At 49.7% G+C, this 57,671-nt stretch carries 49 protein-coding genes (1 of these 49 running past the window's edge); 32 read left to right on the top strand and 17 right to left on the bottom strand.

Translation table 11 applies throughout. The features are described 5' to 3' along the window. Nucleotides 1–508 carry the 3' portion of a cysteine synthase A gene (gene cysK, locus BBG47_RS09805; protein WP_021261186.1) on the top strand. Its footprint begins 425 nt before the window's first position, so only the last 508 of its 933 coding nucleotides appear in the window; the start codon falls outside the window, past its left edge; its stop codon occupies nt 506–508. 315 nt (nt 509–823) lie between these two features. On the opposite strand, the gene BBG47_RS09800 is transcribed toward cysK, so the two are convergent. Continuing rightward, nucleotides 824–1,441, bottom strand: coding sequence for a superoxide dismutase (locus tag BBG47_RS09800; RefSeq protein WP_021256139.1), 618 nt, complete (start codon nt 1,439–1,441; stop codon nt 824–826). Nucleotides 1,442–1,956: 515 nt separating this feature from the next. On the opposite strand from BBG47_RS09800, the gene BBG47_RS09795 reads away from it, so the two are divergent. The 10 genes from BBG47_RS09795 to BBG47_RS29875 all read left to right on the top strand — a co-directional run bounded on the left by BBG47_RS09795 (nt 1,957) and on the right by BBG47_RS29875 (nt 11,718). After that, on the top strand, nt 1,957–2,394 hold the full coding sequence (locus tag BBG47_RS09795) for a GNAT family N-acetyltransferase (RefSeq protein WP_021256138.1): 438 nt from the start codon (nt 1,957–1,959) through the stop codon (nt 2,392–2,394). 189 nt (nt 2,395–2,583) lie between these two features. Then, complete coding sequence (locus tag BBG47_RS09790; protein WP_065291592.1) at nt 2,584–3,144, top strand: DUF402 domain-containing protein; 561 nt, start codon at nt 2,584–2,586, stop codon at nt 3,142–3,144. A 234-nt stretch (nt 3,145–3,378) separates the two neighbouring features. Beyond that, on the top strand, nt 3,379–5,082 hold the full coding sequence (queG, locus tag BBG47_RS31065; protein WP_065291611.1) for a tRNA epoxyqueuosine(34) reductase QueG: 1,704 nt from the start codon (nt 3,379–3,381) through the stop codon (nt 5,080–5,082). 198 nt (nt 5,083–5,280) lie between these two features. Continuing rightward, nucleotides 5,281–5,499 (top strand): YneF family protein, encoded by a 219-nt coding sequence (locus BBG47_RS09780; protein ID WP_021256135.1) that lies wholly within the window; start codon nt 5,281–5,283, stop codon nt 5,497–5,499. A 45-nt stretch (nt 5,500–5,544) separates the two neighbouring features. Further along, nucleotides 5,545–6,135, top strand: coding sequence for a GTP cyclohydrolase I FolE (gene folE, locus BBG47_RS09775; protein ID WP_065291591.1), 591 nt, complete (start codon nt 5,545–5,547; stop codon nt 6,133–6,135). 110 nt (nt 6,136–6,245) lie between these two features. After that, nucleotides 6,246–7,310: a DUF7309 domain-containing protein gene (locus BBG47_RS09770; protein ID WP_065291590.1), complete on the top strand. Its 1,065-nt coding sequence runs from the start codon at nt 6,246–6,248 to the stop codon at nt 7,308–7,310. Nucleotides 7,311–7,513: 203 nt separating this feature from the next. Then, nucleotides 7,514–8,029 carry a YcxB family protein gene (locus BBG47_RS09765; protein ID WP_065291589.1) on the top strand — a complete coding sequence of 172 codons (516 nt, stop codon included), beginning with the start codon at nt 7,514–7,516 and terminating at the stop codon, nt 8,027–8,029. Between the two features lie 222 nt (nt 8,030–8,251). Continuing rightward, complete coding sequence (gene helD / locus BBG47_RS09760) at nt 8,252–10,630, top strand: RNA polymerase recycling motor HelD (RefSeq protein WP_065291588.1); 2,379 nt, start codon at nt 8,252–8,254, stop codon at nt 10,628–10,630. Nucleotides 10,631–10,701: 71 nt separating this feature from the next. Beyond that, nucleotides 10,702–11,544 carry a PhzF family phenazine biosynthesis protein gene (locus tag BBG47_RS09755; RefSeq protein WP_083189201.1) on the top strand — a complete coding sequence of 281 codons (843 nt, stop codon included), beginning with the start codon at nt 10,702–10,704 and terminating at the stop codon, nt 11,542–11,544. Between the two features lie 30 nt (nt 11,545–11,574). Beyond that, nucleotides 11,575–11,718, top strand: coding sequence for a hypothetical protein (locus tag BBG47_RS29875; RefSeq protein ID WP_174807698.1), 144 nt, complete (start codon nt 11,575–11,577; stop codon nt 11,716–11,718). Nucleotides 11,719–11,780: 62 nt separating this feature from the next. On the opposite strand, the gene BBG47_RS09750 is transcribed toward BBG47_RS29875, so the two are convergent. From BBG47_RS09750 to BBG47_RS09740, 3 genes are all read right to left on the bottom strand, one after another. Beyond that, the gene (locus tag BBG47_RS09750) at nt 11,781–12,608 is read right to left on the bottom strand and encodes a DNA adenine methylase (protein ID WP_065291586.1); all 828 of its coding nucleotides are present in this window, start codon (nt 12,606–12,608) and stop codon (nt 11,781–11,783) included. A gap of 186 nt (nt 12,609–12,794) precedes the next feature. Continuing rightward, complete coding sequence (locus BBG47_RS09745; RefSeq protein ID WP_094183150.1) at nt 12,795–14,075, bottom strand: Fe-Mn family superoxide dismutase; 1,281 nt, start codon at nt 14,073–14,075, stop codon at nt 12,795–12,797. A gap of 187 nt (nt 14,076–14,262) precedes the next feature. Further along, nucleotides 14,263–15,285 carry an alpha/beta hydrolase gene (locus BBG47_RS09740; protein ID WP_065291585.1) on the bottom strand — a complete coding sequence of 341 codons (1,023 nt, stop codon included), beginning with the start codon at nt 15,283–15,285 and terminating at the stop codon, nt 14,263–14,265. Between the two features lie 333 nt (nt 15,286–15,618). Between BBG47_RS09740 and BBG47_RS09735 the strand changes: the two genes are divergently transcribed. Continuing rightward, on the top strand, nt 15,619–16,368 hold the full coding sequence (locus BBG47_RS09735; protein ID WP_028533615.1) for an IclR family transcriptional regulator: 750 nt from the start codon (nt 15,619–15,621) through the stop codon (nt 16,366–16,368). Between the two features lie 233 nt (nt 16,369–16,601). Here the strand turns inward: BBG47_RS09735 and BBG47_RS09730 are convergent, their stop codons facing one another. Beyond that, complete coding sequence (locus BBG47_RS09730) at nt 16,602–18,932, bottom strand: helix-turn-helix domain-containing protein (protein ID WP_065291584.1); 2,331 nt, start codon at nt 18,930–18,932, stop codon at nt 16,602–16,604. A gap of 442 nt (nt 18,933–19,374) precedes the next feature. Here BBG47_RS09730 and BBG47_RS09725 point away from each other — a divergent pair, with 442 nt between their 5' ends. The 4 genes from BBG47_RS09725 to BBG47_RS09710 all read left to right on the top strand — a co-directional run bounded on the left by BBG47_RS09725 (nt 19,375) and on the right by BBG47_RS09710 (nt 24,201). Continuing rightward, nucleotides 19,375–20,346: an ABC transporter permease gene (locus BBG47_RS09725; RefSeq protein ID WP_065291609.1), complete on the top strand. Its 972-nt coding sequence runs from the start codon at nt 19,375–19,377 to the stop codon at nt 20,344–20,346. A gap of 21 nt (nt 20,347–20,367) precedes the next feature. Beyond that, on the top strand, nt 20,368–21,255 hold the full coding sequence (locus tag BBG47_RS09720) for a carbohydrate ABC transporter permease (protein ID WP_065291583.1): 888 nt from the start codon (nt 20,368–20,370) through the stop codon (nt 21,253–21,255). Between the two features lie 61 nt (nt 21,256–21,316). Beyond that, nucleotides 21,317–22,831: an extracellular solute-binding protein gene (locus BBG47_RS09715; protein WP_065291582.1), complete on the top strand. Its 1,515-nt coding sequence runs from the start codon at nt 21,317–21,319 to the stop codon at nt 22,829–22,831. A gap of 65 nt (nt 22,832–22,896) precedes the next feature. After that, entirely contained in the window at nt 22,897–24,201 is a 1,305-nt protein-coding gene (locus tag BBG47_RS09710; protein ID WP_065291581.1) for a Gfo/Idh/MocA family protein, read from the top strand. A 197-nt stretch (nt 24,202–24,398) separates the two neighbouring features. On the opposite strand, the gene BBG47_RS09705 is transcribed toward BBG47_RS09710, so the two are convergent. From BBG47_RS09705 to BBG47_RS09675, 7 genes are all read right to left on the bottom strand, one after another. Continuing rightward, on the bottom strand, nt 24,399–25,136 hold the full coding sequence (locus tag BBG47_RS09705; RefSeq protein ID WP_094183149.1) for an ABC transporter ATP-binding protein: 738 nt from the start codon (nt 25,134–25,136) through the stop codon (nt 24,399–24,401). After that, nucleotides 25,133–25,972 (bottom strand): ABC transporter permease, encoded by an 840-nt coding sequence (locus BBG47_RS09700; protein ID WP_083189200.1) that lies wholly within the window; start codon nt 25,970–25,972, stop codon nt 25,133–25,135. Before BBG47_RS09700 ends, BBG47_RS09705 begins: the two co-directional genes overlap by 4 nt. Beyond that, on the bottom strand, nt 25,969–26,427 hold the full coding sequence (locus BBG47_RS09695) for a nitrous oxide reductase accessory protein NosL (RefSeq protein ID WP_065291580.1): 459 nt from the start codon (nt 26,425–26,427) through the stop codon (nt 25,969–25,971). The genes BBG47_RS09700 and BBG47_RS09695 overlap by 4 nt, the downstream gene beginning before the upstream one ends. Then, the gene (locus BBG47_RS09690; RefSeq protein WP_083189199.1) at nt 26,424–27,875 is read right to left on the bottom strand and encodes a right-handed parallel beta-helix repeat-containing protein; all 1,452 of its coding nucleotides are present in this window, start codon (nt 27,873–27,875) and stop codon (nt 26,424–26,426) included. The genes BBG47_RS09695 and BBG47_RS09690 overlap by 4 nt, the downstream gene beginning before the upstream one ends. 81 nt (nt 27,876–27,956) lie before the next feature. Continuing rightward, on the bottom strand, nt 27,957–29,360 hold the full coding sequence (locus tag BBG47_RS09685) for a sensor histidine kinase (RefSeq protein WP_065291579.1): 1,404 nt from the start codon (nt 29,358–29,360) through the stop codon (nt 27,957–27,959). 5 nt (nt 29,361–29,365) lie between these two features. After that, nucleotides 29,366–30,043 (bottom strand): response regulator transcription factor, encoded by a 678-nt coding sequence (locus BBG47_RS09680; protein ID WP_065291578.1) that lies wholly within the window; start codon nt 30,041–30,043, stop codon nt 29,366–29,368. 18 nt (nt 30,044–30,061) lie between these two features. Then, complete coding sequence (locus BBG47_RS09675) at nt 30,062–31,048, bottom strand: YncE family protein (RefSeq protein ID WP_065291577.1); 987 nt, start codon at nt 31,046–31,048, stop codon at nt 30,062–30,064. 211 nt (nt 31,049–31,259) lie between these two features. Here BBG47_RS09675 and BBG47_RS09670 point away from each other — a divergent pair, with 211 nt between their 5' ends. Beyond that, nucleotides 31,260–31,985 carry a nitrous oxide reductase accessory protein NosL gene (locus BBG47_RS09670; protein ID WP_065291576.1) on the top strand — a complete coding sequence of 242 codons (726 nt, stop codon included), beginning with the start codon at nt 31,260–31,262 and terminating at the stop codon, nt 31,983–31,985. Nucleotides 31,986–32,168: 183 nt separating this feature from the next. On the opposite strand, the gene BBG47_RS09665 is transcribed toward BBG47_RS09670, so the two are convergent. The 3 genes from BBG47_RS09665 to BBG47_RS09655 all read right to left on the bottom strand — a co-directional run bounded on the left by BBG47_RS09665 (nt 32,169) and on the right by BBG47_RS09655 (nt 35,712). Next, nucleotides 32,169–33,575 (bottom strand): hypothetical protein, encoded by a 1,407-nt coding sequence (locus BBG47_RS09665; RefSeq protein ID WP_065291575.1) that lies wholly within the window; start codon nt 33,573–33,575, stop codon nt 32,169–32,171. 223 nt (nt 33,576–33,798) lie between these two features. Further along, entirely contained in the window at nt 33,799–34,884 is a 1,086-nt protein-coding gene (locus tag BBG47_RS09660) for a glycosyltransferase family 61 protein (protein WP_065291574.1), read from the bottom strand. Nucleotides 34,885–35,091: 207 nt separating this feature from the next. Continuing rightward, on the bottom strand, nt 35,092–35,712 hold the full coding sequence (locus BBG47_RS09655) for a flavin reductase family protein (RefSeq protein WP_065291573.1): 621 nt from the start codon (nt 35,710–35,712) through the stop codon (nt 35,092–35,094). A gap of 130 nt (nt 35,713–35,842) precedes the next feature. Here BBG47_RS09655 and BBG47_RS09650 point away from each other — a divergent pair, with 130 nt between their 5' ends. After that, nucleotides 35,843–36,541, top strand: a complete 699-nt coding sequence (locus BBG47_RS09650) for an ArsR/SmtB family transcription factor (RefSeq protein WP_065291572.1) — start codon at nt 35,843–35,845, stop codon at nt 36,539–36,541. An 88-nt stretch (nt 36,542–36,629) separates the two neighbouring features. Here the strand turns inward: BBG47_RS09650 and BBG47_RS09645 are convergent, their stop codons facing one another. Beyond that, nucleotides 36,630–37,358 (bottom strand): SDR family oxidoreductase, encoded by a 729-nt coding sequence (locus BBG47_RS09645; protein ID WP_065291571.1) that lies wholly within the window; start codon nt 37,356–37,358, stop codon nt 36,630–36,632. A 184-nt stretch (nt 37,359–37,542) separates the two neighbouring features. Here BBG47_RS09645 and BBG47_RS09640 point away from each other — a divergent pair, with 184 nt between their 5' ends. Continuing rightward, nucleotides 37,543–37,908, top strand: a complete 366-nt coding sequence (locus BBG47_RS09640) for a winged helix-turn-helix transcriptional regulator (RefSeq protein WP_065291570.1) — start codon at nt 37,543–37,545, stop codon at nt 37,906–37,908. 248 nt (nt 37,909–38,156) lie between these two features. On the opposite strand, the gene acnA is transcribed toward BBG47_RS09640, so the two are convergent. Then, complete coding sequence (acnA, locus tag BBG47_RS09635; RefSeq protein ID WP_065291569.1) at nt 38,157–40,880, bottom strand: aconitate hydratase AcnA; 2,724 nt, start codon at nt 40,878–40,880, stop codon at nt 38,157–38,159. A gap of 414 nt (nt 40,881–41,294) precedes the next feature. Between acnA and BBG47_RS09630 the strand changes: the two genes are divergently transcribed. The 13 genes from BBG47_RS09630 to BBG47_RS09570 all read left to right on the top strand — a co-directional run bounded on the left by BBG47_RS09630 (nt 41,295) and on the right by BBG47_RS09570 (nt 57,516). Continuing rightward, entirely contained in the window at nt 41,295–42,302 is a 1,008-nt protein-coding gene (locus tag BBG47_RS09630) for an amidase domain-containing protein (RefSeq protein ID WP_065291568.1), read from the top strand. Between the two features lie 61 nt (nt 42,303–42,363). Then, nucleotides 42,364–43,467, top strand: coding sequence for a D-alanine--D-alanine ligase (locus BBG47_RS09625; RefSeq protein WP_021256106.1), 1,104 nt, complete (start codon nt 42,364–42,366; stop codon nt 43,465–43,467). A gap of 242 nt (nt 43,468–43,709) precedes the next feature. Then, nucleotides 43,710–44,417, top strand: coding sequence for a response regulator transcription factor (locus BBG47_RS09620; RefSeq protein WP_065291567.1), 708 nt, complete (start codon nt 43,710–43,712; stop codon nt 44,415–44,417). Continuing rightward, nucleotides 44,414–45,910 (top strand): sensor histidine kinase, encoded by a 1,497-nt coding sequence (locus tag BBG47_RS09615; protein ID WP_065291566.1) that lies wholly within the window; start codon nt 44,414–44,416, stop codon nt 45,908–45,910. The genes BBG47_RS09620 and BBG47_RS09615 overlap by 4 nt, the downstream gene beginning before the upstream one ends. Before the next feature lie 2 nt (nt 45,911–45,912). Next, complete coding sequence (locus tag BBG47_RS09610; RefSeq protein WP_065291565.1) at nt 45,913–46,962, top strand: LolA family protein; 1,050 nt, start codon at nt 45,913–45,915, stop codon at nt 46,960–46,962. Between the two features lie 26 nt (nt 46,963–46,988). Continuing rightward, a complete protein-coding gene (locus BBG47_RS09605; RefSeq protein WP_065291564.1) occupies nt 46,989–47,468 on the top strand; it encodes a PH domain-containing protein in 480 nt (159 codons plus the stop codon). Beyond that, nucleotides 47,458–48,987 (top strand): PH domain-containing protein, encoded by a 1,530-nt coding sequence (locus BBG47_RS09600; protein ID WP_065291563.1) that lies wholly within the window; start codon nt 47,458–47,460, stop codon nt 48,985–48,987. The genes BBG47_RS09605 and BBG47_RS09600 overlap by 11 nt, the downstream gene beginning before the upstream one ends. A 399-nt stretch (nt 48,988–49,386) precedes the next feature. After that, nucleotides 49,387–51,606 carry a hypothetical protein gene (locus BBG47_RS09595; protein ID WP_065291562.1) on the top strand — a complete coding sequence of 740 codons (2,220 nt, stop codon included), beginning with the start codon at nt 49,387–49,389 and terminating at the stop codon, nt 51,604–51,606. 127 nt (nt 51,607–51,733) lie between these two features. Next, the gene (locus BBG47_RS09590) at nt 51,734–52,927 is read left to right on the top strand and encodes a HEAT repeat domain-containing protein (RefSeq protein WP_065291561.1); all 1,194 of its coding nucleotides are present in this window, start codon (nt 51,734–51,736) and stop codon (nt 52,925–52,927) included. Between the two features lie 31 nt (nt 52,928–52,958). After that, nucleotides 52,959–54,347 carry a glycosyltransferase family 2 protein gene (locus tag BBG47_RS09585; RefSeq protein ID WP_065291605.1) on the top strand — a complete coding sequence of 463 codons (1,389 nt, stop codon included), beginning with the start codon at nt 52,959–52,961 and terminating at the stop codon, nt 54,345–54,347. Nucleotides 54,348–54,374: 27 nt separating this feature from the next. Continuing rightward, the gene (locus BBG47_RS09580; RefSeq protein WP_083189195.1) at nt 54,375–55,181 is read left to right on the top strand and encodes a response regulator; all 807 of its coding nucleotides are present in this window, start codon (nt 54,375–54,377) and stop codon (nt 55,179–55,181) included. A 45-nt stretch (nt 55,182–55,226) separates the two neighbouring features. Further along, on the top strand, nt 55,227–56,588 hold the full coding sequence (locus tag BBG47_RS09575) for a nucleotide sugar dehydrogenase (RefSeq protein ID WP_065291603.1): 1,362 nt from the start codon (nt 55,227–55,229) through the stop codon (nt 56,586–56,588). A gap of 76 nt (nt 56,589–56,664) precedes the next feature. Next, nucleotides 56,665–57,516 (top strand): SGNH/GDSL hydrolase family protein, encoded by an 852-nt coding sequence (locus BBG47_RS09570; RefSeq protein WP_175400509.1) that lies wholly within the window; start codon nt 56,665–56,667, stop codon nt 57,514–57,516. The last annotated feature ends 155 nt before the right edge of the window (nt 57,517–57,671 follow it).

The following is a 57,671-nucleotide window of genomic DNA, read 5'->3' as shown; positions in this document are numbered from 1 at the left end:
GTTCATCCCACAGCAGTTCCATAATAAGGCGAACCCAGAAATGCACCGGAATTCGACAGCACAGGAAATATGGCGCGATACGGACGGAGAAGTGGATATCTTCGTGGCAGGGGTCGGCACTGGTGGGACAATTAGCGGTGTAGGCGGCGTATTGAAGGAGAATAAGCCATCGGTACGAATTACAGCAGTTGAACCTGCTGATTCTCCTGTTCTGTCAGGAGGCAATCGCGGTCCGCACATGATTCAAGGTATCGGCGCTGGCTTCGTGCCGAGCACATTCGATCGCAGCATCGTTGATGAGATCATCCGGGTTACGAACGAAGAAGCATTCACTGCAGCGCGCGAGCTTGCGAAGCAGGAGGGCTTCCTAGTTGGTATTTCCTCCGGTGCAGCCTTGGCAGCTGCAACACAGCTGGCGAAGCGCCCTTCGAATGCAGGGAAGATGATTGTTGTGCTGCTGCCGGATACAGGCGAGCGCTATCTGTCGACGCCGTTGTTCGAAGGCTAAGCGGCAGGCGCTGGAATACTTATTATATACGTGTCATGGTCAGTAGCAGTGTGACGAGGTAACTGCAGCGTACAGCGAAACAAGGTATGAACGTAACATGGTACAAGAAAACAACGTAAAACAACGTACAACGAAATAAGCATCAGTTGCAGGGAAGCACATGAATCTCTGTAAATAAGAAGCCCTGATCCTGTGCAAAGCAGGTCGGGGCTTTTTGCATATGAATAATGTGTTAACATCATAAGCGCTGCTAACAAAAACAGCCGTCCTCCGAGCAGAAAGCCTGCAAGGGGACGGCTGTTGCCAATGCATGAATTACTTGTTCAATGCATCTTCGTAGCGTTTTTCAACTGCTGACCAGTTCACAACGTTCCAGAACGCGGAAACATAGTCAGGGCGTTTGTTTTGATATTTCAAGTAGTATGCATGCTCCCATACATCCAAGCCGAGGATAGGCGTCTTGCCTTCCATAATCGGGCTGTCTTGGTTAGGCAGGCTGTATACGGACAATTTGCCGTTAGCATCTACTGCAAGCCATGCCCAGCCGCTGCCGAAGCGTGTAGCTGCAGCTTTAGCGAAGTCTTCTTTGAACTTGTCGAAGCCGCCAAGCTCATTGTTGATTGCATCAGCCAATTTGCCGGAAGGCTGGCCGCCGCCGTTTGGTCCGATGATTTCCCAGAACAGGGAGTGGTTCGCATGGCCGCCGCCGTTGTTGCGTACAGCTGTGCGGATGCTCTCAGGAACAGCATCCAAGTTAGCGATAAGTTCATCCAGGGATTTATCTTGCAATTCTGGAGCAGATTCCAAAGCTGCATTCAAGTTCGTTACGTATGTGTTGTGGTGACGATCGTGGTGAATCATCATTGTTGTTTCATCGAAATGTGGTTCCAAAGCGTTGTTGGCATAAGGAAGAGCTGGTAATTGATGTGCCATTGTGTCATACCTCCTAATAATTATGTAGCATCTTATATACTTCTAACCTAATTAAACATGAAGCGAACGAATAAATCAACATAAATGTTGCGAAAGTCTGCATTGAAAATAAAGCCTTCGCAATTCTTCACAAATAGATGAATAACAACCTGTCATTCAACGCTATCATATTACCCGAAAATGGTTCTTTTCAAACGAATGCTCCATTGGAGAACGATGGATCAGGGCTAGCAATGAATACGAATTCTTTACAATTTCTATAACCTTTTCTTGTATTGGGTAATGTAAACGCTTTAAATAAAGCGTTTACAAGAGAAAACGAGAGATTTTCCGATCTTTTTTATGGAAGTTGAAAGATAAAGAAGGATTTTCGCGATTTTTGTCGTATTTGTAAAGGTATTGCACAATCTATGTAGATAACCACAAGATACAGATTTAATGTAAAGGCGTAGAAAGGTGTTAGACAGAGAGACAACCGATCACGAAACCAAGCTCAGGATGAGGGAGAGTAAGTCATGAATGTTCGTTCCTTTCGTTTGTCGGATTATCTTCCGGCAACCCAGTTGTTGAAGGAATCACTGTCAGATGAATGTTGTGAGAAGACGCTGGAAGCATTCGCGCGTCAGTTATCGTTGGACGGAGAGCTGGTGCTCATCGCAGAACATGAGGCATCTAGTGGGGAGCAGGCTATTGTCGGACTTGTCATCGGAACCGTTGATCGTAACAACGGCTACTATTACCGCCTTGCCGTACACCCAGATTATCGCAATCAAGGAGTAGGCAAAGCACTGGTAGCGGGATTGGAACAGAAATTCCAACAACGCCGCGTCAAAAACATTATGATTGCTGTGGACGAGCATACAGAAGTCGTATTGCCATGGTTTGAGGCATTGGGGTACGGAGCGAAGGATATGCTGCGCTCCCTGTCGCAGCTGCGCATCGTTGCAGGGTAACGGCGCGCAATCCTGTATTGCAGATGTATTGCAAGGTCGCAATCGGCCTCACTCGGTAAGAGTGGCGATACACGATTTACTATAGCCAAACATTGTACAAGGAAGCATATCTTCTCAACCGTTGCATTCGGGGAAAAGATATGCTTTTCTATTAGTAAAGCGAATTGAACGCAAAGCCGAGGAATTAGCATGAATCGTTATGAGGAAGCTCTTGTGAAAAGTTTCAAGCACGATGGTCACCTGCATCGGGTATGGCTCGAGAACTGGCTTGTGCCCTCCACGATGCGGCATCCTGATCATGTGAAGGAAGACATGTACGTCCTTATCAATAGTCAGACGCCGATTCGGGAGTCGGATGGGAAGCAGTGGGTCAGCAAGATTCCTGCTGTAACCTTCTTCATCCCGAAGCAGTGGTTCAACGTTGTTGCTCTTATCGAGGAATGCGGTGTTCGGTATTATTGTAATATAGCATCGCCTCCGTATCGGTGCGGCAATATTTTCACTTATATTGACTATGATTTGGATGTCATTCGCATGGCGGACGGGCAAGTTCAAGTAGTGGATCAAGATGAGTATGAGCACAATCGCTTAACCTATCATTATCCGGAGCTTGTTGAGCAGAAGGTGAAGCTAGGCCTGGATCAGGTGTTGGAGTACATTGAGCAGGGTCGTACTCCATTCCATGATGGAACGGTACGTTGGTATTACGAAGAATGGAAGCGGTTGTTAGACGAATCTCGTGAACAGTAAGCGAGTAGACACGAAATCGGTGAACGGCGCCTGTTCCAGAACTTAGTTCCTGGGATGCATGGTGCCGTTTCCGATGTTGGCGGATTGTGGACAGGCTTTTTTTATTGAGTATTGGCGCATAGCGCATTAGCGGAATGAATGGAATATGAAAATACATCATGAGACGACAAGGAGGTGAATGGGATGCTTGATTCGAAGAAGCCGCATGGACAACAAAATCATGAAGAGCGGGTGATGCCTGATCAGGGTGCTTCCAAGGAACGGTGGCGCAAGTTGAAGCAGGATATTATTGAGGCCGCCCCGGCACTCGGAATTGATCAGGTTGGCTTTACGACGGCAGACCCATTCATTGAATTGAAGGCGAGGCTGCAGCATTCCATTGATCAAGGCTATGCCTCGGGATTCGAAGAGCCTGACTTGGACAAGCGTACTCGCCCCGAATTGTTGCTGGAGGATGCGCGCTCAATCATAGCCATTGCTGTGGCCTATCCTTCCAAGCTGGAGGAGTCGCCGAAGTCGAAGGCTGGCTCCTATCGGGGAATGTTCGCTCGGACAGCATGGGGACTTGATTACCATCATGTTCTGCGTGATCGTCTCGCGAAGCTGGAGGCTTTCTTGCGTGAGCGAGTGCCTGAACAGGAACTGCGGGTACGAAGTATGGTGGACACAGGGGAATTAAGTGATAGGGCCGTAGCAGAGCGTGCAGGTATTGGGTTCAGCGGCAAGAACTGCTCGATTATTTCGCCGCAGTGGGGATCGTGGATTTACTTGGGCGAAATGATTACGAATATTCCGTTCCCGTCTGACGAGCCTGTTACAGAAGACTGCGGCGAGTGCACGCGCTGTCTTGATGCTTGTCCGACAAGTGCCCTTGTCGGCCCTGGACAGTTGAATGCGAACCTGTGTATCTCCTTCCAGACGCAGTCGAAGGACATCTTGAGCCATGAGATGATGACCAAGATGGGGAATCGGCTGTATGGCTGCGATACATGCCAGATCGTTTGTCCCAAAAATAAAGGAATGAATTGGACGCACCAACCCGAAATGCAGCCTGATCCCGAGAAGGCGAAGCCTCTTCTCGTTCCAATGCTGCAATTATCGAATCGTGAATTTAAGGAGCAGTTCGGCTCATTGTCGGCTGCATGGCGCGGCAAGAAGCCGATCCAGCGCAATGCGATTGTGGCTCTTGGGAACTTCCGTGATCGAAGCGCGGTTGGGGAGTTGCGTGCCTTGCTGCGAGAAGATACGCGTTATGATATTCGTGCGACAGCCGCTTGGGCGCTTGGTCAGATTGGCGGTACTGATGCGAAGCAGGCGCTGCTGTCAGCCTTGAATCGTGAGAAGGAGGATGCCGTTGTGCAAGCGATAGATGATGCCCTGCAGCAGTTCGACAATCATGTGGAACCTATTTATGTGCAGGAGATGGAGTCGCCGATAGGGATGCTGACCGTTGCCTCATCGGCGACAGGACTGTGTTCTATTGAATTCGGCAGTGTGTTGGATACCTCTGCGCGTCTGAACGCTTGGGCGCAGCGCACATATGGTCGGGCTGCCCTCCAGCGTCATCCGGAACGGCTGCAGGAGGCAATTCGTCAATTGGAGGAATATTTCAGAGGGGAGCGGCAATCGTTCGATTTGACGCTTGATTTCCAAGGAACGCCATTCCAACGTGAGGTGTGGCGCGCTCTAATGGATATTCCGTACGGGGAGACAAGATCCTATAAGCAGATCGCAGAGGCAATTGGACGTCCGCAGGCAGTACGAGCAGTCGGTGGGGCGAACAATCGCAATCCGATTCCGGTTATTGCGCCATGCCATCGTGTCATTGGAGCAGATGGCAGACTGGTCGGGTACGGCGGGGGGATGGACAAGAAAGTTACTCTCCTCAAGCTGGAAGGCATGCAGGCGAATGAAGAGCGGATGCTGACTGCTCCTTAATGGAACAGGGGATATTTGTCACGATTGATGGTACGTGCTATCATAGTGGCGGTACGGTATATTCGAAATCGAACGGCACATCGATCGCTTTTCGTTTTCTATGTGAAGTTTTCGGTGGATCATTCTCGGAATCTGTACCCTACTTGAAATATAGAAGCAATGAGCTAAACTTGACGATGTTGGGGTGACCATGGGAAGATGTGGACAGTAATTACGGCAATCGTAACACTAATTGTAGGCATTATCATCGGCTTCGCTGGCGGCGTGTACTACTTGCGTAACCAAATGACGAAAATGCAATCTGACCCTCAAATGCTGCAGAAGATGGCGAAGCAAATGGGCTACAATCTGAACTCGAAGCAGATGCAACAAGCACAGCAAATGATGAAGAACAAGAATTTCAAGAAAAACCGCTAAGTTAACGAGATCATGCTCACAAGCGCGGCGGAAGGAGGAACGTTCGTGGCTGGTTTGAAGGATTATGTGAATACACAGGTTGGTACGAATCGCGAGAAGATTGAGCATCATATTAAGGAAATCTTGAAGCTCGTCGGAGAAGATGTTGAGCGCGAAGGATTGCTGGATACGCCAGCACGCGTGACTCGCATGTATGAGGAAATCTTCGCCGGTTATGAGGTAGATCCTCGTGATGCGCTCGGGGTAGCATTTGATGAAAATCACGAAGAGCTTGTCATTGTGAAGGATATTACGTATTATAGCCAATGTGAGCATCATATGGAGCCCTTCTTCGGGAAGGTGCATATCGGATATATTCCAAGCGGCAAGATAGCAGGACTTAGCAAGTTCGCCCGCTTGGTGGAAGCAATCTCCCGCCGCTTGCAGGTGCAAGAGCGGATCACTACCGAGATTGCCGACATTATGGATGAGGTACTCATGCCACACGGCGTGATGGTCGTTGTGGAAGGCGAGCACTTGTGCATGTGCGCCCGTGGTGTGAAGAAGCCGGGAAGCAAGACGGTAACGATGGCAACACGCGGCAGCTTCCGGACGGATGCGGCGCAGCGCGCGGAATTTTTGTCACTGATTAAGTAGTAATGTGATGTATGTGGGTGAACTATGAACTGATGAACCCCGTTCCGGGCATGGGACGGGGTTTTTTTCGGACAGAGCAGGGAATTTGAATAGGAGGAGTTACAAGTCACATGACAGAAGCAAAGAAGAAGTCGGAACAGAAAAGTCCGGAACAAGAAGTAGAATTGACAGCGGAACAGAAGCTGTGGGCGAGATTGTATGAAGCAGCTTCTGCGTTCAAGAAGCAGGCGAGCTGGGAGTGGATGCCGGAGAACGTGATCTTTGGCGTGAGCAATCCCGAAGACGGAGAAGTGGGCTATTGCACGATTATGAATGGAACAGACTACTTGTTCGGTCTGGCGTTATTCCGCGGCGGTGAAGGATTAGAGAGCCTGAACAGCATGATGCTGGACAATCATGAGCAGAATGCATGGCTGCACCGCCAAAAATGCATCATGGTAACGTTCGAAGACCGTACGGATCTGGAAAAGCACGATTTGGCGCAGATCAAGGAGCTCGGGTTCCGGTTCCGCGGCCGTAATGCATGGCCAATGTTCCGCGCATACGACCCGGGGTTTGTTCCATGGACGCTTGACGAGAAGCAGGTCAGTTTCTTGGCGATCGCCTTAGAACAAGCGATAGATCTGGCAGCGCGCGTGAAGAAGGACAATGAGGTAATGACAGCACCGCAATCCGGTCAAGTGTTGGTTCGTACTCCGGACAACAAGAAGTGGGTAGATCGCTGGATGGATCCTGACTTCGTATTGGAGCGTCCTGTGAAGGTTGAAATCGAAGATCGGGATCGTCTGAATGATGTTATGAATCGTTTCCCGAATAAGAAGGGCCAATGGGAGACAGAATTTTTCTATGCGCCTGTTGCTGTGAAGGGTGAAGGCGAGCGTCCGTACTATCCGCGTCTTTGCTTGTGGGTAGACCGTACGACACGTGCAGCTGTAGGTTTCCATGTCGCGTATGATGACAACTTTGAGCAGGAATTCCTGAATCACTTCTTGCAGCTTATTGAAGAGCAGGGGGTACGCCCACAGAAGCTCATCATTCGCACGAATGAATGCGTGGATCTGTTCGAGAAGACAGCACAGCGTCTGAAAATTCGCATTGAGCGCGAGTCGCACCTGGCGTACTTGGAGGAAGCACGTGGAGACTTGTTCGATTATTTCTCCAAGCAAGAAGGGTAGAAGGAATCTATTTACGTTATAAATGATATATGTCCTTAATAAATAGGGAATGAGGAGAAGGCATGGCTTCGCTGAAAGGCGGGTCGTGTCTTCTTTTTTCTTATACTGCTCACCCGGGAAAGGAGGGTGTCTTAATGAAATCGCTGCATGTATAATGGGAATAAAGATGTTTATGCTATCTATGGAAATAAAGGAGTGCTGCTATGAAGATTTCAATGCATATTACAAAGGAAGACTATTGGAAATTTAATAAATTCGTGATATACAGCATGCCGAAATACCGTAAAGTCATGCTGGCGAACATCATCGGCCTGCCCTTGTTTTTAAGCATCATTCTTAAAGTTATCGGAAAACCATGGGTGTACTCGATTGTCGTTGGGGTAGCGCTGGGGGTGCTTTTGAACGTATTTATGTATTTTTCGATTAAGAGAAAGGTTATGCGTTGGTCTGCTTCCACAGAAAATGCAGCCTGGCTTGGCGATCATACGATGGAAATCGCTGAGCATGGAATTGATGAGACGACGCCGGTCGGCAGCGCTCATTACAACTGGGATGCGATACCGGAAATCAGAATGACCAAGGACTATATCTATATCTTCATCAGCTCGATGCAGGCACATATTATCCCACTTGCTTGCTTGTCTAACCCGTCCGAGCAGACACAGCTTATTCAGCTTCTTGAGGAGCATCATAAGAAAAAGATTATCGTACATTCCTAACTGGTGATCACATAATTACATTCAAGCAAAAAGTCCTCTGTATACAAAAGTTGACAAGGAAAAAGCCTAATCAACATCTTGTAAGCAGAGGACTGTTATGTTAAGATCTAATGTACGATATGGTTATATTTTAAAAAGCATTACTATCCAAATATATAATACCATATCGAATCACAGGCTGTCAACCTTGATTTATAAATTTCTAAAGAAGCGGGTGGTTAGATGAGTACGAAAGAAGAACAATGGCGTCTAGAAGAGGAACGAGCGGTTCGGGTGATGGAAGCTATTGAGCAGCATATTGAGCCCCTGCAGCAGGATATTGGCGACATCAAACACGAAGTAGTCGAATTCCGCAAGGCATTCTGGGACGATGTCAAAATCAACATGGACGATATAAATGAGGCGATAGAGACCTTCGCCAGCATGAAGCAGCAGGCAGAGGTGTTAACCGAGCGCGAGCATAGACACCGCCATGCTGCGCGTCAGTTGGATGTATTGACTCGCATGGCGAAGTCTCCCTACTTTGCACGAATCGATTTCAAGGAAGATGGAGAAATGCGCGGTGAGGAGATCTATTTAGGCATTGGCTCTTTCCGCAATGAAGAAGGCGAATTTTTCGTATATGACTGGCGAGCTCCGGTGTCGAGCTTGTATTATGATTTCCCTCCAGGCCCTGCGCGCTACACGACTCCTGTAGGGGAGATAGAAGGTACGATGGAACTGAAGCGTCAGTTTCTTATTTCGGAAGGCCGGTTCCGTGGAATGTTCGATACCGGGGTTACGATTGGAGATGAATTGCTGCGTCAAATGCTTAGTCAGCCGTCAGCCGAGCATATGAAGAGCATTGTAGCGACCATACAACAGGAGCAGAACCGCATCATTCGCAATGAACGGAGCGGCGTGCTGATTGTGACGGGGCCAGCAGGCAGCGGTAAGACGTCGACAGCCTTGCAGCGTATTGCATACCTGCTCTATCGGTATCGGGAAACACTGCAGGCGGAGCAGATCGTATTATTTTCCCCAAATCCTCTGTTCAACCGTTATGTCTCGACAGTGTTGCCGGAGCTGGGAGAACGAAACATGGAGCAGACGACCTTCCAGGATTATTTGGAGCACCGCCTAGGCAGCAGTTTCAAGCTTGAGCATCCGTTCGAGCAAATGGAATATTCACTGACAGCTGCAGAAGAACCGGGCTATAGCGCTCGTATGGAGGCGATCCGCTTCAAGGCAAGCCGTAACTATATTGATATGATCCATGCGTACGTACAGTGGTTAGGGACAGAAGGCCTGCAGCTACATGATATTTGCTTCCGCGATGAGGTAATCGTAACTGCAGAGCAAATTCACAGCCAGCTCTACCGTTATGATGCATCGCTTCCGCTGCCGAACCGTTTGCGCTTGCTGGCCGAATGGCTGCGTGGGGAACTGCATCGCGCGGCGAAGCAAGAACGCAAGAAGGCGTGGGTGGATGAGGAAGTAGAGATGCTGGATGATGATGCATACCACGAAGCTTATATGAAGCTGCAGCGCAAGAAGCAGTTCTCGGAGGAAACCTTCGATGACTTCCAGCGTGAACGCGACTGGCTTGCTGCATCGATTGTGAATGAGCACTTCAAGTCTCTCTATTCACAGGTGAAGAAGCTTGGGTTTATTGATATGGAGGGGACGTATCGTCAGTTGTTCGCTATGCCGGATGTATCGGAGCGATGTGCGGCAGCCGGAACGCTGCCTGCGGAGTGGAGAACCATATGTGCAGATACGGAAGCACGCCTTCTATCAGGGGAGATGCCGTTTGAGGATGCAACGCCATATCTGTATCTGAATGAATGCATTAAGGGGTTCCGTGTGAATACCTCTATTCGCCAACTGTTCATTGATGAGGCGCAGGATTACTCACCGTTCCAATTCGCATTGTTAAGACGAATGTTCCCGCGCTGCAGCATGACGCTGCTTGGTGACTGGGAGCAGGCGATTTATCCACATGCTGGGGAACAGGATATTAACAGCAGTTGGTTATCTTCGGATATGCGCGGCGATTCATCTACGGAAACTTTCCACTTGACGCGAAGCTACCGCACAACTCGTCCGATTATGGAGTTCGCCCGCTATCTGGCTATGGATGGCGATCGTATTGAACCGTTCGATCGGGCTGGGAATCTGCCGACAGTTACCGTTGTAGAGGACAGAGCGGAGCGTGATCGACTGGTCGTGGATCGCATACGTCAACTGCTGCAGGAAGGGCATCGCAATGTAGCCGTGATTTGTAAGACGGCTCAAGAGAGCAAGGAAGCATATGAGGCGCTGCAAAATGAAATTTCGATTTACCTTGTCGAGCAAGATACGGCCTCATTCCATGAGGGTGCGCTGGTTATTCCTTCGTATTTGGCCAAGGGAGTAGAATTCGATGCAGTTGTCATCTATGATGCATCGGAAGCTGCCTATGGGCGTGCAAATGAACAGAAACTGCTGTATGTATCCTGCACGCGGGCCATGCATGAGCTTCATGTATTCTGTGTCGGCAAGCCGAGTCCATGGCTGGCTGCGGTGCCGGCGGAGACATACCTTTCTCTGTTAGATCCCAAGGAAGCTGATAGGGAATAGAACAGAAATAGAACAGAACTGCCTTATTCGATTAGCCGGTTGTAGTAATCTTAGGCAAGGGAGGTATGGACATGAAGGTATACATCGTAGATGCTTTTACAGATGCGCCATTCCGCGGCAATCCGGCTGCGGTCTGTCTCGTTGAACAGGAATGGGATGAGACGATGATGCAGCATATCGCATCCGAAATGAATTTATCCGAGACAGCATTTGTTCATGTAGATGCAGAGTGGGAAGAGGGGGCTCAGCGCCCTCTCGGCCTTCGTTGGTTCACGCCTGAGGTTGAGGTTGATCTATGCGGACACGCAACGCTGGCTACGGCTCATGTATTACGGCAATGCGAGATTGTAAGCGGGGACAGAGTCTCCTTCGAGACGAAGAGCGGCATTCTCCATGCTGCATATAAGGAAAGCGGAGGCCAATGCGAGATCACGCTGGATTTCCCAGCATCTTCGCTAATGCCCGTAGAGGATGAGGCGCTGCGAGTGCGTCTGGAGGAAGCGCTAGGCTGCTCGGTGCATGAGGTACTTAGAAGCCGAATCGAGTTAATGGCCATCGTGGATTCGGAACAGACTGTACGATCGCTGGAGCCAAATTGGGAACAGCTTAAGGCGTGCGATGAAGAAGCGATTGGTGTGCTCGTTACAGCGAGAGCAGGGGAATCTGCCCATGACGGAATTGACTTCGTGTCACGCTGTTTCTTTCCCGCGCTGGGTGTGAATGAAGACCCGGTTACGGGATCTGCTCATTGCACGATGGGGCCATATTGGGGAGCTAAGCTTGGCAAGTTATCTCTAACTGGACGTCAATGTTCTGCAAGAGAAGGCGTTGTGAAGCTGGAGTTGCATCAGGAGCGGGTATACTTAACCGGTACCGCTGTCACAATTATGGATGGCAAGTTCACTTTTTCGTAGATTAGTGATTTCATTTAAGGAGGGAATAGAATGGGAGTTTGGATGGAGATGACCATTCTCATCTTGCTCGCCTGCAATCTACTGCTCCTTCTGCACATCAACAGTAAGCTTCCGAGGCGGGATCGCGCCCAGGAAGCTTACGATCGTGCGAAGAAGAAGTATGGGATTGACTGATGCCTGCACTGCCCATAGGGTTATACAACCAATGCCTGCATATCCACGTTTCGTCTTACATGTCAATAATTCATAATAATGACCTCGTTGATCACACCACGGCCATCACCTTTGGAATTAATGCTTCGCCTCGCTTTTACCGTATGGATTCGATATCCCTCATACAATTGATGAATATAGTCTGTCGCATGATTGGACAGCATGACATATACACCACGTTCACTAAGTTCCTTAAATACATTGGCTAGACGCTGTTGTTCCGGTCGGCCGAAGCCCCCCTTGGCATACGAAGTGAAGGCGGCAGTTGGCGTCAAGGTGTCATAGGGAGGATCAAAATAGACAAAGTCGCCGGCGCGTGCCTCCTGCACAGCCTCAGCAAAATCTCCATCCATCATTCGAATATTGGCGCGGTTCAAATAGGAGGACATACTGCGAATAGTTGTTTCTCTTATGATGTTCGGCCGCTTGTATTTCCCGAATGGAACATTGAATTGGCCGCCTGCATTGACTCGGTATAAGCCGTTATAGCATGTCCGATTCAAGTAAATAAGCCTGGCGGCGCGTTCGATAGAGGATAAGGCGGCGTAGGCTTCTTGGTTCCGATCCCATGCCCGAATTTCATAATAGTAGCCTTCGTCGTTGCGATGCTGGCGAAGGGCTTCGATAAGTTGGTCTGGCTGCTGCTTTATCATTTGGTACACGTTGATGAGCTCTGGGTTGACGTCGTTAATGGCCCCGTTGTCTGGCGTTAATGCTAACAATAACGCCGCTCCGCCGATGAACGGCTCGAAGTAGGCTGCTCGCGTCCAGTCTGCTGAAGGCAGAAGGGAACGGATGCTGGGAAGTAGTTGGCGTTTGCCGCCAGCCCATTTCACAATAGGTCTGAGCAATTCGCCTCACCCCTTTCGAAGTCGATAACTCATTGTTCTGGTACAAAAGGAAAGCGCGGCACAGAACCGCACGTGATCCAGCTATTTCCAATTATTATTGTATAGAACGAAAAGGGTGCGGCGCAACGGCGAATAAGCTCGAAAAATAGGAAGTAAACACCTCATTCATCGAATGATGTTGTAAGCTTAGAAGGGAGTCCATTTCAATTTGCGAGCTTGCTCGAATCGTTCGGATACAGCGGGCCAATTGATGACATTCCACCAATCGGAAATATATTTTGGCCGTTCATTTTGATGCTTCAAATAATAAGCATGTTCCCATACATCGAGCGGCAGCAGCGGGACGACATCCCATTGGGACAAGTTCTGATGCTTCTCAGCTTGCAAAATCTCCAATCTTCGGCTGCGCGGACTCCAGACGAGTATCGTCCAGCCACCACCCTCAACCTTCTCTGCTGCGTTCGAGAAATGCTTCCGGAAGGCATCGTAGCTGCCAAAGTCATGCTCAATTTGGCGCAGCAGACTGCCTGTAGGCCTGCCTCCACCCTGCGGACTCATTACATCCCAGAAGATGGTGTGCAGATAGTGCCCGGCCCCATTGAACGCAAGCTCGTTCTCCCAATATTTCACCAGATCGAACTTATTGGTGCGCCGTGCTTCCGCCATCGCCGACTCGGCCTTGTTCAAGCCGTCCACGTAGCTCTTGTGATGCTTGTCATGATGAATGCGCATCGTCTTCTCATCGATATAAGGTTCAAGCGCATTATAAGGGTACGGAAGCGGTGGAAGCCGATGTCCGCCAATTGGAACGAAGGATTCCTCATCCGCGTCATCATCCTGTTCCGGAAGCGCGCTGCGCGTATTGCCAATGTGAGCATGAATGCCTTGAATGGATTGTTGTTGATAGGGATACTGATGTTGCTGGGGCTGATACTGATGCTGCGGCCAATGCGAGGAAGGCTCGTTCCCTGCAGCGTGAATGCGAGCTGGTGGGGAGGAGCTGCTGCTAGAACGAGTGTTATGATTGCTTCCCGGGGGCTCTACTGCTGGGTAAAAGACAGGTTTAATGGCATTCAGAAAGTACTGGGAGCGCTCCGTGATATGATCGAATACGACAGGGGCGTGCTCCGTATGCTGCACGGCTTGGCTGTTTTGCTTAATGGCATCAAGCTGCTGAACGAATTGCTCGGATTGATATACAGAAGCGCGGAGCAATTCTTGAAGCTGTTGAAGCTGATCTGGCTGAAGGACATCTGGCTGCTGCAGGGCGGTGCGCAGCTGTCCCCTCGCTGCATCTTCCGTCTGTGACAGAACCTGTTCCCATTGGGCAAGCAGCTGCACGTATTCAGGCTCCAGCTGGGGCACAATCGCGCGAATGACCTCTGTATTCTTCTTCTCCTGCTGCTTCCAGTAGGCACTCTCTTCCAACACACGCACAGGCATAAGTGGCCCGTATATGAGCTGCAATGTTCTCCCTCCTTATTGATTGAAATGGTTCTTTTTATTGTATTAGCTTCATAGGTTGACCTATGTAAAATGGCACAAAAAAACCGCAAGCGGGGTGCTTGCGGTACTACTTCGATTCATTCCATTTCGTGTCCTGTGAAACTTCCTTGCCGAATTTATAAACGTCTCAATCGGCGTAGCAGGGAAGTTAGTTCTGTGCAATGAACAAACCGCGATCAGCACGATAGGCTGCATTCAGGAATGCGGATGTCTTCGACAAGTATTCCTTGCGCTGTGTGCGATAGATAAGCTCATGCTGTGCATTAGGGACGATCCATGCCTGCGAGAGCTTATTGGACTGATGGGCGGCAATGCCTTCTGCAATTCCATATGGCGCCTTGGAGTCCGCTGTTCCATGAACGAAGAGAATCGGCATCTCATAGTTCGTTGATTTCACTTCGTTGTATGGAATTTGCTGCAGGCTCGTGCCATTGACAGCAGGGAAGAAGGTACGCAGCAGATCAAGCGATGGATGCTTCGGCAGTGGAGCGTACTGCTGCAAATTATGATATAGCGTATCTGGCTCCAGCAGGAAGGTGCTGTCCAGAATCATGGCATTAATATCATGGGTAAGCAGTGCTGCTTGAAGCGCCGTTCCGGCACCCATGGAGAAGCCCCATACGACGACGTGCTCAGCACCGCGTTCCTTCGCGAGCTTGACTGCGCCTAGCAGCTGTTCCTTCTCCAGACGGCCGCCTGTTGCTTTGGTCGGATGCTGTTCGGAAGCAAATCCATAGTCGAACATGATGACATTGTAGTCGAGTCGATGTGCGAATTTGGCGAGGTCATACATCGGCACCCAATATTCTTCTCGATTGGCCCCGTAGCCATGGCTGAAGATTAAGGTGCGCTTGGAAGGCTTATCAGATGGAATGTACCATCCGTCTACCAGCGTATGCCCATCGCGAGCGGGAAAGGATACCGTCTCGTACTTCATCCCTTTGGCCTCCATTGGATTGGAGAACAGCGGGGGTACTTGCGGATTGGCGAACATCCATGCGATGAATCCGTGCAGGGCAAGGAAGATGACAATCGCAGCGAAGAAGGTCGATAGGGATAGCGCAATGGCTACATGCTTCACTCGTAGTCTCCGCGCTGCCGCAGGGGCTGCTCCAGATGGGCCGAGCCATTCAGGCTGTAGTGCGGGAGATGTAATAACAGGTGTGCTCATGTAGATGACCTCCTTCGATGATGTAATGCAGAATGGTGTCGAGCCCAATAAATTCATATAGAACAAAAGTCCCGATGGGAGCTGATTCGTGTAAACGTTGTCTTCGTATCATTATCGTATGCGGGAATCCGCATAGGGTCAACGGATTTGCGCGATTTGTAAGGTGATTGTAATCGTCCCGTAACATTGCAATCTCCCTGTAAAAACATGTCGAAACAAGGGACGTTCGTAGGATGCGGGAGAATGGTGCTAGTATCTTTACGAAAATAAGGAAGAGAGTTATACTAGTTGTAACGATGTTCCATACTATGGAACCGAAGAGGGAGATACATGGTGGAAGAACGAGGAAAGCTAACCGTACGCGCCGTAGAGCGTGCACTCGATATATTAATGTGTTTTGCCAATGAGCGAGATATCAGCTTGACGGAACTTGCAACCCGCGTTGGGCTGAATAAGAGCACTGTTCATCGTCTGATGACAACATTGGAGGATCGCGGATTCGTACTTAAAAATGGCGATAAGTATCGCCTGGGATATCGGGTATGGGAGTTGGCGGCGAATTTGACGCAGGTCGATGATCCTGCTCAGCTGCTGCAGCCGGAGATGGAGCTCCTGCGCGATCAGTTGGATGAGACGGTGAGTCTATATGTGAAGGATGGCAACGACCGGATACGGATTCAGGCCGTGCAGAGCAATCAGGCGATCCGTAGAGTAGCGCCAGTAGGCGTTCGTTTGCCGTTGTTCGTGGGGGCATCCAGCAAGGTGCTGCTTGCCTTTGCTGAGACGCACGAGCTAGAGGCTGCATTGCGCGATTCACGCTGGCCGTCCTCCATTGACAAGGACAGCTATATGAAGCAGCTTGAGGAAGTGCGTCGACTCGGATATGCTGTGAGCTTGGAAGAACGCGAACTTGGAGCGGCGGCTGTATCTGTGCCGATCATGGATCGGAATCAGCGGCTGGTCGCAGCCTTGTCGGTATCGGGGCCTGTCAGCCGGATGTCGGCAGATACGCTTGTATCCTTTGCCCCGCAGATGATGGAGACTGCCCGCCGAATGGGCACGATGCTGCTGACGATGCAGTAACAGTCAGTCTGCTGTAATCGACGGTTAAGATTGTCTTTTTGCTAGATTCTGTGCATTGTAAATAATAAGCTCTTCGGCCCCTCTCCTGCGGTAAGCAGTGGAGGGGCCGAAGTTGTATAGACCTATGAAATGCGCCTGACAGCACCCATCAGAACGGAGATCGGAATGCCAGCCATGATCTGCAGTGATGTATAAGGTTATGCTGAAGTTATTGCTCCAATTGCGACATCCTGCTATAGGGTTTGTGAGGAATGACGCTGGCGATATTGGCCGGGAGTTATTCCTTCGAGCTTCTTGAACATACGATTGAAGTAGGGGGCCTGGTAACCGGCCGATTCAGCGATTTCATTGATCTTCATATCCGTGGTCAGTAGAAGCTGCTTGCAATAGTTCATTCTTATCGAGGTAATATAATCGACATAGTTCGTTCCTGTCATTTGCTTGAACGCTTTGCTCAGTTGGGAGATGCTGACGCCATTACTTTTCGCATAGGTTTCGAGTGCAATCTCTTGGCCGTTGCTTTGTGCAATCTGTTCGAGCAGATTGTCTACAATCTCCTTCATAGATGCATTGAAGCTGCGAGAGAGCGAATGAATGTAAGGGTGGATCACCTTCTCTTGGAACCAGGACAAGGATGCTTGTGGATTGCGCAGCATACGAAGCTCTTCATACAGCTGGGCGCTGTCATAGACGGCATACGGATTATGGCCGGCCTGAAGCATAGCGCGATGGATGCTTCCCATTAGTCGCAATAGCGCTTGATGGACAAGCCATTCTGCCGCGTGGCTTGCTTGCAGTGCCTCTACATACTGCTCCAAGGCTTGCGTCGCTTCCTGGGTCAGACCCATATTGAGAGCGTAAATAAGCTCCTGCTCAAGCACAAGCAGAGGGGCTTCAAGCAGCGTATTCGCTCTATCCAGCACTTGATCGGCCTGAAGCAATTGGCTCGTTGCGTCGAAGGTGCGGCAACGAAGCGCACGCTGAGCCTGCTCCATGGCATGGGGAATATCCATCCACGACGAAGTTGGCCCGTTATAGACGATGGTGGCCTGGATGCGCAGAACCTCATGCAGGACGTTGATATAATGGGAGCACAGACTGTGCAGCTCCTGTTGTGCTTCTGCTTGAGTATGATCCTGTGTGGGAAGTATGAGCACAAGTCCGAACGATCCATCTAAGAAATTAATCGTGTGAACATGTTCCGCTGCGGATTGGGATAGCTCTGCCACGATATTGATAGCTGCGTACGTTAATAGAACATCGTCTTTATCGGACAGCGGCTTATATTCTTCATCGGTTGTATGAAGTTGTAGAACGATTGCTGCAAATGACCTGCCTTCAATGGCGACCCCCATCGTATGAAGCTTCTCAATCATCTCCCTCTCCGTCCAGTGCGCTGCCTGTCCTGTAATGAATTGATTCATAATTGCCTCGCGCATGGACGGCACGGCCTGATTCAGCCTCCGTTCCAATGTTTCATTTGTAATTCGATAATGCTGCCATTCCCGTTCAATATAATCAAGCTCATTGTGAACATCCGTATCCGGGGAGCGCCAGCCTGCAAGCAAGTTCATCATCTGGCGTATCGGCCGATACATACGGTGGGAAGCGAACCAGCTTAACGCTAACGCAGCCAGCACGGCAAATATCCAGCAAACAATGAGGATATGTGTATAGGGTCGTGTAGGTGCTGTAATGATGGATTGAGGGGTAGCCGATAAGTAAGTCCATTTGCCGCCCATTTTCTCCAAGGTTACGGTGTTTATGAGCAATGTATCCTGATCCAAGGGAACCTTGCTGCTTCCGCTAGGTTGATTCAATGCCTCTGTATGTTGAGTCTGATGAGATTGAATAGCGGCGAATGCCTCAGGATTCTGTCTGCTTGCTCCGCTTTGCCCAATAATGTGTCCTTCCTCGTCCAGCAGGTAAGCATATCGGTCTGGGTTCGCAAATACGAACAGCTTAGACGGATTGATGTAAATCACGATAGCCCCATAAGATGCGTTTCCATTGAACGGCAGCTTCATTACGACGGCATGGGACGAGCCTCTACTGAAGGGACGCTGCAATTCATGTGTCCAGAAGATGCCCTGCTCGGCCGTCATAAGCTCCTTCCAGCGAGATTCTTCTGCCTGCTCCAATGTCCGAAGACCAATCGAGGGCTGAAGTACTTTGTTCTGCTTCGCCACGTACAAATACACCTGATCAATAATCGGATCGGCATTCTCGATCAGCGTGAGCGTATCGAGCAGTTGGTTCGTTTCCTCGAACTGCTGTGCGAAATCCATATCGGAAATCGTCGGCTTGAAATGCGGCTTCACGACCATATGTAGAGCGTAATTAATAAGCTGCCCAAGCTGTTTATCGATTTGTTTGGCTGCTTCAATCATCTCGCTGTCGTTCTTCTCTTGAAACTGCTTCACAAGCTGCTGGTTGCCCATATATAAATAAGCCGCACTGATGATCGTGATTGGCAGGCAGGTCAGCAGTACGGCGAGCGCGAGACTTTTCCAATAGAAGATTCCCTTGGAAGAGGGACGTAGTATATCATGCAGCTTTCCCATGAATTCCTCCTGTGTGGCAATGGATGATGAAACGGAATAATGGAGTAATCATTGATATTGGAATAGAAATTGTAATTTGCTCGACTGCACGAAGCTGTTCATACAAGAACGGTAGTATGGAATGTTCTGGTATGGTGGCCGATTGTATTTATCATACTGAATGGCACAACGGATGAAAAGGCTTACAGAAAAAAAGTGCAGCCTCAGGAAATCGCAAAAATGCTGCATCGAATCTCGCAGCAGTGATTCTTTGCGGGGCTTGCTTGTGCGTTCATCGAGCGATGAATAAGCACGGTTATGCAGGCAGACAAGACGCTTCAGCAAAAAAGTCAAATTGCATGAAATTGTGATAGCGTTTACATTGATAAAAATCCTAGCAGACATTGTGATACTCGTTGTCTCAATTGAACATGCAGAAGAAAGTGAGGTAGTACTGGTGAGCATGGAACCATCAACATCTGCATCTGCAGCCCAGTTAGAACGGAGGACATCATCTAAACGAAGAGCGCGCACACGTGTATGGGTAGATGTGAAGAGGGATAGATACTTGTATTTGTTGGCGCTGCCAGGACTTCTCTTCTTCCTTGTCTTCAAGTATGTTCCGATTACGAATCTTGTGATCGCCTTCCAAGACTATTCGCCGTATTTCGGTGTGTTTCAAAGTCCATGGGTAGGATTCGAGCATTTCAGCCGCTTCTTTGCAAATGAAGATTTCTACATTCTGCTGCGCAACACACTCGCTATCAGTTTTCTGAATCTGTTGTTTTTCTTCCCGGCGCCGATCTTTCTTTCTACCTTGCTGAACGAGGTTCGGCATTCGATTGTAAAGCGAACAGTACAGTCTCTCATTTACATTCCGCACTTCTTATCTTGGGTGCTTATATCGGGGTTGACGTTCCTCATGTTCTCGCAATCGGAAGGGTTGTTCAACAAGCTGCTGCTGTCTATGGACAAAGAGGCTTTTGATCTGCTCACGAATCCAAGTTATTTCTGGGGAATGTTGACGGCACAGTCGATCTGGAAGGAGGTCGGTTGGGGGACGATTATCTTCCTCGCTGCTATCGCAGGAATCGATCCTCAGCTGTATGAGGCTGCGGTGATGGATGGAGCAGGGCGGATGCGCCGCATTTGGCATATTACGCTGCCGGGCATGCGCAATGTGATCATCATTCTGTTTATTTTGCGGTTAGGCACTATTATGGATACCGGATTCGAGCAGATTTATCTGATGATGAATGCAGCCGTCTCCAATGTAGCGGAAGTGTTCGATACATATGTGTACAGGGTTGGGATTAAGCAAGGGGAGTTCAGCTACAGTACAGCCATCGGATTGTTCAAATCGGTAGTTGGCGTCATTCTTGTGGTGGCGGCCAATCAAATCGCCAAGAGCTTCGGACAGGACAGTTTATATTAAACAGGGAGGGAGACAAGTGCTATGAGAGATAACAGTGTGAGAGATCGCTTATTCAATATCGGGAACATAGCCATTCTGCTGCTCATCAGCTTGGCGACCGTCTTTCCCATTTACTATACAATCGTGCTGTCGTTCACGGATCCAACGGAATATTACACAAAGCCGCTTATTTTGTTCCCGGCCAAATGGTCACTGGATGCCTATCAGTACTTGCTCGCAAACGGCTTGTTCGTCAGCGCACTCGGTGTGAGCACCTTTCTGGCTACAGTAGGAACAGCGTGCAGCCTCATCGTAACCGGGGGCTTGGCTTATGCGCTCTCTCGGAAGCGACTGCGCTTCCGGAAGGCCATTCTGTTTCTTATTTTGTTAACCTTTCTGTTCCAGCCAGGACTTGTGCCGCAGTATTTAATTGTGCGCAATGTCGGACTTATCGATAATATCTGGTCGCTTATTATTCCGTCGCTGACCAGTGGGTGGTACGTTCTGCTTATGAAGGGATTCTTCGACAGTATACCAGATAGTCTGGAGGAGGCGGGACGCATTGACGGGTGCAACGAAATCAGCGTATTTTGGCGCATCATATTGCCTTTGTCACTTCCAGCGCTGGTCGCATTCGGCTTGTTCTTTGCGGTAGGGTATTGGAATACCTATTTCAACGCGCTTATGTACATTAACGACCAGAGCATGTGGCCGCTGCAGGTGCTGCTGCAAAACCTGCTGGTCGATCCGGCGGCAATGGGCGGCGGTGCAGGGGGAAGCGGTGCGGATTTTCGTATGAATCGTCAGATGCCGTCTGAGACGTTAAAAATGGCTGCAGTCGTTATTGCTACCGTACCGATTATGCTGGTGTATCCATTCTTGCAGAAGCATTTCGCCAAAGGTGCGATGGTTGGCTCTGTCAAAGAATGAATAAATATAGGATGCACATGGTCAGCCTGTAGCGCTCGCATATCAAAAAGGAGGGTTCAGAATGATTCACAATTCATCACGTAAGTTGTCATCCTTGCTCAAGACAACAATGCTTATCATGCTGGCATGTTCACTGCTGCTGACTGCATGCGGCGGTGGAGGCACAGGCGGTGCCTCTGGGGGAGAAGGTCCGACGAAGATTACACTGCAAACGTTGAATTATGCGCCCGATATGGTGAACAACAGCAATCCGATGTGGAAGGAACTAGAGAAGAACACGAATACACAGCTGGACATCACATGGCTGACACCAACGACGATTGAAGATAAGGTCAATGTGATGCTGGCGTCCGGTGAGATGCCGGATGTTATCTTTGTGGAGTCGCTGAACAACTCGCAGCTCCAGAAGATGATTAAGCAAGGCGTGTTCTGGGATTTGACGCCTTTCATTACGGATTATCCGAATCTAACGGAAGGCGTTAAGGCGGCGATGTGGGAAGAGACGAAGATCGAGGGCAAGAACTATGCCATTCCACGGTACTATCCAAGCTTTGGCGGCGGTGTATTCCCGATGCTGCGTAAGGATTGGCTGGATGAGCTGAATCTGCAAGTGCCAAATTCCATGGATTCGCTCTTCGACGTACTGAAGGCATTTAAGGAGAAGGCGCCCGGCGGGAAGACTGATATCGTTCCGTATGCGGCATCCCCAGACTCGCTCGGTTTTGTATATAACGTCTTCAATGAAACGCAAGGCGCATGGAAGTTGAAGGATGGCAAGCTGGCGCCGATCATCACTGAAGATGCTTCCCGTGATGCGCTGCTGTGGATTAAGAAAGCCTACGATGCAGGACTGTTCCCGAAGGATTTTGCCATCTTAAAGTTCTCGCAAATTATTGATATGGTTCGTGGCGGCAAGGTAGGAGCGGTGGGCTTATCCATGAACCATGTCTGGATCCAAGGGGAAGTGCTTCGCCAGATCGAGCCGAAGGCCGACCTCATTCCGGCCTCTTACCTGGCGAATCCGCAGGGGGCTAAGTATGTCCCTTCCGGTGAGTCCTATTATGGCGTGTATCTGATTCCCAAGAAGGTGCCAGAGGAGAAGGTGAAGAAGATTCTGGCGCTGTTCGATTATGGAAATAGCCCAGAGGGCAATATTCTGGAGTACTACGGTGTGAAAGACGTACACTACAAGGAAGAGAACGGCAAGCGGATTGCGACTGAGCAGGCGAAGAAAGATCTGACGGGAGACGGCAACATGTCGAGCTTGTTCCACTTGATTAGCGACGATATGGCTATTGCTGCAGTGGGGATGCCAGATGAATTGTATGAACGCAACGTGAAAATTGTAAATGAGCGCAAGGAGCATGTTGTACCAGATCCAGGACGCGGCATTTATTCGGAAGCCTATAATCGGTTCTACCCGGAAATTAAAAAGAAGGTAGATGATATGCGGACGAAGGTGATCATTGGGAAAGAGACGATTGAAGCCTATGATCAGTTTATTGCGACCTTGAAGCAGGATAAAGAGCTGCAAATGATTACAGATGAAATGAATAAGGCTCACCAAGCAAAATAATGAGAGGCCAAGGAACGCTGCTGCTTGCGGGCGTTCCTTCGCTTCATTAGAGGGGGAGAAGCAACATGAAGCCTATCACTGCGGTTGTGATTGGAGCAGGGGATCGGGGAGCACGTGCATATGCTCCATATGCGCTGGAGAATCCGCATGAATTTCGTATTGTAGGTGTCGCTGAACCGAATACAGAACGACGACGCAAATTTGCCGAGCAATTTGCACTAACCGCTCAGCAGCAATTCGATTCTTGGGAGTCGCTGCTTGGCAACGAGAGGCAGGCAGAAGTTGCAATTATCTGTACATTGGATCGAATGCACCTCCAGCCAACGCTCCGGGCACTTGAGTTAGGGTATCATGTTCTGCTGGAGAAGCCGATGTCGCCTGTGCCGGCAGAGTGTGTGGAGATGGAGCTTGCGACCAAGCGGCACAATCGTCTGCTCACGATCTGCCATGTGCTGCGTTATACGGCATTCTGGTCATCTTTGAAGCGGGAAATCGACCGAGGTGCGATTGGTGATATCGCCTCGATACAGTTAAATGAGAACGTGGGCAATATGCATATGTCGCACAGCTTCGTACGCGGCAATTGGCGCAATAGCGACGAGGCGAGCCCGATGATCCTGCAGAAATCATGCCATGATATGGACATTTTGGCGTACTTAATGGGGGAACCGTGCACACGCATTAGTTCGTTTGGCTCGTTAATGCATTTTCATGAAGGGAATCGACCGGAGGGTGCACCGCTGCGCTGTATCGAGGGATGTCCGGCAGAACATGTCTGCCAGTATCATGCGCCGCGTTATTACCTGGGGGAAGGCATTGGATGGGCGCGGAAAATTACAGACGATCATACGAAGGAAGGCATCATTAAGGCGCTGTGGGAAGGGCCGTACGGCAAATGTGTCTATCAGACGGATAATAATGTTGTGGATCATCAGGTCGTCAATATGGAATTCGCCAGTGGCGCAACGGCTACCTTCAGCATGTGCGGCTTCACACACGATAATATTCGCATTGTGCAGGTGATGGGCACGAAAGGGGATATTCGCGGCAATATGGAGGATGATGCTTTCACGCTCCATGATTTCGTGACGAAGGAGAAGCGTGTTGTCCATATTCATGCATCTGCTGCGGGGCATGGGGGTGGAGACGCAGATATAGTCCGCTCCTTTATTAAGGAAGTGCGTGATTTCGAGGCGGGAATGGTGACGGAGAGCAAGTCTTCTGCCTCTGTCTCCGTACGCAGCCATCTGATGGCATTCGCAGCAGAGGCATCACGGCTGGATGGGGGCAGATCGATTGATCTACAGGCCTATAATGATGAACTGGCAGGAGCAGCGGTACAACCGCATGTTCATGAGAAACATTGCTAATCATGTCGTAATGCATGCATACTGATGAACTTAAAAAAGCCAGCGATCGCTGGCTTTTTGCATTTGTATAGATAAGTGCACAGTGTTTGGATAGGTATATAAATGTGCAGCTGTATAGTGCACACTTGAATGATACGAGCCTTGCACGAGTAAAGGCAAATACCAACATCGTTCTACTACGAGAAAAGAAACACTAATTACGAACTAGTGGCTATACGCTGGCATGTATCATAAAAGACGGCTTCCAAGGAACGATGTCCATTTTCTGTACGGCAAAGTCTAGCGACAGAATCGCATGCGACCATGACGCCTTCATTCATGAAGGCGACAGTATCGGCCGTGTCCTCCACGACAGACAAAATATGAGTCGAATAGAGGATTGTTGTTCCTTTCCTGCGTTCAGCATGGATTAGTTCCTTGAACGTATGCACCCAATAGGGATCAAGTCCGTTGGTGGGCTCATCCAGAATGATGATCGGAGCTTCAGGCAGCAACGCTTGTGCGAGCGCGAGCCGCTGCTGCATTCCCTTGGAATAATGGCTTACCTTCTTATGCTTGTCTTGTTCCAACCCAACGAGGCAGAGCAGCTCATCGATGCGACCTCGCGGCACCTGCAGCAGCTTGGAGAAAAAGTGCAGCACCTCGTATCCCGTCAAGGAACGGGGAAATACCATATTGTCAGGCATATAGGCGAATGTGGATTTATAGGCGCTGTCCGTGGACGATACCCTGTGCCCGTTCAAGTAAATGCTGCCTGACGTTGGCTTCACAATGCCGATCATCATCTGAATGATCGTGCTCTTCCCGGCGCCATTGCCTCCACATAAGGCGAAGCATTCGCCTTGGCCGATTGAGAAGTGGATATCGCGCACCTGATTCTGCTTGGAATAAATCTTGGATACATTATCGAATCGAATCATCGCATTTGTCGTCATTCGCGGATGCGCCCCCCCTGCTTCACAATGATGATGGATAAGGCAAGCGGAGCAATGATCCATGCCGCAGCCGTCAGACAGAAGGCAATTTGTCCGGTGCTCCCCTCGGCCCATATCGTAAAGTCATAGAGCGTCGGCCCGAATATCATGCCGCTCTTCATTTGAACGATGCTCCACACCCGTATCAGCTCAACTGGGTTGAACAGGATGGATGTGGTTAAGAGTGTAATAATCCAATGAAAAGGGACAACACTGGAGACGCCCATCACGATATATTCGTACAGGAGCACGCTGAGCGCCCATGTCAGAATACTGATTCCAAGCGCTTGGAATCGCGTGCTGGCATACACGCCGATGACCGAAGCTATCGCCAGGAAGATAGCCGCAAGCAGCAGGGTCAAGGCGATAAAGAGAAAAAAAAAGGAGGCGGCGAACATGCCAGTGCGGTTCGTTATCCACAGCACAGTTCCGACAATACCGTAGCCGAGCAGGATAACGGCTGCAATGGCCGCCAGCATGCCTATGTATTTGCCAAGGACAATGGAAGTGGGCGATACCGGGTAGGTGAGCAGCAATTGATAGCCCCCATCCTCTTTATCTCCCGCGAGCATGGTACTGCCCATTAACAGCGTGAGAAGCGGAACGAGGAAGAGGGAGAGATTCAGAAGTCCTGCAGTCATTCTCGTAAACCCTTCGTATCCTGCCTGATAGCCGGTGCTGCCGAAGAATACGATGAACAGCGCCAGTAGTGTAAATAATATGGAGAAGCTTGCCAGCCAGCGGCTGCGAATGATCAGCTTCATTTCCTGCTTCGCAATCGAACCTATATGCTTCATTGATGACCGTCCCATTTATGCTGCTTCAGGTCAGAGAACGACAGAACGTTTCCTTTGCCCTCTTGTGTAACGTATTGCTCTGCTTGTTCCTTGTTCGGAAAGGCCAGCACGCCATTCGCCATTGGTGTCCAGAAGTCTTGGTGGTAGGCGAACCAGGCCTGCTCCAGCTCTACCCAATTGCTTGCGGCGTATACATAGGACTTGGCAATCGGATTGTCTGCATTGTGATACGATTGGATATAATCCATCATGCAGCCGATATCATCGAAGGTCATAATCTTGCCGTCCGTTAATACAACCTCTGTTGCGTAGTCTTCGTTCGCTACGCTCATATTGCATATGATGCATACATCGATATCAGGGTTAATCGGGCGCGGCTCATAGCTTGGCTTGCCGCAGGATGTGGCAAGCAGGAGGCCGACTGCCGCTACGACTGTTCCGAATCTCCATGTCATTTCTGAATCCTCCCTTGTGCAAGAATGAATATGCCGCCAATTAGGAACAAGCATCCTGCGATGCCGATAAGATGGCGGCTGTCTGCAGGAAGCTCCGCTTCTAGGACTGCTTGTGCAGGATCATCTACAAGCGGTTGAGGGGTGGGCTGCTGCGTAAGCGGAAATCGATCTGCTCCGCTCGTAGAGCTAGTGGAAGGCAGCATGTGATTAACTGCATTCCATAGCTGTATGGCAGGGCTCTCGAAGTAGAATTGCAGCTGCGGCTGCTTCGGCAGCAGCTTGTCATAGATGGAGCCTGCGTAGTAAGGTAGTTCCCCAATGCCGTCGCCGGTAATATCGAAGGAAGAGTAGTCGTCCCAATAATTGCCCGATGTGCCGTCATCAATGGCCTGCTTAGCATCCAAGCTTCGTGCCTGTACGACATTGCCGATGAACTGATTGCCCGATATGGTAGTTCCGGTATTGCCCTTCAGCAGACTAAGGCCAAGATGATTGCCCGCGATGACATTGTCCGAAATGATGCTGTCTCTCGCATCCTCTAGCGCGAGACCGTTGCTGTTGTACATTATGTGGTTGCCCCGCATTGTGATGTGATCGGTGTTATAGAGGAGCGCTCCATAGCCGCGATAATCAAGCTGCTTCTGCATGATGTTCTGCTCAATCCGAAAGGAGGAGGAGCTCATAGCCATCATCCCGTTAATGTTGTACATGAATTGGTTGTCCGATACGCGACCGCCTTCACCGAACATGAGATGAATGGCGTAGCGTGAATCGGATATCGTGTTGCTGCTTAGCATACTGTCGGCTGCAAAGTCGATGTAAATGCCGTCCTGCACATCATAAATGTCATTGCCACGGACGACATTACCACTGCCATAGAAGAGGTGAACGCCGTTGCCCCGCTTAGAGATGCGGCTGTTATTGCTCGTTATCGTATTGTTCTCGATCTGATTACGGCTTCCTTTGTTGACATAGATGCCATTCTGTACGCGGGACAGCGTATTGGACATGATCAAGTTGTCCGAGGAGGCGATATAAATACCAGCGTCCTGCTTTTTGCTGCCGCTCTGGATAATCTGAAATCCGGTTAGGGAAACGCCGGGGGCGGTAATCGTGACGACATGTCCTTGATTATTGCCGTTCAGCGTAACCTTAGCACTGCCTGCAGCTTGGAGCTTCAGTGGCTTATCAATGACAAGCTGTTCATGATAGCTGCCTTCTTGTACGGTAATGGTTGCGCCTACTTCAGCCTCATTAATGGCCTTCTGGATCGAATCTCCGGCACGAACGATGAACGCCTTCCCATTAGCGTTGGCGGCATGCAGCTTGCTTGTACCTGGGAAGCAGGTGAGGAGAGACAATAGCAAAGCTAGAGCGGCCAGCAGCATTTTTCTGTTGACTTGTCTGCAATTGGTCACAATTGGCCACCATCCTGTCCCCATTTTCATTTTCTTTGGCTCCTACATTACGACACAATTGTGTGCAAAGATGAAAGAATGTGTGAACGGAGCATGACAACCCGCAAGTTTTTATGTCTCTCTGTATCGCGGCAGCGCAATCGTCACAGTTGTCCCCTCATTCTCGATGCTGTGAAAGGTCAGCGTTCCGCCATGCATAGCAACAATATTGGACACAATGGCAAGCCCCAACCCTGTTCCACCATCCTTGCGGGTTCGCGCCTTATTGGCTCGATAGAACGGCTCGGTTATATGGGGAAGATGCTCAGGGGCAATGCCGATGCCGGTATCGCTGATGCTCAGCTCACAATGGGTGTCCGAGCTTGCGCGCAATTCGACGCTGATCGTTCCCTGTTCCGGCGTATACCTTATGGCATTGTCCAGCAGGTTATGGAGCACCTGTTCGATTCGATTTTGATCGGCTTCAATAATAAGCTCGGGATCAAGATCGATCGCCAATGCAATGTGCTGCTGGACAAGTATGTGTCTGTATGTCATCAGCACGTCCTCAATAAGCTGAGCATACACCAGATGGGTGATGGCAAGCGGATAGGCATTGTTCTCCAGCTTGGCCAGCTCTAGCAGATCATGAACTAGCCGCTGCATGCGGCCGGCCTCGCGGTGGATCAGGCTGATATAGCTTCGCTGATCTTGTTCAGATTCAACAACCCCATCCAGAATCGCTTCGCTGTATCCCTTCACATAGCTGATAGGGGTCCGCAGCTCATGGGACACGTTCGCGAGAAATTCTTTTTTGCGCTTATCCTCCTCGGCAACGGCACATGCCATCTGATTGAAGGCTTGTCCCACCTTGCCGATTTCATCATGTGTTGTAATCGGAACACGTTCCGCATAATTGCCATGTGCCATCTCATGGGCAGCGGACTCCAAGCGTCGAAGGGGCTGCGTGATGCGGTTGATTAATGTTCTGCCCACCACAAGGGATAGGAGCACGAAGCATACGGTGATCGGAATGAAAATGCTGGTCAGTTCCTTATTCATTTCCATAATGGTTGCAAGCGGGATGTACAGGAATAAGATGCCTTGCAAGCGATTGTCGTCCAGCAGCGGGATGCTGACAGATAGAATCGTGCGGCCGAAGCGTTCCTCGAACCCAGACTTGGTGACGGGGTTGCCCTGAAGGAGCTGCTGGCGATCCTGCTCGCTGATGAGGGAGTCGTATTCGACTTCGAAGGGAAGGCAGGCGCTTAACTCGCGCGGGTTCGTGACAAGAAACACCTCCGAGTCAGACATCTTGTTGTACCAATCGATCTGATCGCGCAGCTTGGCGGTGACCTCTCCACCGCTATAGTTGCTTGAAAGGCGAAGCCCTTCCAGCCGCAGTCCTTCATCTACCTTTTCGACATAGTATTTTTCATAGAAATAGTGAGTGAGCGCATACGAAAAAGACACAGTTCCGATAATCGCCGCGCATACGATAAGCCACATTTTCTGTGCTAAGGTCAGCTGCTTCATGCCATTTACACCTCTAGTTTATATCCGATGCCCCACATCGTTTGTATGAATTCACCCACATTGCCGAGCTTAATGCGCAGTGTTTTGATATGTGTATCTACAGTTCTAACACTGCCCTCGTAGTCGATACCCCACACGTGCTCCAGAAGCTGCTCGCGGCTGAGTGCTTGTCCGCGGTGGCGGCATAAGAAGAGAAGCAGCTCGAATTCCTTCAAGGTGAGAGCTAAGGACTCGCCGCATACCTTGACTGTTCTACCTCGTTCATTGATCTCGATTTGGCCGTATAGTTGAACCATTTTGTCTGCTGCAGATTCTCGATTAACCCTGCGCAGAACCGCGTCGATCCGGGCGATCAGCTCGCTTGGACTGAACGGCTTCACAATATAATCGTCGGCACCGATTTTCAGGCCATAGACACGATCCCATTCTTCTCCTCTTGCCGTTAAGAAGACGATTGGCACGTTAGAGGACTGGCGTATGTTCAGACAGAGCGTGAAGCCATCCAGAACTGGCATCATGACATCGGCAACAATTAGATCGATGGACATGGCAGACAGAATCTCTAGCGCTTCCTCGCCATTCGCGGCTTGGTACACCTCGAATCCAGAGCTTTTCAAATACATATGCACGAGTGCTCTCATATCTTCTTCATCATCGATAATGAGCAATCGAGACTGGTTCATGCTTGTTCCTCCTTGCGCTTATGAGTTGGACGTAATCTGGAATGGGCCTTGGCCCACAGGGATGATTGAGCTGACGGTGAGTGAGTTGGGATCAATGACATAGATCTCATTGCTATCATAACTAGCGATGTATAGATTGCCGCCAATTTCCTTCATCTCGAATGGGTTGGCGCCAATTTTGATCGTGCCAAGCTCTGCGCCGGTGTTCCGCGCGAACTTGCGAAGCGTGCTGGACCCGTGGCTCAGTGCGAATATGCCTGTATCCGTCTGTGCAAAGCTTACGGGCATATAAGGAGCTGGGATGCGCCGAATAAGCGACCCGGTATCCATGTTGTACACATGGATGTCCGACTCGACCTCAGCTCCGCTTCCGTGACCGCCAACCCACAGCTCACGCCGATCATCCAACAGCAGACCGCCAGCCGAAGATTCGTTAATGCTGAATGTTTGTACAACTTTTTGCAATTGAGTGTCTATAATGGACATCGTCGTATCGTCGAAATTGATGACGTACAGCCTGCTCCCGTCCTTCGCCTCATACATATGCAACGGCTGCTTGCCTACAGAAACCTCGTACTGAAGCGTGCCGTCCAGCCGGAAAGCGCGAATCGATTTATGATGCTGATCAACAAAATAGACAAATTGCTTCGAATGGGACAGCAGCGCATTGGCCGCTCCTTTGCCTACGTCCCATGTCTCGATCTGCTTTCCCGTAGACAATTGGTAAATGAGAGCCTTGTCCGCCTGCTTGCCGTAGACGAGCAATTGATCCTGCGCAAGGAATAGGGCGCCGCTAAGCGGGAAATCGAGCTGCCATGCCGCCGACACCTTATTGCGGACAGGATCAAGGAAGGAGAGACTATGGTCCTTCACATTGACGCTGACGATAATAGGCTGCTGCTCTATAGGCTGGAAATCATTTTTGCCGCACCCGGTAAGAACAAAAGCAAGAGTGAGCAGAACAAACAAAGGCAAAAATGTGCGTAAGAAAGGTGCAAGGCGCATAAGGCGCTTCCTCCTGTATTTCAAAAAATGGAATATAGCAACATTATAGCGGCTTTAGACACAAAATCTGATCAAATCTATGAAGTTTCGTACTTCTTTTTGGAAAATTGCAACATAAAGTTCAACAATTCATTTCACTTCCTTCACAATCTCCTCACAATTGCTTGCTAGCATTTGTTCTGTCAATGAATTCCATCGTGGAGGGTGTTATATGAAAAAGGGGTTAGCTATTTTTATTTGTTCGATCATGATGCTGAGTATTCTTGCTGGATGTGGCGGTGCAGACCATGCGGGAGAGAAGGGCGAACAAGCTGCGGCGCCAGTTGAGGGGGCAGCGGCTCCGAATACGGGGAAGGAACAAGTAAGCCAAACGGCTGAGAATAAGGCACAACTCAAGCAGGAACTGGCTGCAGCGCATGCGGAGGAGCCAACTCATGAGGACTTATGCGCCTTTTGCCAAATGAAAATCTATTTGAGAGAAGAAGATATGGGGATGTTTACAGCGCAAATGCAGACAGCAGATGGTCAGCATCTCTATTTTGACGATGTCGGCTGCTTATTGAATTATGAGCGAGATATGAAAGAGAAGCCGGCTGCATCCTGGGTGAGAGATTATAGTACATTAGAATGGGTGACAGCAAAGGATTCAACTCCGGTAAAGGCGGATATTAAGACACCGATGAAATATGGCTATGCGTTGTTCGCTACGCAGGATGCAGCGCAGAAGTTCGTGTCGGACAATCAAGCCCTGAAGGGCAAGGAAGCATCGTGGAAGGAAATTGATGAAATCTCCCACCAACGTTATTTGAAGAGAAAAGAGAAAATGAAAAACGGCGGCATGCACAATGGAAGCATGAACAAACCAATGGATCATGGCAATAATGGGGACGACAAGCACAAAAGCGATGATAAGCAAAAAAATGATGGCAAACACTAAAGTGATAACAAATACTAAAATGATGACTTTGAAGGATAACAAACACTAGTGAAGAGGATTAAAAAGGAATCTGTCAGACATAGTTGATATAAGTTGAAAAGGTGTCAAGGTAACAATAATAATGATGGATGAATCAAAACAAGTCCCACCTGTTGCAAAGCAGCGAGCAGGTGGGACTTGTTGCTACAAGAGAAGCAGCAGCATTGCGACGAGTGTCGTGACGGTTAAGCCGATGATCACCGGGACAAGGTTGCGGCGTGCCAGCTCGAACGGGCTGATGCCACAAATAGCTGCTGCTGGTATGAGCGCCCATGGGATTAGTGTTCCCCCTCCGACCCATATGGCGGCAACTTGACCGAGTGCAGTCAGGGTATCTGTCCCGCCGCCAATGGCGGCCCCGAACAGGGACGCTATGGAGCCGGCAAGCGAGATGCCGGAGAATCCTGACCCATCCAATCCTGTAATAGCTCCTACAATGGTGAGGGTAATTGCACCGATGGCAGGGTGGAGTGGAACGCTGTGTGCAAGCGCCAACCCTAGATCATTCACAATCCCATGCGATGCCGCGGGCAGAGTTTTGCCGAAGATTTCGAAGAAGGCAGAGTCTCCTAAATAGAAAAATGCGGCGATTGGAATGACAGGGCCGAATACTTTGAACCCAAATAGAAAGCCGTCCACGAGGTAGCTTGTTGTCTGTTCAAGTGCTTGCTTGCGATGGGTGAGCAGGGTAACGACGATGAGTATGATTGCAGCGGTTCCGCCGATAAGCGCCGTTGCTTCTCCACCCTGAAGATTCAACTTGAACAGCATGATGACGTCGATGACGAAGAGCAGGGGAATGAGAATGGCTAGAGTTGTTTTGGCAACGGGAGATAAGGGAATACGGGTCACATGGAAGCTGCTGCGGTCGTCATTTTTGGCAAGACCGGTACTCATGGTCAGAAGACCACGCCCCATATCGCGGCGCATCATCCAGAACGCTACGACCGTAGTGACGACACCCATGACCAGCACAAGCGGGATGCTGGCTTCCAGCACGCTCTTAACGGGCAATCCGGCTGCATCCGCGGTAAGCTTCGGTGCGCCCTGAATGACGAAGTCGCCTGACAATGCGATACCATGTCCGAATAAATTCATAGCCATCGCAACAGCAAGAGGAGGCAGCCCTACGCGAATTGCTGCTGGCAGCAGCACCGCACCAATAAGAGCGACACCTGGCGACGGCCAGAAGAAGGTGCTGATGACGACCATAACAATCCCAAGTGTCCAATAGGCCATCGTGGGACCGCGCATTAGCTTGGTGAATGGAGATACCATCGTTTCATTAATGCCGGACGCGAGCAGCACACGGCTCATCGCGACAATAATCGAGATGATGAGAATGGTGCCAAGCAACTCCTTAATGGCATAAATAAAGCTGGTAAATATACCGCTGACCGCTGAACTGACCGAGGAAGTTGCCAGCAAGCCGAGCAGGAATATCCCCGCCATACATACAATGGTCGTATCTCTCCGCATGACGAGGAAGCCAATAATTAACCCAATGAACAGCAGATACACCCAGTGTATCCCGACGAGTGTAACGACCAATGGAATCGCCTCCCATAATGTAAGCGTTAACATAGGTTTCGGAAGCGTGGAAGCTCTTCGAATTATGTGCTTCATACTATGCGGATACCTATCATTTGGTCATCATCAGGCGGATGAGAGAGGACGCGAGTCGTTCACATTTGCATTTAACCGGAAGATACAGCCAGCAAGCGGCGTGTCCTTGCATAGCTCTGTGCTAATCGCTACATATGGCAGGCACAACCTAAATGCCTGCCATATGAAGGACGCGCTTCAGCTTGTCGATGTCGACGATCAGGTTATCAAAGCCAGCGAGCTGCTTTGGCGGCTGCTCGATATTACATAGAACCTCATAGTAATTCATACCTGCATAATTGCTAATTTTCCAAAAGTAACTATCCATAACTGTTAACGGCGTCAGTTCGATCAATGTAGAGCCTGGATTGCAGAACACGGTGTTAATGCTCCCGCTTCCGAACGGCGAAACGATAACTTGCGCTGAAGAATAAATTGCAATCTTTTCAGCCGTGGACAGTGGTGTAAGCACAATGCGGACGAAGCCCTTCTCGGCCAAAACTTGCATGACTTCTTCTTCATTAATGACGTGTCGAACGAACGCATCTTGGCGGCTAACGTAGATTCGCTCATAGCCAGGACGAGGAGCAATGGAAGCATTTTTCAGACGGGTGCGAATGTATTGACTGGCCCAGCTCGGGCATCCGCCAATAAGGAATGGTACGGCCGGCACGACCAGCTTGTTTGCGACCAAATGGAAATCGTTACGGTCAACCTGTATTAACTTTTCTATCGGAAAGCCGAGCATTTGCAGCGATTCATATTGGAAAGAATGTGTCAGTTGGCCAACCAAATATTTGTCGATAGCGATTCCGCTCTGCTCCAGCAAATGAATGCGGGTCAAATAATCAAAAAACCAGTGCCCGAAAATAGCTTGGTGATAAGCAGTTCCGGGAACATTATAGCCCCACATTAATGTGGCAACAGTTTCTGATGTATATTGCGGCTCAGGAAGCTCATTGCACGGGTAAGGATAAGGGGGGAGTTCTACGTCTTGAAGCCGGCGGTGGTCAGGGGTTACCACGTGACCGCTTCCAGTCATGACCCTTCCCCCTGGTATAACGGCCACGAATGCTTCATCAAAGTGACATATAGATCCCCAGCGAGGCGTGTCTACTCCTTTGGGAGGAGGAAGAATAATCGTTTCTGCCGGGTAAAGCACACGATACATTTCTTGAAACTGTTGAAGGTTGAGAGCGGCTCCGGCAGCCCAGTCCCGTGTTCGCTGATAAGTAAGATGCGGAAATACGTTCACTCTCCAGCCCTCCTTTTGCAGATTGCTTCAGTTGCAATATGCAACGAATAGTAGACTTTATGAGTAGAGTATGCCAAAGAGTAAGAGGCAGCGAGGGCGGCTCTAAAGGGGGAGATGCACATTTCATAGACGTTTTTGGCTTGGAAGGATAGGCTCGCTGACCGGAAAAAGGGTTGTTTCTCTCCGGTACAGCGTTTTTTTATTGCTTTATGTTTCTGCGCGGTATGTCTTGCCCAGCTGGGCCCCCAATCCGAAGTAATGGCGGAAGTTATAAATCAGAGGGCTCCATTTCTGAGGGTCAATATGATTATCGTCGATGAGAATATCCTCGTGGGCATGAACTTGAATGGCTTCCGTCTCGACAATTGCCATAAATGAAGTATGCTCGGGGACACGAATATGTCTCACCTGTGCCTCGATTTGAATAGGGCATTCTGCAATGCGGGTAGGCTGTACGACAGTTGATTCAGTTGGCGTCAATTCGCTCACTCCATATTTATCTGAATGATAGTGAATTCCGATGTGCTGTTTGAATTCGGGAACCTGCTGCTTTCCTGTATAGGGAGCCAGCTTCTCGACATTGCCCCACAGCTCAGGGCTCGGAACGTTGATGACGCATTGCGGATGGCGCTGTATATTTTCAATCGCTTTGCCTCCAAGTCCAATCCCCAGTACAATACAATTTCCTAAGGCCCAAGATGAAGACAAGGGGCTTATATTGGTGGTTCCATCTTCATTTAATGTGTTCAACAATATGACCGGAGTCCCATAATACAAAACTTTCGGCTGAATGCTTCTTGCAGACATCATCTTCTTCATCATTTCCATATTCATTGTGCCTCCTATGGTCGGGTTCTTTGTTCATACCTCTGCATTGTAAAACGTAAATAGTTCCATTATCATCGAAGTATGAAATACAATCTTGACAATCAAGGAGGGGAATGTCGTGTCTAGACAAATGGATGCCAATGCAGCTGTCATCGCTTCGCTTGTCAGCGATTGCTCTCGTGCTGCTATGTTGACGGCACTGTTGGATGGCCGATTTCACCCAGCGAGCGAGCTTGCTTCTATGGCTGGAATTAAGCCGCAAACTGCCAGCTTCCACTTGGCCAAAATGATCGAAGCCGATGTCATCACGATGGAGAAGCAGGGGCGACACCGCTATTACGGCATTCGGAATCAAGAGGTCGCTCATGTGATGGAGACTTTACTATCAATTGCGCCTCCTGTTCCGATCAAGTCATTGAAGCAGCACAATGAAGATAAGAAAATCCGTTATGCGCGCACTTGCTACGATCACCTCGCCGGGCGTGTGGGCGTACAGGTGACAGATGCTCTTCTGCGAATGGAATTGATGGAAGATGTCGGGGAGACTTATCAGATTACAGAGCAAGGCGAGGCGTTTTTCACGGCATTTCATATAGATCTGGTAGAGACGCATAAGAAACGGCGCGCCTATATATTGAAATGCTTGGATTGGAGCGAGCGTCGCCACCATCTGGCAGGAGCACTAGGCAACGCGTTATTAGAAAGAATGCTGGAGCTGGGCTGGATGAAGCGGCTGCCGGATACGAGAGCCATTCATATAACGGAGGCGGGGATAGCAGGCTTGAAAGAAACGTTCGAAATTGACCTAACGATCCTTGCGGAGTTGTGATGTGAACAGCTCTCCATACAGAATGGACTCGATAGGGCAGCCAGTCATGGTGGAGAGCGTGTCATTGCCGTAATATGACTTGCCTTGGTTAACGTAGAAGGTAACCTCCATCAGGATACAGCGTGCTTCCTGTTGTATAGCCGTTCGTCATTAAGTAGATAACTGTATGCGCGGCTTCTTCGACATCTCCTACCCTGCCAAGCAAGTTAAGGCGCGCAGATTGCTCATAGGCCTGCTCTCGTATGGCCTGTTCTGCACCTTCCCAGTTGAAGGGCGTTCGAACTGTCCCCGGAGAGATGACATTCACGCGAATGGGTGCTAGCTCTACGGCTAAGGCTTTGCCAAGACTTTCGATGGCTCCATTGCAAGCGGCGTATGATGCGCCGTCGTCAAGGGGACGTTGACTAAATGCACCTGACATCAGCACGATGGAGCCGCTGTGGTTCAAGTACGGCAGCCCGTATTTAACCGCATGGTATTGCGGCCAGAACTTGGCGTCGAAGCAGCTGCGAGCTACTTCAAGCGTTGATGTAATCGGGCCGCGAACATACGAAGCCCCAGGCGTGAATAAATGATCAAATGGGCCAACCGTTTCAAAGAGGCGCTCGAGTTGATACTCATCGCGATTATCCAACGTATAAGTCTCTGTCACATCTGTCCCTAATAGCTGACGGGCTTGCTCCAATTTATCTGCGGAACGGCTGGCAAGCACGATGGAAGCTCCTTGTTCAGCGGCTTGCTTGGCCGTCTCCAAGCCAATTCCCGAGCTCCCTCCAATAATGACAACACGTTGCTTGTGTAATGAAATCGTAGACATAGTTCTTGACTCCTCTCACTTGTAATTCGACGTTATTATGGAACAAGTAGAGAAGGGTGCCAAGTAGACACTTTCATCGTACTTAGTACGAAAAATCGTACTTTTTGACAGGCTAAGGAATTGGAGGGCAGGACATTTATTTAAAAATATAGGACAACATATCCCTTGCGAGGTGAATGAAGCGATGGATTTGCAGGAGCCGCGATTACTTGGCGTGATGACGACGCTTGAGCGAATCGGAGGCAAGTGGAAGCCTCTCATTCTATTTATTCTAGTAATCAATGGCACCCAACGATTTGGGGAATTGCGGCGGATCATTCCAGATGTCACCCAAGGCACGCTGGCCAAACAGTTACGGGAGCTGGAACAAGATCAGCTTATTGAGCGGATCGTCTATCCGGAGGTGCCGCCTCGGGTGGAATACCGTCTCTCGGAGCATGGACAATCCTTGGTTACTGTTCTCGACAGTATGTGCAGCTGGGGGAGAGAACATTTGAAGTTCATCCATGGCCAACAGCGGGATGAAGGAGGGGGAAGGGGCCAAGGTTGATGTCGGGGCTGAGTCAGAGGCAGCAACAGTAACAGTAACAGTAACTGAAGTAACAGTAGCGGAGTCTGAGGATTGAGCTAGTCTATTACCTATTCTAGCCATACATTACGTACAGGTACTTCTCTTTTTTTATACACTTATAAAAAAGCCCCCTTATGCTTTATTGGAGGAACACACTAGGTGTCCAGCCAATATCGTCGATAAGGGGGCTCTTCATGTTGACCATGTTGGGCCGAGATTAATTATAGTTACGCGTGCGAGCGCTCTTGCGCGATCATTTGGCGAAGAACCGTTTGCAGGATGCCGCCGTTATGGTAGTAGTCGACATCGACCATGCTGTCGAGACGAACTGTTACCGGGAATTCGAATTGCGTACCGTCTTCGCGAGTTGCCACAACTTGCAGAGATTGACCTGGCTCCACGTTGTTGGACAAGCCTACGATGCTGAATGTTTCCGTTCCAGTCAAGGCGAGAGTCTGCCAGCTGTTGCCGTCTTGGAATTGAAGCGGCAGAACGCCCATGCCGACCAGGTTGGAACGGTGGATACGTTCGAAGCTTTCGGCGATAACAGCTTTTGCGCCGAGCAGGTAAGTACCCTTCGCAGCCCAGTCGCGGGAGCTTCCTGTACCGTATTCTTTACCAGCGATTACGATCAGGTTTGTACCGTCTGTTTGATACTTCATGGAAGCATCATAGATGGACATCACTTCATCCGTAGGCAAGTACTTCGTTACGCCGCCTTCTGTGCCTGGCGCGATTTGATTGCGGATACGGATGTTCGCGAATGTACCGCGCATCATGACCTCATGGTTGCCGCGGCGGGAACCGTAGGAGTTGAAGTCCTGACGAGTTACGCCATTATCGATCAAGTATTGTCCAGCAGGGCTGTCGACCTTAATATTGCCGGCTGGCGAGATATGGTCAGTCGTTACGGAATCGCCGAGCAGCGCTAATACCTTCGCGTCGCGGATATCTGCAATATCGTTCAAATCAGAACCAAGGTTCGAGAAGAACGGAGGATTCTGAATGTACGTGGATTTCTCATCCCACTCATACAACTCGCCTTCTGGAACCGGAATGGAGTTCCAACGCTCGTTTTGAGTAAATACATTTTCGTATTTATCACGGAACATATCCGGTGTAATCGCTTGAGCAACAGCTTCCTTGATTTCTTCGGATGTTGGCCAGATGTCCTTCAAGAATACAGGTTCATTGTTGCTGTCGTAGCCAAGCGGCTCGTTCGCAAGGTCAATGTTGACTGTACCCGCAAGTGCATATGCCACAACGAGTGGAGGAGAAGCAAGATAGTTCGCCTTCACCTGAGCATGGACACGGCCTTCGAAGTTGCGGTTACCGGACAAGACAGCGGCAACGGTCATATCCTCATCTGCGATTGCCTTGCTTACTTCGTCAGGAAGCGGACCGGAGTTGCCGATACATGTTGCGCAGCCGTAGCCGGCAACATGGAAGCCGAGCGCTTCCAGCGGCTCGATCAAGCCGGATTTGTTCAAATATTCGGTAACGACCAGGGAACCAGGCGTCAAGCTGCTCTTCACGTAAGCAGGCTTCTTCAAGCCGCGCTCTACCGCTTTCTTTGCAACTAGACCGGCACCGATCATTACGCTAGGATTGGACGTATTCGTACAGCTAGTGATAGCCGCGATTACGACAGCACCTGTCTTCAGCTGTGTTGTCTCACCGTTCGGATGAGTAACCGCAACTTGCTGTTCGATCTTCTCGTCGCTCAGACCATATCCACCCTTATCGATCGGCGTGCGCACGATATCAAGGAAGGATTGCTTCATGTTCGTCAGCTCTACACGGTCTTGCGGACGCTTCGGACCAGCCAAGCTTGGTACGATCGAGCCGAGATCCAATTCAATGACATCTGTGAATGCCGGATCTTCGGTAGCCTCCGTGCGGAATAAGCCTTGGGCTGTATAATAAGCCTTCACGAGCTCGATTTGCTCTTCGGAGCGGCCAGTCAAACTCATGTAGTTCAATGTCTCTTGATCAACAGGGAAGAAGCCGATCGTTGCTCCGTATTCTGGAGCCATGTTCGCTACAGTTGCACGATCAGCCAAGCTGATGTTCCCAAGGCCTGGACCGAAGAATTCAACGAACTTGCCGACTACGCCCTTCTTGCGCAGCATTTGGGTAACTGTCAGTGCAAGGTCAGTCGCCGTAGCGCCTTCCGCCAAGCTGCCTGTCAGCTTGAAGCCGATAACCTCTGGTGTAACGAAGTAGAGCGGCTGTCCGAGCATGCCTGCTTCTGCTTCAATACCGCCAACGCCCCAGCCTACAACGCCAAGACCATTGATCATCGTCGTATGCGAGTCTGTACCAACGAGCGAGTCAGGATATACTTCAGTAACGCCGTCAACCTGCTTCGTAGCCGCTACGGAAGCGAGGTATTCCAAGTTCACTTGGTGAACGATACCTGTTGCAGGTGGTACCGCACGGAAGTTGTCGAACGCTGTTTGCGCCCAGCGAAGGAAGCGGTAGCGCTCTTCGTTGCGCTCAAATTCCACGTTCATGTTATATTCGAGTGCATCCTTAGTGCCGAATGCATCAACCATGACAGAGTGGTCAATAACGAGATCGACCGGAACAAGCGGATTAATTTGCTTCGGATCTCCACCGGCTTTTTTCACCGTATCCCGCATCGCTGCCAGATCGACAACAACGGGTACGCCTGTGAAGTCCTGTAGCACGATACGTGCTGGAATGAATGGAATCTCTTTATTCTCATCACGGCCATTCGCCCAATTGGCGATCTGGTTTACGTGATCCTTCGTGATGGCGCGGCCGTCGAATTGGCGCAGGGCTGCTTCAAGCAGCACCTTGATCGAAAATGGAAGGCGGGAAATATCGTTGCCTTGCGCCTCGAACGCCTCCAAGCTGTAGTAGCGATAGGAATGATTGCCGACGGTTAACTCGCGTGCTGTAGAAAAAGCATCTGTTCTTGCCATAGAGAAACCTCCTTCTTGGTTCTGTGTTCATCTCTTGCTTGGTGATGCATCTGATTCACGTGTGCTGGCAGGTATGCAGGTAGTTAATTTTTTTCTATTAGTTCCACTAGATGAAACGTTATTTCATAATTTCTTCACATCTCCAGTATAGCGTGTTCCCGTATGAGCGTAAAGAGGTTTTTCTGCATAAAAATGCCTAAATGTACGTGCTTTTCGCACATATTTGTGATGTCTGGTCGTTTGTTCGAAAAAGAGCAGATTCGTAGCCCTAAGCACACAATTGATAACCGTGCTTCCCAAGGGCATTCCACAGGACATGAGCGATGTGGATAACGCATATATATGGTAGCAATATTCCGCGGCTTTCAAGGACGGTTGTCCGCCGGAGGCGCGCCCGTACAAGGAGGCAGTAGCATGCGGCAAGATTGGAAAAATACGCTGTATCTCTATGTAGATCAGCACAATCGCTCAGAAGTGGATGATCGGAATTATGCGGTTCAGGCACCCATCGAGGATATGGAGTATGTCATGAAGGCCAGCGAGCGGGCTAGAAGATTGAAATTATGGTATCGCGAACGCGGGACAATACCGCTTAAGAGCGAGACAAAGGCTAAAATCGTACGCAAACATGAAGGCGATGGAGAAGTGGCTGTCGATGTAGAGTTCCACGTCCAGCGCGAGTATGACCAGCAGGGTGTGTCCTTGTTCGATGAGCGAATTGACATCGAGCGATTGACCTTGAACCGAGACGGTGACAGCTGGATTATTACAAGAGTAGAAACACCGGCCCATGAGCGTCATGGCAGCAAGCTGGATGACGAGGATTATGAGGCGCAGCATTATGCCGAGAGGCCGAACCGCTCGATGCCCCTACTGAATCATGATGTGTTAGGCATGAATATGCGGACGCAGAAGTCTTCCCCCTATCGGCGGGAGAGAGCGGTACAATATGCAGAACAATGGTGGAACGAGCCTAATCCCCGTTTTCTGTCGTTTGAGGTCGATTGCACCAATTATGTCTCCCAATGTCTCTTTGCAGGGGGGGTGCCTATGAACTATACTGGTAGAAGAGAAACGGGCTGGTGGTATAAAGGAATGGTCAACGGTCAGGAGAGCTGGAGCTACAGCTGGGCGGTCGCGAACAGTCTAGAGCGCTTGCTTGCTAATAGCGCATCTGGCTTGCGGGCAGAGCTGGTTGCACAGCCAACTGATCTGCAGCTTGGCGACGTTATCGCCTATGATTGGGATGGAGATGGCCATTTCCAACACACGACGATCGTAACTGCATTTGATGCAAACGGCATGCCGCTCATTAATGCGCATACGACGAACAGCCGTCACCGTTATTGGGACTATCAGGATTCTTACGCTTGGACTGAGGCTACGCAATATCGCTTCTTCCATATAATTGATGCTCTGTAGAGGAGCAGCATGGACAGCGTAGGAGGGACAACAGGCGCTTGATGCGCTGACGGAGGGAATTATGGGACAACAGGAGAAGATGCGCGTCGGCTTGGTGTACGGCGGCAAATCAGGAGAACACGAAGTATCGTTATCGACGGCATTTGCCGTGATGGGAGCAATGGATTACGAGAAGTATGATATTATTCCATTCTATATTACGAAGACAGGGGAATGGCGCGTAGGAGAATTGCGTCATCAACCATTTAGCGATAAATCAGAGCTGACATTAGAAGGCGCTGCCGGTTACACGAAGGACGCAATGGAAATGCTGTTCGCTCGAGTCGACAGCACCGGAAATGCTGGGAACGGCATCGATGTTATGTTCCCGCTTATTCATGGAACGAACGGGGAAGACGGAACGATCCAAGGCTTGTTCGAAATGGCGAATGTGCCTTATGTCGGCGCAGGTGTATTGGCATCATCCGTAGGTATGGATAAGGCTGTCATGAAGCAAGTATTTGCGCATGCCGGCTTGCCGCAATGCAAATATGTTCACTTCATTCGCAGCGAATGGGAGCATCATCAAGCCGATGTGATGGCCAATATTGAATCAGAACTTGGCTACCCATGCTTCATTAAGCCAGCTAACTTGGGTTCGTCGGTAGGCATTTCGAAGGCGCGCAATGATGCCGAGCTGAAGCAGGCAATCGAGGTTGCGCTTCGCTATGACCGCAAGGTAATTGTAGAAGAGTTCGTAGACGCTCGCGAAGTAGAAGTCAGCGTGCTTGGCAATGACGAAGCAGAAGCATCCGTGCCAGGCGAAATTGTGTCTTCCGGTGAGTTCTACGATTACAAAGCAAAATATATCGATGGCAAATCGCAAATCGTTATCCCAGCTCCGCTGGACGAAGAGCTTCTGGATCGTCTGCGCGAGATGGCGGTACTTGCATTCCGAGCGATTGACGGCTCCGGCTTGTCTCGCGTCGACTTCTTCGTACGACGTTCGGATATGCAGGTATTCATCAATGAAGTGAATACGATGCCCGGCTTCACGCCTTTTAGCATGTATCCGCTCATGTGGAAGGAAACAGGGGTTGCGTACGGAGCGCTGCTGGATCGTTTGATTCAATTAGCAATGGAACGCTACAAAATGAAGCAGCAGCTTTATTTTGAAAATGTATAAGCAGAAGGCTTGAGTTATTGCAGGTTACGAATACGGAACTTGCGTAACCTATTTTAAATAGGAAGAAATAGAATGGGCTGTCTTGTGGGTAGAGCAACTACTTGCAGGGCAGGCCCATTTTTTATGGTAATAACGAGGATGCATATGGTCTATCCAATTGTGGCTGCTTTTATAAAGAAAGTATGAAATCCGAAGGATGCAGCTTAGGAACAATTATAATGTGGACAAGGAGCGAGGGACACATGAATGCGAACATATTACTTGTCGAAGATGATAGAGAAATCGCGAGAATTGTTAGAGATCATTTGCGCCGGGAAGGATACGAGGTCACCTGGTCTTCCACAGGACTGGAGGGATGGGAGGACTTCCGCAGCGGTGCTTATGACATGGTTATCGTTGACTTGATGCTGCCGGAGATGGATGGGTTCACCTTGTGTAAAAATATCCGGCTGTCGAGCAACGTTCCGCTTCTTATAGTAAGTGCGCGGCTCGAGGATGAGGTCAAGGTACAGGGCTTGAAGCTCGGGGCGGATGATTACGTGACGAAGCCGTTCAGCTTGTCCGAGCTTACGGCTAGAATCGATTCGCATCTGCGAAGATTCAAGCGTTATACGGATGGGACAGAAGCCTCAACGAACAGCTTGTCCTTCGAGGGCGGGCTCGTTATTGACGAGGATCACCAGCTCGCAAGCGTAGGAGATCAGTCCATCGCCCTAACAGTCAAGGAATGGGCGCTTCTCGTACTTCTTGCTCATCACCCGCAGCGTGCGTTTACGAAGAAGGAGCTGTATGAGCATGTGTGGCAGCAGGCCGATGCCGAGGGCAATAATACGGTGTCCGTTCATATTAAGAGTCTGCGTATGAAGCTTGGAGATGACGTACGCAATCCTACTTATATACAGACGGTGTGGGGAACGGGCTATCGGTTCATTGGTGAGCGGCGCGGATGAAGATTACACATTGGCTGATGATCACTTGTCTTGTCGTTATGATTCTGCCGCTCGTGGCATTTGCTGCTTTATTCGGGCTGCTGCAGTCCTATGATGAACGGGAAGGATTAGCTGAATATATGGATGTGATGGAGCGCCTAAGTGAAGTGGAGCAGGTTATAGCAGCGCCTTCGCTGTATCGCATCCAGCCGCAGGACAAGTTCCAAGCGGTCAGTCGAGTCGCAGATCACTCGCTCAAGATCACACTGTATCGGGCAGATGGCGTTCAAGTATTCACATCGATGGAGAACAAGCTGCTTCCATCCATGTATCGTGTCAATCCGGAGCAATTGTATGAGAACCTGTACAAGCTGGAGCAGAGCCATGATACGTATACGTTGAAAAAGCCCATGTTCGAGAAAGGAACACTTATTGGGTTCTATGAAGTCACGATGGTACGCGAAAAGTGGCTTAACGCCTTCCAATATAGGACGTATATCGTCATTGGTTGTGCCGTGCTGTTTTTTATTGCCCTATATGGCGCGGCGCTTATTGTTATTCAGCGGAAGCTGAATCTTCCAATGAAGCAGTTGATGCGGCAGATGACTGCATTTGCACGCAATGAGCTTGTTCCTGATATTAGCCGCAGCTCCAAGGACGAGATGGGAGCCCTGATTACCCATTTTCACGACATGAGAGAGCAGGTTGGGCAGGCCAGAGCGCAAATTGCTGCGGAGCAGCGGGAGCGGGATTACATGGTCGCATCGTTGTCCCATGACCTGAAGACGCCGCTTACCTCCATTCGAGCATATGCGGAATCGTTGCAGCAAGATAAGCAAGTAACAGCGGATGAGAAGAAGGAATACTTCGGCATTATGCTTGATAAAATCGGCTACATGCAGCAGATGCTGGACGATCTGGCGACCTACACAGCACTTCGTTCTACGGAGAACGGGGATGGGCAAGAGCAAGTCCTCGTGGACGGGGAAGAACTGTTCGATATGCTGTTCTCGGGATATGATGCGGTTTGTGCGCAGCGAGGCATTCATCTCGACATTCGAAATGAGGTGGCCGGCGTCTATCCATTCCATGCGAAGCAGATGATGAGACTCGTGGATAATTTGATGGGGAATGCAAACCGGTATACGCCGCATGGGAAAACGATTTGGCTGGGGGCTTTTTCAGAGAATCAGCCGCTGCCGGAATGGCTGTTCCCGGCGTTTGTTGACCGTGTTCAGGCTTGGAGAGGGAATGCGCTAGTGCTGCTCGTTCAGAATGAAGGCGAAGAGATAGAGCCACAGCATATTGAGAAGCTGTTCCAACCTTTTTACCAGGCTGACATGGCGAGGACGAAGTCTCGTAATGGCGGAGCATCTGGACTAGGACTTAGTATCGCAAAAATGATCGCGGAGCGGCATGGCGGGAGCATCGGCGTATGGTCGGCTGCGGCGCATGGCACATTATTGGCCTGTCGATTTAGTTACGAACAAGGATCAGACAGAGAGGATGAATGAAGATGATGTTCCGATTTGCAGGCAGTCTATTACTAGCAAGCAGCTTGATCTTTACAGGCTGTACCAGTTCGGTGAAATTGAGCGGGGAACAACTCGTGAGTCAAGCGCTGGAAGCGGGTAAGAAGGAAGTCTCCTACTACGCGGAAGGTGTTACGGTTTCTTATGAGAACGGCAAAGAAACTGAGCGTTATATCCTGAAGGAATGGTCGGATGCAGAGACGAAGAAGAAGCGGGAAGAAGTAATTAAGGACAATGAGCGAGCCATATCTGTGAGTGACGGCAAGCTGATTACGGTATGGGATGAGCATAATCGGCAAGCGTTCAAAATGGACGTAGGTGACGGGATGCGGTCGATGACGCAGCGGGAGCAGTTGAAAAATATGCTGGAACATTTGAACAAATCGTATCGTATTGAATCGATGGGAGACGAAAAAGTAGGCGAACATCAAACGGTTCATATTAAGGCTTCATCCAAAAAGAAGGATGCCCTGCTGAAGCAAATGGAGTTATGGGTCGATCAATCTACTTGGATGGTGATAAAGAGCAAAATCGATAGCGGTGCGGTCAAATCCACTTTCGAATATACGAAGCTGGATATGGCGCCGAAGTTCACGGCAGATACGTTCCAGTTGAGCATACCGAAAGATATTCCGGTGCGTGACATCAATGAGCTGAACCCGGCGAAGCAGGTATCACTGGAGGAAGCGAAGAAAGCGGCAGGAGCCCCATTTCTACAAATAACGGATAAGGATTTTTCGTTGAAGAAGATAGAGTTGGCGCAGTTAGAGGGAGAGATGAAGCGTACGGAAATCTCTTTGGAGTATGACAAAAACGGTATATCTTATGTAAGTGTCAGTCTGTTCAAGACACCTGCCGACGCACAAAGAGATCTGGGCACAGCAGTAACGGTGCGCGGGAAATCAGGATGGTATTGGGACGAAATACACTCGCTTACGTGGGACGAGGATGGATTCCGTTACACGATGATTCCGTCGAACCCAGATGTTACGCAAGAAGAACTAATCAAGATTGCAGAGGGCATGAGTAAATAAGTCCCGATGGTTGGAGGGGGATATAGATGGAGAGTAAGCTGGGGCAAAAGTTGCATCCTGATTATAGGAAGGCATCTCGCATTGCAGGCGTCATTTCACATGGCATTATGGCCGCAGTCATTATTGCCTATGTTATTATCGCTTCTGTACAGGGTTGGATACAGTACCCCGCTTGGATTGCATCAGGATTATGGGTGTTGTCTTTCATTTGGTTCGTATGGATTGAACCGGTACTGACTTATCGTTATTTTGCATTCGAAGTATTTGAGGAAGAGCTGCACATTCAATCAGGAGTTATTTATTTGAAACATACGATTGTACCTATGAATCGCGTACAGCATGTAGAGACAGAACGCGGGCCGCTGCTGCGCAAGTATGGGCTCTCGCAATTGTCAGTCGTCACTGCGGCGACGACTCATCGGATTCTGGCAGTCCAAGAGGAAGAAGCGGAGCGGCTAAAGGCCAAAATTGCAGAGCTGGCGAAGGTGGATGACCATGAAGAATAAGGAGATGCGCCTTCATCCACTGCACATGGGATTTTCGATTCTACAGGTAGCCAAGGCCATATGGCCTTTCCTCATTCTCTACGCATGGAAGGCTAAGGATCACTCGTGGATGCAGATTCTTTTTGCCGCCATTGTTGTCTATGCAATCGTAGATGCGGTGTTGGATTGGAGAAGGTTCACCTTCCGCTTCGAGGAAGATAAGCTCGTCATCAATAAAGGGATTTGGATTCGGGAAGAAAAAACAATCTTCTATCGGCGCATTCACTCGGTACGCTTGGAGCAGTCCTTCCTGCAGCGTGTAAGCCGGACAGCTCAGTTGAAGATTGAGACGCCTGGTGGAGAGGCGGATGGAGATGGCGTGCTGCCTACATTGTCGCTTGCACATGCGGAGGAATTGCGCACTATTTTAACGCAGCGCAAGCAGAGTACTCCGCAGATCGGTCTAGAGAGCGGCGATATACCTAAGACGGCAGGCGCTAATCATATGCTGCCTAGTAACAACGTCCGTGCGACAGCAGGCGTGGATAAGATGGATCAGGACACACCGTCAGAGGAGGCGGGCTTGTTCGCACGGGACATAAGGCTGAAGTTAGGAACATTATTCCTATCCTCGGCGACAACGATCCATTTAGGCATGCTGCTTGCCTTCTATTTGGCGATTACGAACTTCGCAGATGACCTGCTGAAGCTGATTCTGCCAGATGGGCTGATGCAAAGACTAATGGATCAGATGATGTCCGCGATCCCAAGCCATCTGACTTATGTCGTGCTCGGAGTCGGTGGTCTCATACTTGCATGGCTCATCTCAACACTGTTGTTCGTAGCGAAGTACTATCGATTTACAGCGGTGGTGCAGGGGGACGAGATTGTCATTTCCTACGGACTGTTCGAGAAGAAGGTGAACGTCTTCAAGCCAGGCCGAGTGCAGGAAATCATTGTGAAGGAGGGCATGCTTCGTCAGCTGCTCGGGTACGCACAGGTGGAGGTCGGAGTGCTGTCAGCAGATAAGAAAGAATCCTTGCTGCTGCATCCGCTTATTCGGGTTCGGGATCTTCCGCATTTGTTAGCCCATTTTGTACCGCAGGTTGAATTGGCGGACGATGCTGTGCAGCATCGTCCGCCTGGTCGGGCCTGGTGGTACTATATTCGTATGGAACTGCTGCTCTTCCTTACCACTTACGGACTGCTCTATTGGTGGCAGGGGAATATGGCCCATTGGCTGTGGCTCCTAATGCCGATATTGCTCGGGATGGGGACACTGCGACTTAAGGACGCGGGAATTGGTATCCAGAATAAGCAGCTAATGATGCGAAGCCGTATGATCGCTAGAAAGTCCTGCTATATGTTGAGACCGCATATTGTCTCGCTTTCAACGAAAGACAGTTACTTTCAGCGTCAGCGTAATATTCGCTCCCTACATGTTACGATTATGAGCGGACATTCCTATACTGCGACATGTTTCGACGACCGCGACGTCGCACGTGTACGGCAATGGTACAGCCGTCACAAACCTGAATAACCAAACAGGAGGGGGAATCCTCCTGTTTTTTTTATGTTCTGTAAAACTATGGTGCAAAACGCTCAGACGAAGGGTGACCATAGTCCGATAAATATACATTTTATTGGTAAAATGGTTACAAAAACGCAACTTTTTCGACGTATTCGCGTCAAATGATGACAAATGATATCGATTTACAATTTCTCCAACCGAATCGTTCGCGTAATCTGAAAAGGAGCGATCAAATCGCTTTGCAGCAGGCTTTTTCTTTGCTTCAGCGCTGTAATAACCAGCAGAAAATGAGGGTCCTAGTTTTCAAAACGCGACTATCTAACCATGTTATTCCAGAAAAAAACTTGGTTAGATAGTAAAAGAGGTTGCGGACAACACTCACAGAAAGGATGAACAGGTCACATATCTATGAACCGTAGGAAAAAGCGAAATCTCGTTATAGGCATACTGATGCCGGTCGTAATTATACTTGCAGGCGGATTGTATTGGATGCCGGAATTGCTGTCTTCCAAGCCTGTCGCCTACGCTGGTGAGGATGGCATCAAGCTGAAGTTCAAGACGGAGGGCGACCGCATCCTAGAGTACAAAGAAGATGGCTTCGAGCCAATCTTTGTTAAAGGAGTCAATCTGGGCGCTACACTGCCTGGATACTTCCCAGGGGAGTTCCCGATACAAGAAGAAGATTATCTGCGTTGGTTCCAGCAGATACATGATATGGGCGCGAATGTGATCCGGGTGTACACCGTGCACAATCCGGTGTTTTACGAAGCGCTTGTGAAGTTTAACCGCGATAAAGCGGAGCGGCCGCTCTATTTTATTCAAGGCATATGGTCGCCTGAGGAAGAGCTGATCGAGTCGCAAGATGCTTATTTGCCCGAGATCAAAGAGAAGTTCAAGCACGAAATTGAGAAGGTTGTACGAGCGGTATACGGCGATATTACGCTGCCAGATCAATCCGGTACAGCGAGAGGGAAGTATAGGACGAACGCCAGTGATTACTTGATGGCATGGCATATCGGTACGGAATGGGATCCGGTGATGGTTGATAAGACAAACAAGAAGCATAGCAAGGTATCGGCTTACACAGGTTCCTTTTTCAACGCGACTGGGCAAGCAAGCCCATTTGAGAACTGGCTCGCCGAAATGCTTGATCACGCTGCCGCGGTGGAGAACGAATATGGATGGCATCACCCGATGACGTTCACGAACTGGGTAACCACAGATGTGCTGAAGCACCCGGGAGAGCCACTATTCCAAGAAGATATGGTGAGCGTCGACGCAAGGAATATTCAGCCGAAGGCTTGGAGCGCGGGATATTTCGCTGCTTATCACGTCTATCCGTACTACCCGGACTTCTTCCACTTGGATGCTTCGCTGCAGACGATTCGCGACAAGCAAGGGCAGTTCAATACGTACAAGGCGTATCTGCGCAAGCTGAAGGCGGAGTTCAAGGATATGCCGGTCATGATCACGGAATATGGCGTGCCATCTTCGATTGGCATCTCTCATCTGGGTATGGGGGGACGCAATCAAGGCGGTCATAATGAGCGTGAGCAAGGGCGTATCGATGCATCGCTCACACAGGACATTTACGATGAGCATTATGCAGGAGCAATTCTGTTCATGTGGCAGGATGAGTGGTTCAAAAAGACGTGGAATACGATGAAGATTGAAGTTCCTGCTGACCGCAGGCCGTATTGGCTCAATGTGTTAACGAACGAGAAAATGTTTGGGCTACTGGGCATGTACCCGAGCAAGGCGGATGCCATTGTTATCGATGGGGATTCCAAGGATTGGGATGCTATTCCAGACGAAGAGAAAATGCTGCTGAAGTCAGATTTGCCGGGGGTTCGTGAGATGTGGATCACCCATGACGAGGGCTATGTCTATACAATGCTTAAGCTGGATAAGCCGTTCGATCCTGACAAGCAGACGCTATACATCGGGGCGAATACGCAAACAGGCGGCAATCGCACCATGAAGGAGCTTCCGGGTATTAAGCTGGACGAAGGGCTGGAGACACTTACGGTCATCGGCAAGGACAGTGAGGTTCGCATCGCTTCGAATTATGACTTCAACAACAGGCTGTATGGCCCATCCGGTTATTGGATGGTTGAACCGAAGCCGCAGGAAATGAAGGATAATTCAGGATTGTTCAATCCATGGAAGCTGGCAGTTAGTCTGAAGATGGAACCCCCGGATACAAGATCGGCGCATCCATTTCAAGATATTGTTGTAGGCAAGCTGCATCGAGGGACGAGCGACCCGAACAGCAAGTCATACAACTCGCTTGCAGCTTGGGAGGCGAAGGGCGACATCGTCGAAATTCGAATTCCGTGGATGCTGCTCGGTTTCGCAGACCCAAGTACGAAGCAAGTCATTTCATATGGCGACGTGGAACGAAAGCGAGATCTGCCGACGATTGCAACAGAAGGGATACGATTCTTGCCTTGGGTTGTGGAACGAGGAGGGAATTCATCGACAGGTGCACAAACTCGTGCATGGAAGAACTATTCTTTACACAATATCCAAGTATACACATGGAAACAGTGGGATAAGGTTGGCTATACAGAACGCTTGAAGCAAAGCTATTACGACATGAAGGAAGTGTTCCATCGTCTTCCATGACACATGCGGCCACCCATAGGTGGCATGCGACTTCCGAAAGCGGTTCGGCAAGTTCCTTGCTGAAAGCAACATTGATAGGGGCTTGAAGAACTGCCACTTCTCATGGAACAAAGGAGGCACACGTTACATGTATACAAAGTTAGACCTTGCTGTGTCTTTCATCTACGTCTGTCTGGGCCTGATTGGCTTCGGCGTATTGATACTGCTCATCATGAAAGCCCGAAATATACGGCTGATGCAGCAACGGGACGCGATCATGAAGAAATATAAACCTTACTTTATCTATTTGCAGCGTCATATCGGTGACGAGGGTTCCTTCCAGCCGCCGAAGGGGGCAGTTGCACCATTGGAGGCTAGGGTTATCCAAGACAAGCTGATCGAATGGATCGAGAAATTCCGTGGGACTCAGCGTGACAAGCTAACGAAGCTGTGCGAAGATATGGGGCTCGTTCAATTGGATATGAAGGATCTGAACAGCATGTTCTACGCGAAGCAGATGCAAGCGGCTTTCCGCTTGGGAGGAATGAGATCGTCCAGGGCGGTTCCGCAGCTGCTGGAACTGCTTAAGCAGGAGAAGTCGGCAGAGCTGATTCGAGTTATTGCCCGAGCTGTTGCGAAATGCGCGGACGATACGGCATCTCTGGGGGTAATGCTGGATGAGCTGGCGAGTCGTGAGCAGCACAATGAGCTGTTTGCCGCAGAGATATTGGAAGAATCAACGTTAGACGTGACCCCGCTTCTTGTTGGATGCTTAGCGGATAGCAATAATCGCTTGGTGAAGACAGCCTTGTTGGCGCTGCGCGGGCATGCTGGCGCAGAACTTACGCCTGCATTGTTCAAGCTTGCTGACAACAAGGACAAGGATATACGCTCCTTAGCAATTAAGCTGCTGGTGCGCACGGGCAATGTGCTGACGAAGGAGACATTGTGCAGTTGGTTCAAGGATCCTGAATGGGAAGTGCGGGCGGCTGTTGCAGAGTCGCTCAGCACGTACAATCATACTGCCAGCATTGTCATCTTGAAGGAAGCATTGACGGATTCTAACTGGTGGGTTCGGTATTACAGCTCGAAGAGCTTGGCTACGATGGGGGATGAGGGCTTCCGCGCGCTGTGTGAAGCAGCACTTGAGAGAGATGATCCTTACAAGTCGGATATGGCCAAAGATCGTATTCAAGAGGAGCTTCTGCGCGAGCATTACAATACGAATCGAAGGAAACACGTGTCCAGCCAAGCAACGAAGCGGCTCTTATATGAGCAGTATTTCGGCAAGGCTGCGACAGCACCGATATTTCGAAGCATAGGAGGCGATTATTCTGCTTAGAGACCTGCTTCTCATGTACGGCTTATTCGCCATGTACTATGTGATCGTCGTCAATAGTATTTATTTCGGCATCATGCTCTTCTCGTTCAAAAGCATTTTCTCGATCGTACGCCGAAAACGTTACGCATTAAGCGGGACGATAGCGGGATCAGAGCATGTCCCGCCGGTCTCGCTGTTGGTACCATCCTACAATGAAGAGCTGACGATTATCGAAAATGTAAAGTCATTAATGACGCTGAATTATCCAACCTACGAGGTTATCGTCATCAATGACGGCTCCAAGGATGAGACCTTGAACGTGCTGATCGAGGAATTCGCCCTATATCGAATGGATAACTTGTCCATTCGGTATGCCGTGAATTGTACCAAGATCAATGCTGTCTATCATAATCCAGAGTATCCATTTCTCTATGTCATTGATAAAGCGAATGGAGGGAAGGCGGATTCCTTAAATGCAGGCATCAATTTCTCGCATTACCCGCTTATCTCGTCCATTGACGCGGATTCGCTGCTGGAGAAGGATTCCTTAATTCAAATGACAACCATGTATATGTCCGATCCAGAGCGATATGTGGCAATCGGTGGCAATGTTCGCATCGCTAACGGCTGTTCGATTGAGAATGGAACGGTGAAGGAAGTGCGCTTGCCGAAGAAATGGTGGCCGATGTTCCAAACGCTGGAGTACTTAAAGGCGTTCCTCGGCGGTCGAATCGGCTGGAGTGCGATCAATGGACTAATTATCGTGTCGGGTGCATTCGGGCTATTCCGCAAGGACTATGTCATCAAGGTCGGCGGATACCGTGAAGGCTATCCAGGTGAGGACATGAACATCATTATCAAACTTCATCGCTATATGCTGGAGAATAAACTGCCTTACAAAATTGCCTTCTGTCCGGAAGCTGTATGTTGGACGCAGGCACCGGATACGTATCATATTCTGTCCAACCAGCGCAAGCGCTGGGGGCGAGGGAACTTGAAGAATATGATCGAGAACTACGATATGACGTTCCGTCCGAAGTACAAGGTATTCGGTCTGTTATCAATGCCGTATACGATTATTTTCGAAGCGCTCAATCCTTATTTCAAAGTAACGGGATTGATGTCTTTAATCGGTTATGCGCTGTATGATATGACACATTGGGAAGTTGTGCTGGTATTTATGCTCATTAACTTCTTATCGGGTTTATTGCTAGCTGTAGGCTCGCTTTTGCTGGAGGAGATTGCGTTCAAGCGCTATCCGCGCATTAGCGATCTCGTGCGAATGCTTGCGTTCAGTGTGCTGATGTTCTTCGGATATCGGCAGCTTGGCAGCCTATGGCGCATTCAAGGGCATATTCAATTTTTCCAGAACAACAATTCATGGGGAGCCATGACGCGTCAGAGTTGGAGTGAAGAAGGAGAACAAACGAAAACCGCCTAAACGGCGCAGGGAAGGTGGAGACTGCACATGCTTCAAGTAATGGAACGAAATGCAGAGTTCGAATTTGTACCGACTTTCAAGCAAACGGTGAATCATCTGGTGATGAGTTATCCCGGACATAGCGTAGGCATTATCTTTATCCATGCGAAGCCGCTTGGACGTACGTGGGAGGCTGAGCTCAGGTCAACGCTGGATAGTGAGCAAATTCCATTTGAGCTGATGAATGCCACAGATCAGAATGTAATTGCCGTTATGCTGCCGCGCGTTACTCTGGATCAGACGCACTATTACGCACTCATGCTGAAGAGCGTGGTAGAAGAGCGGTTGGCAGGGACGCCAATCGTATGTGCGGTTGCCGCAGTGGCAGATTCGCAGGAGGCTGAGGATATTATTCTCGGTCGTTGGAACGACTGGCCGGCTGCAGATTCCTCCCATATTCGGGTTCTCCATGATCACCTTCAGCTCGAAGGAGCGAAGCGCATCCTAGTCGTGGATCACGATGCTAGCGTAAGAGAGTTCCTGAACATTTGGCTAACTTCACAGGGGTATGAGGTGCACGAAGCGGAAGATGCCTTGACAGCGCTCGATGTTATTTATGCAGGTCAATTCGATTTAATCTTAACGGAGCTGAATTTATATGGGATTAATGGTCTGCCATTCATTTCGCAAATTCAGAAGATGAATTTGGAGAAGCAGCCGAAGATCGTGATTCTGTCCGAGCAACGGGTAGGAAAGACGATAGATTACTGCTTCGAGCAGGGCGTTAGCGACTATATTACGAAGCCATTCTCGCCGGTAGAACTTGATGAACGGCTTAGCCGCTGTTTGTCATAACTATACACAATTAACTAGTGGATGGAAGGGTGAACAACTGTGAACATGTATGCTGCCAATTTAGAACATGCAATCGAACACAAAACTTCTGTAATCGGAGTCATCGGGTTAGGCTATGTCGGTCTGCCGCTTGCCATTGAGATGTGCAAGCAGGGCTTTCAGGTCGTCGGAATTGATGTTGATTCACGCAAGATCGAGAGTATCCATAACGGACATTCCTATATTAAGGATATCAGCGATGAGACGTTGACGCAGTGCATGAACACAGGCCGGTTGTTCGTGACGACTGACTTCAGTCATATTCAATTGCTTAATGCGGTCAGCATTTGCGTGCCGACTCCACTTAGCGAGAATCAAGATCCAGATACATCCTACATTACGCGTGTTGTGGAACAAATTAAGAAATATATGCGGAAAGGCCTGTTGATTACGCTCGAGAGTACAACGTATCCAGGCACGACAGAAGAGCTGATTCAACATGAAATTGAAGCCTCCTTGGGTTACCGAGCAGGAGAGGACTTCTTCCTCTGCTTCTCACCGGAGCGCGTGGATCCGTCCAATCCGAAGTTCAATACATTCAACACACCGAAGGTCATTGGCGGGACGACACCAACCTGCCTCAAGCTGGGAGCAGCACTGTACGACAATATCGTAGAGAGCGTCGTTCCCGTCACTTCGACGAAGGTAGCAGAAATGTCGAAGCTGTTGGAAAATACGTTCCGCAGTGTCAACATCGCCTTCATTAATGAGATGGCGATGATGTGCGACCGGATGTGCATCGACATCTGGGAGGTCATCGATGCTGCAGCGACGAAGCCGTTCGGATTCATGCCTTTCTATCCGGGACCAGGTATTGGCGGCCACTGCATTCCGCTTGACCCCATGTACCTGTCTTGGAAAGCGAAGGGGTATCGTTTCTATAGCAAGTTTATCGATATCGCACAAGCTACCAATGCCAATATGCCATACCATGTCATGGAGAAGACATCACGAATTTTGAATCAGAGCTCTAAGTCGATTAAAAACTCGAAAATATTGATTCTGGGTATGGCCTACAAGCCGAACATCGACGATTTGCGAGAATCCCCGGGTCTTGAAATCTATGAGCTGTTTAAGGCGAGCGGTGCTCAGATCGATTATTATGATCCGCATGCGACACACTTCAAGAACAAGGCTGGCAAGACGGTGCATACGATCGATTATGATTTGCCGGCGTTCCAGACATATGACTGCATGGTGCTGATTACGAACCATCAATCGTTCGATTACGAACAGCTCGCGGATTTGAATATCCCGATATTGGATACGCGCAATGCATTCAAGGGCATTCATCGCCCGAACATTCACAAGCTCGGTTATACCGAACAAGAAAGCGTCCGAGAAGTAGAAGAGGCGGTTCTTGTCTAAATCGGGTACGAATCCCATGCGTCCTCGGAATAGTAGGATAGGGAGACTTCGGCGATTCGCTCGAAGTTCACGGGGGGTGTTAGTTACGCTGTTACTGTGCTGCTGTGTCGCAGTCCTATTCTCGCTTCGATCTGCGGATGCGGATCGGACAAAGGCAACATGGTTGTGGGATACGGAATGGATTCGCGATTCGGGGGAGGATATCGTCTCGTTCTGCCGGACGAATGGAGTGAAGCTCGTCTATTTGCAGATAAGTGACAGAGTAGAGCAGACTACCTACCGTGAATTTATTCGGAAGGCGCACGAAGCCGGGATTGACGTTCATGCTTTGAACGGTGCGCCGGAATGGGCGAAGGAACGGCATGAGGAGGAAGGGAAGTCATTCATTCGGTGGGTGAGTGATTATAATCAGCAGGCCGCAGAAGGCGAGCGATTTGCTGGTGTTCATCTGGATGTAGAGCCTTATTTATTGCCGGAATGGAAGCAGGATGAAGCAAGCCTCGTCTACAGCTGGGTTGACAACATGAAGATCTGGCTGGAGGCAGGGCGGGAGGCAGGTCTGTACATGGCTGCGGATGTTCCCTTCTGGATGCCGCGCCTGGATATGCCGGCTGGGAACGGCAAGGTAAGCAGCTGGATGCTGGAGCAATTCGACTCCTTGACGATTATGGCATATCGGGACAACTCGGATTCGATCTATGAATCGTCCAAGAGGCTGCTCTCGCAGGCGGACAAGCTTGGCAAGCCGATTGTCATTGGTCTTGAACTGGGCAAGACCAATGAAGGAGGCTACTTGTCCTTCCACGGCAAGCCGCTTGATTATTTCGAGGAGCAACTGCGTGATGTGAAGGAGCTCGGTGCAAGCCATTCCTCCTTCGCAGGAGCAGCGGTTCATCACTTGCGCGTGTGGTATGACCGAGCGAAGTAAAGAGAGCTGCTTCGCGGTTCAACAAACGTCGGCCTTCGGGAAGATATCCTCCGGCGCAATCAACCCCTTCTCTTGCGAGAAGCTCCATGAGGGGGGGATAGAACCTTCATACTTATCGAAAACGTAACGAGCCTGTGGATGTGCATCCACAGGCT

Source organism: Paenibacillus sp. KS1, from assembly GCF_001680695.1.
Lineage (GTDB): Bacteria > Bacillota > Bacilli > Paenibacillales > Paenibacillaceae > Paenibacillus_B > Paenibacillus_B suaedae.
This window is presented reverse-complemented; position numbering and strand designations above follow the sequence as displayed.

What these genes read in the sequence shown, in the direction of transcription:
- BBG47_RS09580 (WP_083189195.1), top strand. Translation starts at nt 54,375, where the DNA reads ATGCTTCAAGTAATGGAACGAAATGCAGAGTTCGAATTTGTACCGACT.
- BBG47_RS09605 (WP_065291564.1), top strand. Translation starts at nt 46,989, where the DNA reads ATGGAGAGTAAGCTGGGGCAAAAGTTGCATCCTGATTATAGGAAGGCA.
- BBG47_RS09640 (WP_065291570.1), top strand. Translation starts at nt 37,543, where the DNA reads ATGGATTTGCAGGAGCCGCGATTACTTGGCGTGATGACGACGCTTGAG.
- BBG47_RS09795 (WP_021256138.1), top strand. Translation starts at nt 1,957, where the DNA reads ATGAATGTTCGTTCCTTTCGTTTGTCGGATTATCTTCCGGCAACCCAG.
- BBG47_RS09615 (WP_065291566.1), top strand. Translation starts at nt 44,414, where the DNA reads ATGAAGATTACACATTGGCTGATGATCACTTGTCTTGTCGTTATGATT.
- BBG47_RS09700 (WP_083189200.1), bottom strand. Translation starts at nt 25,972, where the DNA reads ATGAAGCATATAGGTTCGATTGCGAAGCAGGAAATGAAGCTGATCATT.
- BBG47_RS09680 (WP_065291578.1), bottom strand. Translation starts at nt 30,043, where the DNA reads ATGAACCAGTCTCGATTGCTCATTATCGATGATGAAGAAGATATGAGA.
- BBG47_RS09630 (WP_065291568.1), top strand. Translation starts at nt 41,295, where the DNA reads ATGCGGCAAGATTGGAAAAATACGCTGTATCTCTATGTAGATCAGCAC.
- BBG47_RS29875 (WP_174807698.1), top strand. Translation starts at nt 11,575, where the DNA reads ATGGGAGTTTGGATGGAGATGACCATTCTCATCTTGCTCGCCTGCAAT.
- BBG47_RS09575 (WP_065291603.1), top strand. Translation starts at nt 55,227, where the DNA reads ATGTATGCTGCCAATTTAGAACATGCAATCGAACACAAAACTTCTGTA.
- BBG47_RS09650 (WP_065291572.1), top strand. Translation starts at nt 35,843, where the DNA reads ATGGATGCCAATGCAGCTGTCATCGCTTCGCTTGTCAGCGATTGCTCT.
- BBG47_RS09655 (WP_065291573.1), bottom strand. Translation starts at nt 35,712, where the DNA reads ATGGAAATGATGAAGAAGATGATGTCTGCAAGAAGCATTCAGCCGAAA.
- BBG47_RS09725 (WP_065291609.1), top strand. Translation starts at nt 19,375, where the DNA reads ATGGAACCATCAACATCTGCATCTGCAGCCCAGTTAGAACGGAGGACA.
- BBG47_RS09720 (WP_065291583.1), top strand. Translation starts at nt 20,368, where the DNA reads ATGAGAGATAACAGTGTGAGAGATCGCTTATTCAATATCGGGAACATA.
- BBG47_RS09715 (WP_065291582.1), top strand. Translation starts at nt 21,317, where the DNA reads ATGATTCACAATTCATCACGTAAGTTGTCATCCTTGCTCAAGACAACA.
- BBG47_RS09585 (WP_065291605.1), top strand. Translation starts at nt 52,959, where the DNA reads ATGTACTATGTGATCGTCGTCAATAGTATTTATTTCGGCATCATGCTC.
- BBG47_RS09645 (WP_065291571.1), bottom strand. Translation starts at nt 37,358, where the DNA reads ATGTCTACGATTTCATTACACAAGCAACGTGTTGTCATTATTGGAGGG.
- BBG47_RS09780 (WP_021256135.1), top strand. Translation starts at nt 5,281, where the DNA reads ATGTGGACAGTAATTACGGCAATCGTAACACTAATTGTAGGCATTATC.
- BBG47_RS09595 (WP_065291562.1), top strand. Translation starts at nt 49,387, where the DNA reads ATGAACCGTAGGAAAAAGCGAAATCTCGTTATAGGCATACTGATGCCG.
- BBG47_RS09670 (WP_065291576.1), top strand. Translation starts at nt 31,260, where the DNA reads ATGAAAAAGGGGTTAGCTATTTTTATTTGTTCGATCATGATGCTGAGT.
- queG (WP_065291611.1), top strand. Translation starts at nt 3,379, where the DNA reads ATGCCTGATCAGGGTGCTTCCAAGGAACGGTGGCGCAAGTTGAAGCAG.
- BBG47_RS09730 (WP_065291584.1), bottom strand. Translation starts at nt 18,932, where the DNA reads ATGGGAAAGCTGCATGATATACTACGTCCCTCTTCCAAGGGAATCTTC.
- BBG47_RS09625 (WP_021256106.1), top strand. Translation starts at nt 42,364, where the DNA reads ATGGGACAACAGGAGAAGATGCGCGTCGGCTTGGTGTACGGCGGCAAA.
- BBG47_RS09590 (WP_065291561.1), top strand. Translation starts at nt 51,734, where the DNA reads ATGTATACAAAGTTAGACCTTGCTGTGTCTTTCATCTACGTCTGTCTG.
- BBG47_RS09710 (WP_065291581.1), top strand. Translation starts at nt 22,897, where the DNA reads ATGAAGCCTATCACTGCGGTTGTGATTGGAGCAGGGGATCGGGGAGCA.
- BBG47_RS09620 (WP_065291567.1), top strand. Translation starts at nt 43,710, where the DNA reads ATGAATGCGAACATATTACTTGTCGAAGATGATAGAGAAATCGCGAGA.
- acnA (WP_065291569.1), bottom strand. Translation starts at nt 40,880, where the DNA reads ATGGCAAGAACAGATGCTTTTTCTACAGCACGCGAGTTAACCGTCGGC.
- BBG47_RS09790 (WP_065291592.1), top strand. Translation starts at nt 2,584, where the DNA reads ATGAATCGTTATGAGGAAGCTCTTGTGAAAAGTTTCAAGCACGATGGT.
- BBG47_RS09705 (WP_094183149.1), bottom strand. Translation starts at nt 25,136, where the DNA reads ATGACGACAAATGCGATGATTCGATTCGATAATGTATCCAAGATTTAT.
- BBG47_RS09695 (WP_065291580.1), bottom strand. Translation starts at nt 26,427, where the DNA reads ATGACATGGAGATTCGGAACAGTCGTAGCGGCAGTCGGCCTCCTGCTT.
- helD (WP_065291588.1), top strand. Translation starts at nt 8,252, where the DNA reads ATGAGTACGAAAGAAGAACAATGGCGTCTAGAAGAGGAACGAGCGGTT.
- BBG47_RS09675 (WP_065291577.1), bottom strand. Translation starts at nt 31,048, where the DNA reads ATGCGCCTTGCACCTTTCTTACGCACATTTTTGCCTTTGTTTGTTCTG.
- BBG47_RS09610 (WP_065291565.1), top strand. Translation starts at nt 45,913, where the DNA reads ATGATGTTCCGATTTGCAGGCAGTCTATTACTAGCAAGCAGCTTGATC.
- BBG47_RS09685 (WP_065291579.1), bottom strand. Translation starts at nt 29,360, where the DNA reads ATGAAGCAGCTGACCTTAGCACAGAAAATGTGGCTTATCGTATGCGCG.
- BBG47_RS09770 (WP_065291590.1), top strand. Translation starts at nt 6,246, where the DNA reads ATGACAGAAGCAAAGAAGAAGTCGGAACAGAAAAGTCCGGAACAAGAA.
- BBG47_RS09755 (WP_083189201.1), top strand. Translation starts at nt 10,702, where the DNA reads ATGAAGGTATACATCGTAGATGCTTTTACAGATGCGCCATTCCGCGGC.
- BBG47_RS09800 (WP_021256139.1), bottom strand. Translation starts at nt 1,441, where the DNA reads ATGGCACATCAATTACCAGCTCTTCCTTATGCCAACAACGCTTTGGAA.
- BBG47_RS09600 (WP_065291563.1), top strand. Translation starts at nt 47,458, where the DNA reads ATGAAGAATAAGGAGATGCGCCTTCATCCACTGCACATGGGATTTTCG.
- BBG47_RS09690 (WP_083189199.1), bottom strand. Translation starts at nt 27,875, where the DNA reads ATGAAAATGGGGACAGGATGGTGGCCAATTGTGACCAATTGCAGACAA.
- BBG47_RS09765 (WP_065291589.1), top strand. Translation starts at nt 7,514, where the DNA reads ATGAAGATTTCAATGCATATTACAAAGGAAGACTATTGGAAATTTAAT.
- BBG47_RS09740 (WP_065291585.1), bottom strand. Translation starts at nt 15,285, where the DNA reads ATGAGCACACCTGTTATTACATCTCCCGCACTACAGCCTGAATGGCTC.